The organism is Ruegeria sp. E5, from assembly GCF_056534105.1.
Genome location: NZ_JBQFPA010000004.1, coordinates 278332 through 333597 on the forward strand (window position 1 = coordinate 278332; position 55266 = coordinate 333597).

The 55266-nt window shown below is 57.7% G+C and carries 60 protein-coding genes (2 of these 60 cut by a window edge); 32 read left to right on the forward strand and 28 right to left on the reverse strand.

The annotated features are described in order from the left end of the window. A protein-coding gene (locus ACR0BI_RS16210) for a tetratricopeptide repeat protein (RefSeq protein WP_480562799.1) crosses the window boundary here: on the forward strand, positions 1 to 1226 show its 3' portion. It extends 487 nt beyond the left edge of the window; only the last 1226 of its 1713 coding nucleotides appear in the window; its start codon lies off the left edge, out of view; it ends in the stop codon at positions 1224 to 1226. Then, a complete protein-coding gene (locus ACR0BI_RS16215) occupies positions 1216 to 2034 on the forward strand; it encodes a 4-(cytidine 5'-diphospho)-2-C-methyl-D-erythritol kinase (RefSeq protein WP_170395733.1) in 819 nt (272 codons plus the stop codon). Before ACR0BI_RS16210 ends, ACR0BI_RS16215 begins: the two co-directional genes overlap by 11 nt. Here the strand turns inward: ACR0BI_RS16215 and ACR0BI_RS16220 are convergent. Beyond that, on the reverse strand, positions 2027 to 3025 hold the full coding sequence (locus ACR0BI_RS16220) for a polyprenyl synthetase family protein (protein ID WP_170395734.1): 999 nt from the start codon (positions 3023 to 3025) through the stop codon (positions 2027 to 2029). The genes ACR0BI_RS16215 and ACR0BI_RS16220 overlap by 8 nt on opposite strands. Before the next feature lie 56 nt (positions 3026 to 3081). On the opposite strand from ACR0BI_RS16220, the gene ACR0BI_RS16225 reads away from it, so the two are divergent. From ACR0BI_RS16225 to ACR0BI_RS16235, 3 genes are all read left to right on the forward strand, one after another. Beyond that, entirely contained in the window at positions 3082 to 3297 is a 216-nt protein-coding gene (locus tag ACR0BI_RS16225) for a putative signal transducing protein (protein ID WP_008755664.1), read from the forward strand. Continuing rightward, complete coding sequence (locus ACR0BI_RS16230) at positions 3294 to 4061, forward strand: tRNA1(Val) (adenine(37)-N6)-methyltransferase (RefSeq protein WP_223117530.1); 768 nt, start codon at positions 3294 to 3296, stop codon at positions 4059 to 4061. Before ACR0BI_RS16225 ends, ACR0BI_RS16230 begins: the two co-directional genes overlap by 4 nt. 124 nt (positions 4062 to 4185) lie before the next feature. Continuing rightward, positions 4186 to 4350 (forward strand): YdcH family protein, encoded by a 165-nt coding sequence (locus ACR0BI_RS16235; RefSeq protein ID WP_170395738.1) that lies wholly within the window; start codon positions 4186 to 4188, stop codon positions 4348 to 4350. A 4-nt stretch (positions 4351 to 4354) separates the two neighbouring features. On the opposite strand, the gene yddG is transcribed toward ACR0BI_RS16235, so the two are convergent. From yddG to ACR0BI_RS16285, 10 genes are all read right to left on the reverse strand, one after another. Next, positions 4355 to 5221, reverse strand: a complete 867-nt coding sequence (gene yddG / locus ACR0BI_RS16240) for an aromatic amino acid exporter YddG (RefSeq protein ID WP_480562800.1) — start codon at positions 5219 to 5221, stop codon at positions 4355 to 4357. After that, positions 5218 to 6165 (reverse strand): transcriptional regulator GcvA, encoded by a 948-nt coding sequence (locus tag ACR0BI_RS16245; protein ID WP_170513880.1) that lies wholly within the window; start codon positions 6163 to 6165, stop codon positions 5218 to 5220. The genes yddG and ACR0BI_RS16245 overlap by 4 nt, the downstream gene beginning before the upstream one ends. Positions 6166 to 6468: 303 nt before the next feature. Further along, positions 6469 to 7191: an acetoacetyl-CoA reductase gene (gene phbB / locus ACR0BI_RS16250; RefSeq protein ID WP_170395744.1), complete on the reverse strand. Its 723-nt coding sequence runs from the start codon at positions 7189 to 7191 to the stop codon at positions 6469 to 6471. Between the two features lie 187 nt (positions 7192 to 7378). After that, the gene (locus ACR0BI_RS16255; protein WP_480562801.1) at positions 7379 to 8554 is read right to left on the reverse strand and encodes an acetyl-CoA C-acetyltransferase; all 1176 of its coding nucleotides are present in this window, start codon (positions 8552 to 8554) and stop codon (positions 7379 to 7381) included. 194 nt (positions 8555 to 8748) lie between these two features. Then, the gene (locus tag ACR0BI_RS16260) at positions 8749 to 9582 is read right to left on the reverse strand and encodes an EAL domain-containing protein (protein WP_170626183.1); all 834 of its coding nucleotides are present in this window, start codon (positions 9580 to 9582) and stop codon (positions 8749 to 8751) included. 110 nt (positions 9583 to 9692) lie between these two features. Continuing rightward, the gene (locus ACR0BI_RS16265) at positions 9693 to 9881 is read right to left on the reverse strand and encodes a hypothetical protein (protein WP_170395750.1); all 189 of its coding nucleotides are present in this window, start codon (positions 9879 to 9881) and stop codon (positions 9693 to 9695) included. A 90-nt stretch (positions 9882 to 9971) separates the two neighbouring features. Further along, positions 9972 to 10943, reverse strand: a complete 972-nt coding sequence (locus ACR0BI_RS16270) for a sterol desaturase family protein (protein WP_480562802.1) — start codon at positions 10941 to 10943, stop codon at positions 9972 to 9974. Next, positions 10940 to 11326 (reverse strand): DUF4123 domain-containing protein, encoded by a 387-nt coding sequence (locus ACR0BI_RS16275; RefSeq protein WP_170513104.1) that lies wholly within the window; start codon positions 11324 to 11326, stop codon positions 10940 to 10942. Before ACR0BI_RS16275 ends, ACR0BI_RS16270 begins: the two co-directional genes overlap by 4 nt. 59 nt (positions 11327 to 11385) lie before the next feature. Next, on the reverse strand, positions 11386 to 11715 hold the full coding sequence (locus ACR0BI_RS16280; protein WP_170395756.1) for a hypothetical protein: 330 nt from the start codon (positions 11713 to 11715) through the stop codon (positions 11386 to 11388). Positions 11716 to 11808: 93 nt separating this feature from the next. Continuing rightward, positions 11809 to 12375 (reverse strand): TlpA disulfide reductase family protein, encoded by a 567-nt coding sequence (locus ACR0BI_RS16285; protein WP_170395758.1) that lies wholly within the window; start codon positions 12373 to 12375, stop codon positions 11809 to 11811. A 21-nt stretch (positions 12376 to 12396) separates the two neighbouring features. On the opposite strand from ACR0BI_RS16285, the gene argH reads away from it, so the two are divergent. From argH to ACR0BI_RS16305, 4 genes are all read left to right on the forward strand, one after another. Further along, positions 12397 to 13785: an argininosuccinate lyase gene (argH, locus tag ACR0BI_RS16290; RefSeq protein WP_170395760.1), complete on the forward strand. Its 1389-nt coding sequence runs from the start codon at positions 12397 to 12399 to the stop codon at positions 13783 to 13785. Then, a complete protein-coding gene (locus ACR0BI_RS16295) occupies positions 13785 to 13967 on the forward strand; it encodes an argininosuccinate lyase (protein WP_170395762.1) in 183 nt (60 codons plus the stop codon). Before argH ends, ACR0BI_RS16295 begins: the two co-directional genes overlap by 1 nt. A 294-nt stretch (positions 13968 to 14261) precedes the next feature. Continuing rightward, a complete protein-coding gene (gene lysA, locus ACR0BI_RS16300; RefSeq protein ID WP_480562803.1) occupies positions 14262 to 15527 on the forward strand; it encodes a diaminopimelate decarboxylase in 1266 nt (421 codons plus the stop codon). Positions 15528 to 15623: 96 nt separating this feature from the next. Beyond that, on the forward strand, positions 15624 to 18110 hold the full coding sequence (locus ACR0BI_RS16305) for a TIGR02302 family protein (protein WP_480562823.1): 2487 nt from the start codon (positions 15624 to 15626) through the stop codon (positions 18108 to 18110). Here the strand turns inward: ACR0BI_RS16305 and ACR0BI_RS16310 are convergent. After that, the gene (locus ACR0BI_RS16310) at positions 18107 to 18874 is read right to left on the reverse strand and encodes a zinc-ribbon domain-containing protein (RefSeq protein ID WP_170423703.1); all 768 of its coding nucleotides are present in this window, start codon (positions 18872 to 18874) and stop codon (positions 18107 to 18109) included. The genes ACR0BI_RS16305 and ACR0BI_RS16310 overlap by 4 nt on opposite strands. Before the next feature lie 182 nt (positions 18875 to 19056). Here ACR0BI_RS16310 and ACR0BI_RS16315 point away from each other — a divergent pair, with 182 nt between their 5' ends. From ACR0BI_RS16315 to ACR0BI_RS16330, 4 genes are read left to right on the forward strand one after another with little or no spacing between them, the layout of a single operon-like run. After that, positions 19057 to 19734: a cell division ATP-binding protein FtsE gene (locus tag ACR0BI_RS16315; RefSeq protein WP_170423929.1), complete on the forward strand. Its 678-nt coding sequence runs from the start codon at positions 19057 to 19059 to the stop codon at positions 19732 to 19734. Next, positions 19731 to 20630 (forward strand): FtsX-like permease family protein, encoded by a 900-nt coding sequence (locus tag ACR0BI_RS16320; protein ID WP_170408348.1) that lies wholly within the window; start codon positions 19731 to 19733, stop codon positions 20628 to 20630. Before ACR0BI_RS16315 ends, ACR0BI_RS16320 begins: the two co-directional genes overlap by 4 nt. After that, entirely contained in the window at positions 20630 to 21370 is a 741-nt protein-coding gene (locus tag ACR0BI_RS16325) for a lysophospholipid acyltransferase family protein (RefSeq protein WP_170395772.1), read from the forward strand. The genes ACR0BI_RS16320 and ACR0BI_RS16325 overlap by 1 nt, the downstream gene beginning before the upstream one ends. Beyond that, positions 21357 to 21962, forward strand: coding sequence for a pyridoxamine 5'-phosphate oxidase family protein (locus ACR0BI_RS16330; RefSeq protein WP_170612867.1), 606 nt, complete (start codon positions 21357 to 21359; stop codon positions 21960 to 21962). The genes ACR0BI_RS16325 and ACR0BI_RS16330 overlap by 14 nt, the downstream gene beginning before the upstream one ends. A gap of 17 nt (positions 21963 to 21979) precedes the next feature. Here the strand turns inward: ACR0BI_RS16330 and ACR0BI_RS16335 are convergent, their stop codons facing one another. The 9 genes from ACR0BI_RS16335 to mdh all read right to left on the reverse strand — a co-directional run bounded on the left by ACR0BI_RS16335 (position 21980) and on the right by mdh (position 32617). Continuing rightward, positions 21980 to 22288: an EthD family reductase gene (locus tag ACR0BI_RS16335; protein WP_170513087.1), complete on the reverse strand. Its 309-nt coding sequence runs from the start codon at positions 22286 to 22288 to the stop codon at positions 21980 to 21982. A gap of 121 nt (positions 22289 to 22409) precedes the next feature. Next, positions 22410 to 23798 carry a dihydrolipoyl dehydrogenase gene (gene lpdA, locus ACR0BI_RS16340; RefSeq protein ID WP_480562804.1) on the reverse strand — a complete coding sequence of 463 codons (1389 nt, stop codon included), beginning with the start codon at positions 23796 to 23798 and terminating at the stop codon, positions 22410 to 22412. Positions 23799 to 23869: 71 nt separating this feature from the next. Beyond that, positions 23870 to 24139 (reverse strand): hypothetical protein, encoded by a 270-nt coding sequence (locus tag ACR0BI_RS16345; RefSeq protein ID WP_170395780.1) that lies wholly within the window; start codon positions 24137 to 24139, stop codon positions 23870 to 23872. Position 24140: 1 nt separating this feature from the next. Next, positions 24141 to 25655: a 2-oxoglutarate dehydrogenase complex dihydrolipoyllysine-residue succinyltransferase gene (odhB, locus tag ACR0BI_RS16350; protein WP_170465910.1), complete on the reverse strand. Its 1515-nt coding sequence runs from the start codon at positions 25653 to 25655 to the stop codon at positions 24141 to 24143. A 3-nt stretch (positions 25656 to 25658) separates the two neighbouring features. Further along, positions 25659 to 28616, reverse strand: coding sequence for a 2-oxoglutarate dehydrogenase E1 component (locus tag ACR0BI_RS16355; RefSeq protein ID WP_170513076.1), 2958 nt, complete (start codon positions 28614 to 28616; stop codon positions 25659 to 25661). Beyond that, complete coding sequence (locus ACR0BI_RS16360; protein WP_170408341.1) at positions 28613 to 29152, reverse strand: DUF805 domain-containing protein; 540 nt, start codon at positions 29150 to 29152, stop codon at positions 28613 to 28615. The genes ACR0BI_RS16355 and ACR0BI_RS16360 overlap by 4 nt, the downstream gene beginning before the upstream one ends. Positions 29153 to 29186: 34 nt before the next feature. Then, the gene (sucD, locus tag ACR0BI_RS16365; protein ID WP_170522246.1) at positions 29187 to 30068 is read right to left on the reverse strand and encodes a succinate--CoA ligase subunit alpha; all 882 of its coding nucleotides are present in this window, start codon (positions 30066 to 30068) and stop codon (positions 29187 to 29189) included. An 83-nt stretch (positions 30069 to 30151) separates the two neighbouring features. Then, a complete protein-coding gene (gene sucC / locus ACR0BI_RS16370; protein WP_170395786.1) occupies positions 30152 to 31345 on the reverse strand; it encodes an ADP-forming succinate--CoA ligase subunit beta in 1194 nt (397 codons plus the stop codon). Positions 31346 to 31654: 309 nt separating this feature from the next. Beyond that, positions 31655 to 32617, reverse strand: coding sequence for a malate dehydrogenase (gene mdh, locus ACR0BI_RS16375; RefSeq protein ID WP_170353522.1), 963 nt, complete (start codon positions 32615 to 32617; stop codon positions 31655 to 31657). Between the two features lie 161 nt (positions 32618 to 32778). On the opposite strand from mdh, the gene ACR0BI_RS16380 reads away from it, so the two are divergent. Further along, on the forward strand, positions 32779 to 33534 hold the full coding sequence (locus ACR0BI_RS16380) for a sulfite exporter TauE/SafE family protein (RefSeq protein WP_170395788.1): 756 nt from the start codon (positions 32779 to 32781) through the stop codon (positions 33532 to 33534). Here ACR0BI_RS16380 and ACR0BI_RS16385 read toward each other — a convergent pair. Beyond that, positions 33531 to 33830 carry a hypothetical protein gene (locus tag ACR0BI_RS16385; RefSeq protein ID WP_170818596.1) on the reverse strand — a complete coding sequence of 100 codons (300 nt, stop codon included), beginning with the start codon at positions 33828 to 33830 and terminating at the stop codon, positions 33531 to 33533. The two genes, ACR0BI_RS16380 and ACR0BI_RS16385, sit on opposite strands and share 4 nt — an antisense overlap. Before the next feature lie 175 nt (positions 33831 to 34005). Here ACR0BI_RS16385 and ACR0BI_RS16390 point away from each other — a divergent pair, with 175 nt between their 5' ends. The 11 genes from ACR0BI_RS16390 (at position 34006) to ACR0BI_RS16440 (ending at position 42438) form a co-directional block, all read left to right on the forward strand. Beyond that, positions 34006 to 34863 (forward strand): HpcH/HpaI aldolase/citrate lyase family protein, encoded by an 858-nt coding sequence (locus ACR0BI_RS16390; RefSeq protein ID WP_170818597.1) that lies wholly within the window; start codon positions 34006 to 34008, stop codon positions 34861 to 34863. 6 nt (positions 34864 to 34869) lie between these two features. Continuing rightward, entirely contained in the window at positions 34870 to 35424 is a 555-nt protein-coding gene (locus tag ACR0BI_RS16395) for an NnrU family protein (protein WP_170395794.1), read from the forward strand. 12 nt (positions 35425 to 35436) lie between these two features. Further along, positions 35437 to 35643 carry a DUF1737 domain-containing protein gene (locus ACR0BI_RS16400; protein ID WP_170408336.1) on the forward strand — a complete coding sequence of 69 codons (207 nt, stop codon included), beginning with the start codon at positions 35437 to 35439 and terminating at the stop codon, positions 35641 to 35643. Further along, positions 35643 to 36671, forward strand: a complete 1029-nt coding sequence (locus ACR0BI_RS16405) for a MaoC family dehydratase (protein ID WP_170423719.1) — start codon at positions 35643 to 35645, stop codon at positions 36669 to 36671. Before ACR0BI_RS16400 ends, ACR0BI_RS16405 begins: the two co-directional genes overlap by 1 nt. 66 nt (positions 36672 to 36737) lie before the next feature. Next, complete coding sequence (locus tag ACR0BI_RS16410; protein WP_370644346.1) at positions 36738 to 37409, forward strand: DUF1194 domain-containing protein; 672 nt, start codon at positions 36738 to 36740, stop codon at positions 37407 to 37409. A gap of 207 nt (positions 37410 to 37616) precedes the next feature. After that, positions 37617 to 38000, forward strand: coding sequence for a succinate dehydrogenase, cytochrome b556 subunit (sdhC, locus tag ACR0BI_RS16415; protein WP_170395798.1), 384 nt, complete (start codon positions 37617 to 37619; stop codon positions 37998 to 38000). A 13-nt stretch (positions 38001 to 38013) separates the two neighbouring features. After that, on the forward strand, positions 38014 to 38397 hold the full coding sequence (locus ACR0BI_RS16420) for a succinate dehydrogenase, hydrophobic membrane anchor protein (protein ID WP_170395800.1): 384 nt from the start codon (positions 38014 to 38016) through the stop codon (positions 38395 to 38397). Positions 38398 to 38409: 12 nt separating this feature from the next. Beyond that, positions 38410 to 40218 carry a succinate dehydrogenase flavoprotein subunit gene (gene sdhA, locus ACR0BI_RS16425; protein WP_480562805.1) on the forward strand — a complete coding sequence of 603 codons (1809 nt, stop codon included), beginning with the start codon at positions 38410 to 38412 and terminating at the stop codon, positions 40216 to 40218. Between the two features lie 12 nt (positions 40219 to 40230). After that, positions 40231 to 41010 (forward strand): succinate dehydrogenase iron-sulfur subunit, encoded by a 780-nt coding sequence (locus ACR0BI_RS16430; RefSeq protein ID WP_170408332.1) that lies wholly within the window; start codon positions 40231 to 40233, stop codon positions 41008 to 41010. 137 nt (positions 41011 to 41147) lie between these two features. Next, positions 41148 to 41288: a hypothetical protein gene (locus tag ACR0BI_RS16435; RefSeq protein ID WP_170395806.1), complete on the forward strand. Its 141-nt coding sequence runs from the start codon at positions 41148 to 41150 to the stop codon at positions 41286 to 41288. 286 nt (positions 41289 to 41574) lie between these two features. Further along, positions 41575 to 42438, forward strand: a complete 864-nt coding sequence (locus ACR0BI_RS16440; RefSeq protein WP_480562824.1) for an urea carboxylase-associated family protein — start codon at positions 41575 to 41577, stop codon at positions 42436 to 42438. A gap of 12 nt (positions 42439 to 42450) precedes the next feature. Here ACR0BI_RS16440 and deoD read toward each other — a convergent pair whose 3' ends face one another. The 3 genes from deoD to ACR0BI_RS16455 form a co-directional block, all read right to left on the reverse strand. After that, positions 42451 to 43161 (reverse strand): purine-nucleoside phosphorylase, encoded by a 711-nt coding sequence (deoD, locus tag ACR0BI_RS16445; protein WP_170395810.1) that lies wholly within the window; start codon positions 43159 to 43161, stop codon positions 42451 to 42453. Between the two features lie 18 nt (positions 43162 to 43179). Beyond that, positions 43180 to 43491, reverse strand: a complete 312-nt coding sequence (locus ACR0BI_RS16450) for an H-NS histone family protein (protein WP_170395811.1) — start codon at positions 43489 to 43491, stop codon at positions 43180 to 43182. A 115-nt stretch (positions 43492 to 43606) separates the two neighbouring features. Next, positions 43607 to 45574, reverse strand: coding sequence for a protein meaA (locus ACR0BI_RS16455; protein ID WP_170626168.1), 1968 nt, complete (start codon positions 45572 to 45574; stop codon positions 43607 to 43609). Positions 45575 to 45719: 145 nt separating this feature from the next. Between ACR0BI_RS16455 and ACR0BI_RS16460 the strand changes: the two genes are divergently transcribed. From ACR0BI_RS16460 to ACR0BI_RS16490, 7 genes are all read left to right on the forward strand, one after another. Further along, positions 45720 to 47102 carry a 1-acyl-sn-glycerol-3-phosphate acyltransferase gene (locus tag ACR0BI_RS16460; RefSeq protein ID WP_480562806.1) on the forward strand — a complete coding sequence of 461 codons (1383 nt, stop codon included), beginning with the start codon at positions 45720 to 45722 and terminating at the stop codon, positions 47100 to 47102. Between the two features lie 111 nt (positions 47103 to 47213). Then, positions 47214 to 48500, forward strand: coding sequence for a crotonyl-CoA carboxylase/reductase (gene ccrA / locus ACR0BI_RS16465; protein WP_170395824.1), 1287 nt, complete (start codon positions 47214 to 47216; stop codon positions 48498 to 48500). Between the two features lie 210 nt (positions 48501 to 48710). Next, positions 48711 to 48929, forward strand: a complete 219-nt coding sequence (locus ACR0BI_RS16470; RefSeq protein WP_152610760.1) for a hypothetical protein — start codon at positions 48711 to 48713, stop codon at positions 48927 to 48929. Next, positions 48868 to 49587 carry a helix-turn-helix transcriptional regulator gene (locus ACR0BI_RS16475; protein WP_170395826.1) on the forward strand — a complete coding sequence of 240 codons (720 nt, stop codon included), beginning with the start codon at positions 48868 to 48870 and terminating at the stop codon, positions 49585 to 49587. Before ACR0BI_RS16470 ends, ACR0BI_RS16475 begins: the two co-directional genes overlap by 62 nt. A gap of 83 nt (positions 49588 to 49670) precedes the next feature. Next, positions 49671 to 50309, forward strand: a complete 639-nt coding sequence (locus ACR0BI_RS16480) for an acyl-homoserine-lactone synthase (protein ID WP_480562807.1) — start codon at positions 49671 to 49673, stop codon at positions 50307 to 50309. Between the two features lie 60 nt (positions 50310 to 50369). Beyond that, positions 50370 to 51902: an ATP-dependent DNA helicase gene (locus tag ACR0BI_RS16485; RefSeq protein WP_480562808.1), complete on the forward strand. Its 1533-nt coding sequence runs from the start codon at positions 50370 to 50372 to the stop codon at positions 51900 to 51902. Continuing rightward, positions 51899 to 52627 carry an SDR family oxidoreductase gene (locus ACR0BI_RS16490; protein WP_480562809.1) on the forward strand — a complete coding sequence of 243 codons (729 nt, stop codon included), beginning with the start codon at positions 51899 to 51901 and terminating at the stop codon, positions 52625 to 52627. The genes ACR0BI_RS16485 and ACR0BI_RS16490 overlap by 4 nt, the downstream gene beginning before the upstream one ends. A 3-nt stretch (positions 52628 to 52630) precedes the next feature. Here ACR0BI_RS16490 and ACR0BI_RS16495 read toward each other — a convergent pair whose 3' ends face one another. The 3 genes from ACR0BI_RS16495 to ACR0BI_RS16505 form a co-directional block, all read right to left on the reverse strand. Then, the gene (locus ACR0BI_RS16495) at positions 52631 to 53395 is read right to left on the reverse strand and encodes a TIGR02186 family protein (protein WP_170395832.1); all 765 of its coding nucleotides are present in this window, start codon (positions 53393 to 53395) and stop codon (positions 52631 to 52633) included. 1 nt (position 53396) lies between these two features. Next, positions 53397 to 54317, reverse strand: a complete 921-nt coding sequence (locus ACR0BI_RS16500; RefSeq protein WP_170395834.1) for a sulfite exporter TauE/SafE family protein — start codon at positions 54315 to 54317, stop codon at positions 53397 to 53399. Positions 54318 to 54578: 261 nt separating this feature from the next. Beyond that, positions 54579 to 55266, reverse strand: the 3' portion of a protein-coding gene (locus tag ACR0BI_RS16505) for an ABC transporter permease (RefSeq protein WP_170408321.1). Its footprint extends 323 nt past the window's final position; the window shows 688 of its 1011 coding nt (coding positions 324–1011); its start codon lies off the right edge, out of view; it ends in the stop codon at positions 54579 to 54581.

Consider the following 55266-nt stretch of genomic DNA (forward strand, 5'->3'; position numbering starts at 1 on the left):
CACTTTATCACAAGGCCATGGCGTTGGCGTCAATCGGAGACTTTGAGGGGGCCGAGGCGATCCTTGCCGCAGATGATGGCCTGGTCGCCCGTTTTTCACGCCGGGCTGCGCTGGCGCGTGCCGAAGTGCTGTCGCAGCTGGATCGCAACGACGATGCGCTGGAATTTCTGGATAACGTCTTTGCCGCCGTCAGTGATCCGACCATCGAAGGTTACGTCACCCGGCTGTCTAATGGCGAAACGCTGCCCTTTACCCATGTCCGTTCTGCACAGGATGGCATGGCCGAGGTTTTCTTTACCGTTGGCGCTGCGCTGAGTGCGGAGGCCGCGCAGGATTATGTTCTGCTATATGCCCGCGTCGCGGCGTTTCTGCGGCCTGACCATATTGATGCGCTTTTGCTAAGCGCTGAGTTGTTGGATGGGCTGGAACAATATGATCTGGCGGTTGATGTCTATCGGCAGGTGCCTCCGGACAGCAGCGATTATCATGCCGCCGAGCTGGGGCGCGCCGAGGTCCTCAGTCGCTCTGACAGAAAAGAAGCTGCCGCCGAGGTCCTGCAAAACCTTGCCGCTCAAAGCCCTGATTTGCCCGGTGTGCATGTAGCCTTGGCCGACCTGCGGCGCCAGCAAGAGGATTACGCGGCAGCGGTCACCTCTTACGACAAGGCGATTGGCCTGACGGAAGAGGGTGCAGGCGGAAACTGGTTCCTGCATTATGCCCGCGGGATATCGCATGAACGTCTGAAGAACTGGGACGAGGCCGAGGCCGATTTCCGCCGCGCGCTTGAGTTGAACCCGGACCAACCACAGGTGCTGAACTATCTCGGGTATTCGCTGGTCGAGCGGCGCGAGAAATTGGACGAAGCGTTGAATATGATCGAACGCGCAGTCGCAGCGCGCCCTGACAGCGGCTATATCGTTGACAGCTTGGGCTGGGTGTTGTTCCGCCTGGGCCGGTACGACGAAGCAGTCGACCACATGGAGCGCGCCGTTGAACTGATGCCGGTCGATCCGGTGGTAAATGACCATCTGGGCGATGTTTACTGGGCCGTAGGTCGCGGGCGTGAAGCCGAGTTCCAGTGGAAACGAGCACTATCTTTCATTGATCCTGAAGATACCGACGGTGAAGCCGATCCTGAACGCATCCGCCGCAAGATTGAAGTCGGATTGGATGCGGTTCTGGCCGAGGAAGGTGCCGAACCCCTGAAGGTCGCCAATGAAGGCTGAGGCATTTGCCCCCGCCAAGATCAACCTGACCCTGCATGTGACCGGCCAACGCGCGGATGGCTATCATCTGCTTGATTCGTTGGTGGCCTTTGCCGATGTTGGGGATCAGTTGAGCCTCAGTTCCGGCCCCGAGCTGTCTCTGTCGGTCACGGGTGAGTTTTCGGATGGCGTACCGACCGATGATCGCAATCTGGTCTGGCAGGCCGCCGAGGCCGCAGGCTGGACCGGTCGCATTCATCTGAACAAACAACTGCCGCACGGTGGCGGTGTCGGGGGCGGCTCCTCGGATGCTGCGGCGGTTTTGCGCACCGTGAAGAAGGGGGGAGAGTGGCCCGATAGCGTGTCGCTGTCGCTCGGCGCGGATGTCCCGGTATGCATACATGCTGCTGCAGCGCGTATGCGCGGGATTGGTGAACAGATTGAGCCGATGGCGTTGCCGCCCCTCCCGGCGCTTTTGGTCAATCCGGGTATTGAAGTTCCCACCGGCCCGGTGTTTTCCGCTTTGCACAGCAGAGACAACGCACCGATGCCTGCTGAGATCCCTGCATTCAAAACACCGGAAGACTGCGCCACGTGGTTGCAGGTTCAGCGGAATGATTTAGAGGCACCTGCAATATCTGTAGCGCCGGGCATTGCGGAGGTCATAGCGGCGTTGGAAGGCACCCGAGACGCGTTGATGGTTCGTATGTCGGGTTCAGGCTCAACCTGTTTCGCACTTTTTCCAACGCTCAAAGCAGCCCATTTTGCCGCCTATGAGATCGGCGCGGCCCAACCCGGTTGGTGGTGCCGCGCAACGACGCTCAGTTAAGGCGCGATACGACGTAATCGGCCAGATCGCCTAACAGGGTGCGGATTTCGTGATCCGGAAGAGGCGCCAGCGCAGCCTTGGCCTTGGCCGCCCAACCAAACGCATCCGCGCGGGTTGCATCCAGCGTGCTGTATTTGGCCATCAGCGACAAAGCGTGATCCAGATCACCCTCTTCCTGCCGCCCGCGACCGATCGTCCGTTCCCAAAACGCGTGTTCCTCGGCAGTTGCCTGAGCCACGGCTTTGATCACTGGCAGGGTCAATTTGCGTTCACGGAAGTCGTCGCCGACGTTTTTGCCTGTGGCCGCACTATCGCCCTGATAATCCAAAAGATCATCTGCGATCTGGAACGCGATTCCAAGCGCGTCGCCATAGTCATACAGCGCCTTGACCTGCGCCTCGGTCGCGCCTGCGATCACACCACCCACTTCGGTTGCGGCAGAAAACAGCGCCGCCGTTTTGCCGCGCACAACCTGCAGGTAGACACCTTCATCCGTGCCCAGATCGGTGGCTGCTGTCATCTGCAGCACCTCGCCTTCGGCAATTGTGGCCGATGCATTTGCAAGGATATCCAGAACCCGCAACGAACCGGTTTCGACCATCAACTGGAAGCTGCGGGAAAACAGGTAATCGCCAACCAGAACACTGGATTTATTGTCCCATAGCAGGTTTGCCGTGGGTCGCCCGCGCCGCTGCCCGCTTTCATCGACGACATCGTCATGCAGCAGGGTTGCGGTATGAATGAACTCGACCGTTGCAGCCAGCTTGACGTGATGGTCGCCTGAATAGCCGAACAGCTGCGCCGCCGCCAGGGTCAGCATCGGGCGCAGACGCTTTCCGCCCGCCTCGACCAGGTGCGCGGTCACTTCGGGAATGCGCGGGGCATGTTCCGACGCCATACGCGTCCGAATCAGCGTATTTACTGCTGCCATTTCGCCCGCAAGCATCTCTGCCAGACGCTCATGCGGTTTCGAGATCGTGCTGACGTTCATCACTCTCCTGATACAAGGCTCGACATCCCTGTCACCTTGCCCTTACATCCATCCCCATGAAAGAACTATTGCGCAGCACCGATCCGACAATCCTAGCCTTTGCAACGGCTCTCCTTGAGGGCGAGGATATAGACTGCTTTCAGATGGACGTAAATATGAGCATCCTAGAAGGCGGCATCGGAATCTTTCCCCGTCGCCTAATGGTGCGGGCAGATGATCTGACCCGCGCCGAACGGGTCATGCGCGATAACGAGATCCCGCTGGGGCGATGAGCAGCTTTTCCGACAGTGATCTGACCTGCAATGATTTTCTGGGCGGGCGTGTGCGTCTGTGGCAGCCGCGCTCAGGATATCGTGCAGGGGTCGATCCGGTCTTACTGGCGGCATCGGTCCCGGCACAAGCTGGCCAGTCGGTGCTGGAATTGGGCTGCGGGGCAGGGGCTGCTATTCAGTGCCTAATGGCGCGAGTGCCGCACCTGAAGGCAACTGGGGTTGAACTGCAGGCTGGCTATGCAGATCTGGCCCGCCGCAATTCGGAACAAAACGCAGCGATCACCGTGGTTGAGGCGGATTTGAACGCACTACCGAATGATCTGCGACAAGAACAGTTCGATCATGTGATCGCCAATCCGCCCTACTACCGGGCAGGCGCGCACAGCCCTGCCACCGACGCGGGTCGGCAGATCGCACTAGGTGAAGACACGCCGCTTAAGGACTGGATCAGTGTCGCCGCTCGACGTCTGGCGCCGCGCGGTTATCTTCACATGATCCAGAGGGCAGACCGGCTGCCCGATATGCTTGCGGGGTGCGCGGGCCGCTTGGGCTCGATTCAGGTGCTACCTCTGGCCCCTCGTGCGGATCGCGCGTCCGAGCTGGTGATTTTGCGTGCCAGAAAGGGCGGGCGCGCCGCATTTCGGCTACACGCACCGCTGATTCTGCACCTCGGTGACCGGCACGTAGAAGACGGCGAAAGCTATACCCCAAAGGTTTCGGCGGTGTTGCGCGATCGGGCGGATTTGACCGGGCACTTTGCCTGATCGGCAATGACCAGCCGAATTTGTCGGATTTATTATAGATTTCGTGCGTCTGCAGCGTGACAGGCTGGAAATGATGTGATCAACTTCCTACGTGACACTTACAAACCAGAGAAGGAGGACCGCCATGAGCGTGAGCGCACATCTGACGGAGTTGAAGAAAAAACACGAAATTCTCGGTCTTGAAGTGGAAGAAGCGCAACGCTCACCTGGTATTGACGATCTCCATATCGCACAGCTGAAAAAGCAAAAGCTGAAGCTAAAAGAAGAGATCGAGCGCCTGTCGACCTAAGGTTCTAGGCCTTCAGGCTGGCGCGGGCCGCGATGGCAGCGCCACCGGTGACAAACAAGGCCGCGATCGCCAGGCCCCAGGACGGGGCGGCGATCCCGGCCAGAACCAACACAAGCGTCGATAGCAAAGGTGCCGCGTATGAGGCGGTGCCCAGTATTTGAATGTCCCCGCGCTTGACGCCGATATCCCAGACATAGAACGCCAGCCCAACCGGTCCCAGGCCAAGTGCAAGGGTCGAGGCCCAGCCAAATGTACCTTGCGGCCAGATCGTTTCTTCCACCGTGAAATGCAAGGCCCATGAGGCGATCGCCGTCAAAATGCAGAACACCGCGACCGAACTTGTCGGCACATCACCCAGCCGTCGCGATAGAACCGAGTAGCTGGACCATGTAAGCGCGCACAGCAAGGCCAGCCCGTAGCCGGGCAGATGCTGGACCTGAAATCCTGCGCTGCCACCACCCGTGATGATGACGGCGGCTCCAGCAAAGCCAAGGCAGGCTCCGATAAGGTGACCAGGTTTCAGATGTTCTCCGGGCAGCAGACCTGACAGAAGAACGATCAGCAAAGGCCAGAGATAAGCGATAAGCCCAGCCTCGGCTGCAGGGGCCATGCGAAGGGCTGAAAAGTACAGCGCGTGGTAGCCAAAAAGGCCAATTGATCCAAGCAGGTATGTTGTCCACGCGACCCGACGCAGTTGACCCAGCCCGCCGCTGGCGAATGTCCAAATCAGACCCAGCGTACCGCCGATGGTAAAACAGATCGCGTTCAACAACAAAGGCGGCGTCGGGGCCGAACCCACAGTGAACAGCGCCAGCAGAGACCATAGCAAAACGGCGACAAAACCAATCGCGGTCGCGCCCATTCTGCTCATTCACCAGCTACCTTCTCAACAGGGATGATTTCAAACTCATCCGATATATGCGCGGTCTTTTCAATCTCGGATATGAACCAGTCGCGGAACGCTGCGATCTGCGGTCGCTTCTCTGCCCCTTGCAGGCAGAGGAAACGAAATCGCCCGGCGGTCTCCAGTGCCACTTTGAACGGCGCGACCAGTCGCCCTTCGGTCAGGTCTTTCAGGATCATGGCGCGCCGCCCCAGAACCACGCCCACCCCGGCCACGGCAGCGTCGATGGCGTGATCGGCGTTCGAAAAATGCGCCCCATGGGTCGGAGTGAAATCCAATCCAACCGCACGGAACCACGCGGGCCAGTCGCAACGCGGCTTGAGGAAACTGATCGAATCGTCATGGATCAGGGGGGCGTCGCGCAACGACGCTGGCGTGGGGAATTGTTCGGCCAGCTCCGGGGTCATAACCGGTGTCAGCCATTCCTTGCGGACGGGAACGGAATAGAGCCCCTCATCCGGCCCATAGCCAAAGCGGATCGCCACGTCCACGTCATCGCGTTCGAGGTCCATGTTGCGCAGAGTGGCCGAGAATTTCAGGTCAATCCCCGGATTTGCACGGGCGAACTCATAAAGGCGCGGAGCCAGCCATTTTGCTGTCAGGGCAGGGCCTGCTGTAACCGTGAGGCTTGTTTCATCCTGCAGCCTCCGCGTCGCTTGCCACGCGGCTTGCAGGGCGGCAAAGCCATCTGCTGTTCCGGGTGCCAATGTGCGCCCAGCTTCGGTCAGCTCGACGGCGCGATTGAGCCGGCGAAACACGGGGTGGCCCAGATGCTCTTCTAACGACTTGATTTGAAAGGACAGGGCAGCCGGGGTCACGTTCAGCTCCTCCGCCGCCTTGGCAAACGACATATGTCGTGCGGCGGCATCGAAGGCGCGCAAAGCAGTCAGCGGAGGCAGGCGGTCGGTCATGGCGGTTAAGTTTTTCTGAACTGAAGGATCGAAAACTCTCGTTTGTGTAATTTAAAATCAAAGGCCATGTTGATGGCAAGACAAATCCAACTTGATTGAGAAGGGTTCAGCATGATCGAGATGACAACAAACCCAGCCATTCAGAACGCCATTCACCGCGCGCATGAAGAGCGCGGCAAGGCGGTTGTAGGATTCTGGTCCTGGCTATTCGGTTCCCGCTGATCGCAGCGCGCGTGATCTTACGGGATAAAAGAAGGGCCGGTCCTTGATGGACCGGCCCGTTTTCATTCTCAGATCGTCGGTTTAGACGAAGAACTGTGCACCGTTTGCGGAAATGGTCGAGCCGTTGATGAACTGCGAATCGTCCGACGCCAGGAAGGCCACGCAACGCGCGATTTCTTCCGGTTCACCCAGACGACCAGCCGGGATTTGACCGATGATCGATTCGCGCACTTTTTCCGGCACGGCCATGACCATTTCGGTCGCGATGTAGCCGGGGCAGATCGCGTTGGCCGTGATGCCGGCCCGCGCACCTTCCTGCGCCAGAGATTTCACGATGCCCAGATCGCCCGCTTTGGTTGCGGCATAGTTGACCTGCGCAAACTGGCCTTTCTGACCGTTGATCGAGCTGATCACGATGATACGACCAAATTTACGCTCGCGCATACCCGGCCATACCGGGTGCACGGTGTTGAAAACACCAGTCAGATTGGTGTCGATGACCTGATGCCACTGTTCAGGTGTCATCTTGTGGAACGGTGCGTCGCGGGTGATACCGGCGTTGGCGACCACGATGTCGATCGGGCCAACCTCGGCCTCGACTTTTTCGATGCCCGCTTTGGATTCGTCGTAATCCGCAACATTCCATTTGTAAGTTTTGATACCGGTTTCGTCGGTGAACTTTGCGGCGGCTTCGTCATTGCCTGCATAAGTGGCGGCAACATTGTATCCTTCGGCCTTCAGCGCCTTGGAAATTGCTGCGCCGATGCCGCGGGAACCGCCGGTTACGAGTGCTGTACGTGCCATTTAGGACTCCTCCAAATTTAGTCGTCTTGGTAATTCTGTTACTCTGAGCGTTAAGGATGCGCAATATCGTTTCGTGATCGATCTTGTCTTTCTGTCCGGCGATATTGTCGCATCTAAGGGGTATGATCCGATTGTAACAAAAAAGGGCGCCCAGTAGACGCCCTTTTGTATTTAGTTTTCAGCGCACTTAGTCACGCTCCACACACAGGGCGACACCCATGCCGCCGCCGATGCAGAGGGTCGCGAGACCTTTCTTGGCATCCCGGCGCTTCATTTCGAACAGCAGGGTGTTCAGAACCCGGCAGCCGGACGCGCCGATTGGGTGTCCGATGGCAATTGCACCACCATTGACGTTTACGATCGACGGATCCCAACCCATGTCTTTGTTTACAGCGCAGGCTTGCGCTGCGAAGGCTTCGTTTGCTTCGACCAGATCCAGATCATCGACCGACCATCCAGCTTTCTCCAGAGCCTTGCGCGAAGCGTAGATCGGGCCAACGCCCATGATCGACGGGTCAAGTCCGGCGGTCGCGTAGGATGCAATTCGGGCCAAGGGCTCAATCCCACGCTTTTCGGCATTCTCAGCCGACATCAGCAGGGTGGCTGCGGCACCGTCATTCAGACCCGAAGCGTTTGCGGCCGTGACAGAACCGTCCTTGGCGAAGGCGGGGCGCAGTTTGCCCATGGCTTCGATTGTCGCGCCGTGGCGGATGTATTCGTCCTTGTCCATCACGATGTCGCCCTTGCGGGTCTTGATGGTGAAGGGCACGATTTCGTCAGCGAACTTGCCAGCGTTTTGGGCGGCTTCGGCTTTGTTTTGCGAGGCGACCGCAAATTCATCCTGCATATTGCGGCTGATCTGCCATTTCTCGGCGACGTTCTCAGCCGTTTGACCCATGTGATAGCCGTTGAAGGCATCCCACAGACCATCGCGGATCATCGTGTCGATGTATTTCATGTCACCCATCTTATGACCGGCGCGCAGGGCGGCGGCATGGGGCGACAGGGTCATGTTTTCTTGTCCACCAGCCGCAACGATGTCGGCATCGCCCAATTGGATATGCTGTGCACCCAGAGCAACAGCACGCAGACCCGAACCGCAGACCTGGTTGATGCCCCAAGCCGCGCTTTCCTGCGGCAGGCCGGCATTTATGTGCGCCTGGCGCGCTGGGTTCTGACCTTGGGCGGCAGTCAGGACCTGGCCCATGATGGTTTCGCTTACTTCGCCCTTGTCGATCCCGGCACGTTCGACAACTGCTTCAAGGACGGCAGCGCCCAGATCATGTGCGGGGGTGTTCGCAAACGAACCGCTAAAGCTACCGACGCCCGTACGTGCGGCGGATGCGATTACTACGTTGGTCATAAAGTCAATCCTTTACCGTCATGGTCCTGTGGGAAATCTGACGGCGCGGTGTGAGGAGAAGTCTTCTCCGGGTGCAAGAGCGCCTCGTGATCCCCCGCTCAAGCATCTTCTGCAATAGCGCAATGCTGCATCTGCAGCAACGGACAGCTTGTCTCAGAGTGAGCCTTGGCGGTGTTCCGCGCGACCAGCTGCTATCAACTGCCCGTTTTTGCAGCTTTTTCCGAGCTCCAGGGCGGAGTGACTGAAGGCGCTCCATACAGAAAGCCCTGCAGACAATCGACACCGTTTGCGATCAGGAAATGAGCATCTTCGTCACTTTCGACCGATTCGGCAGTGACAAGAATTTCGAATTCCCGCGCAACTGCAATCAGTGCGCGCACCAGCGATTGATTGTCGGGATTGCTGCTGATGCCCCTGATGAACTGCCCATCGATCTTGGCGGCATCGAACAGAAATTCACGAAAGTGGCGAAAGCCAAAGTTACTGGCCCCAAAATCATCCAGCGCAAAGGCGATACCGCGGGCTTGTTGGCGATCCATGAAATCTACCACCAGTTCGGGCACCTGCATCGCCGAAGATTCTGAGATTTCCAGAATCAACCTTTCGCCCAAGCTTGCGTCTTTTTTCAGAAACCTATCCAGCACACGCGACCAGTTGGAATAACCGATGGACCGCGCGGACATGTTGATCGACAGGCGGATGCCAGGGTTGCGGATCAGAGTGCGCAGCCCCATTTCAAGCGCGACGCAATCAAGGTCCCGGCCAATTGGCGTGTTCTCAACCTGTGGCATGAACTCGCGCGCGGGGATGACTCGGCCGGTTTCATCCAATACACGGATGAACCCTTCGTAGAACGCGATTCCCTGAGGAGGATGTGCTTGAACGACAGGCTGGAACGCCAGCCTGCATTGTCTATGCTTTACGGCTTCGGTCGCCATCTGTACCACCGATCGATCCCGTGAAGTGACGGCGGCGCTCAAAGGGTCGTCCGATCCCTCGGGCAGGTCTGCGCGTTTCCTGTTTCCCATGACGTACCGTTCCCCTGATCCCGATGATTTTGGCCGGGGCCAGTTTCAGGGAAGACAGGTAAAACCGGGGTTAACGCTCAAAATTTTATCGCAGGTGGTGGGGCGGAAGATCAGTGTGTTGATTGCCATGCATGACGCAGCGAAGCAGCTGCACCGATAAGCGCTCCTAAAAGTCCCAGCGCGGCCATGACAAATCCCAGCCCCAATAGCGCGGGCATTGCTCCGTTGAGTGCGGCTGTCATTGTGATGACGAGGCCCAGCAAACCTGTGATCGTAGAAATTCTCATCAGCTTTGACATGCGGGCCTCCGGAAATGCACTCTTAAAACATCTCAGGGGATATGGAGCGCTTGTGCCAAATTTCAAGCAAAGAAAAGGTCTTTTTGAGATCTAGGCCCGCTTGGCTGTGGAAGCAGGTGATTTGGTGCCGAACTGCTCGAATCCCGGTGTGCCATGATCTTGCGGATGGCGGACAAGGTGCTTGGCCTTGATCTGTTGGGAATTGTCGCGGCTTCCATCGTGGCTATAGCCCGGAGGGGCAAAACAATAAGCCAGACGTTGGCGCAAGGACAGGCCCGGTTGGGTGGCGTCCCGCCAGATTCCAACCCATTCATGAAACGCCACGCGCAGCGGATTGAACGTGCCGATATTGTGGACAAGCCCATAGTCGACCTTGTCATCTTCTTGCTCGGGGACAAATGTGCCGAACATCTTGTCCCAGATGATAAAGACACCTGCATAGTTGCAATCAAGATATCGCGCATTTCGCCCATGATGGGCGCGGTGGTGACTGGGCGTATTCATGACGGCTTCGAACCAGCGCGGCATTTTGCCGATCGCTTCGGTATGGATCCAGAATTGGTAGATCAGGTTCAGACCTCCGACGAACAGCACCATCGCCGGGTGAAAGCCCAGCAGGATAAGCGGCGCACGTACCACCATCATGAAGGTGAATGTATAGGTCCAGGTCTGCCGTAGCGCCGTTGTCAGGTTGTAATGCTGTGAGCTGTGGTGGTTCACATGACTGGCCCAGACCCAGCGAATGCGGTGCCCAAAGCGGTGCACCCAGTAATACCGCAGATCGTCCAGTACAAAGCACAAGATGATGACCGGGATCGAGGTCCCTAGGTTGAGCGGTGTGATCTGCCACAGCCACATGAAAAACGCATATGCGATGAAGCCCAGCAAAAAGCCCGAGGCGATATTGCCTGCCCCCAGGATCAGCGAGGTCAAGGCATCGCGGGTTTCGTACCTACCGCCCCGGCCTTTGATCGCGATCCAAATGAATTCGGCCAGAATGGCCGCGATGAAGAAGGGCACGGCCCATTGCACCGCGTCGGGAAAGCTCACGTGATCGGTCATGCGGGATCCATCAGATTTTGCCAGTGCTGGCGTTCGGTCTCATCAAGGTGGACGATGACCCGAGGAGTGCTGAAATCGTGGAACAGGACTTCAAAGCCTTCAGGATGATCCAGCCAATCGAAATCCCGTAAATGGCGGGCCACGGTATCGGCACCAAAGGACCACAGCAGGCCGGCTCCGGTTTCGGTTCGGATAAGGGCGGCGTGACCATTATGGGCAACGGTTACGTCAATGATGGAATCATCTGGAAAGTGACGCAGCCACTGTTCCTGTGCTGTCTTGGGCGTCAGCACTTGTAAGCGTGACTTGCCCGTCAGATGCAGCAGCAAGGCGACCCCGGCAATGCCGCCGACGACGAGGATCAATAGTATTTCCAGCGGCATTCCATCCTCCTGCAGATAACCTGCAAGCGGGCGATTTGTCTGTCAAAGGTGGCGTGGCGTCAGCCGCTTTCCAGGCTTTCCAGAATCTCATGCTGGACGATGCGCGCGACAAACGGCATTAACCCGTCAGGGCCAGAGGCCCGATCTTTGAGATGGATGCAGATATCGGGCCTGCGCGCGGCGATGATGCCAACCATTTCTCCGCGTATCTTGTCATCAAGGCCCGCGCCCATGATCGCACAGGCGATGCGCGGTTCCGCGTCCAGCTGCCGCCGCACCTCATCCTGATCATGCGCGCCGAGCCACTGAATCGGCAGGTGATCCAGTTGTTGTGCCACGTTGCCGATTACATTCGGCAACCGCCCAATCAACAGAACTACCGGTTTCATCGGAGTCTCCCTTTCTTCCGGTCGCAAACGAAAACCGGCCCGTTGGGGCCGGTCTCATTCTAACACAGATTTTCTGCAAGAGCGCGCGGGACCTCAGCTATTGCCTTCGACAAGCGCTGAAATTATCGCCTTGGCACTGTCCGAGTTCCATTCTGCATCACCGATCAGGCGTGCGATCTCATTGCCATCGGGGTCGATGATCACAGTGATCGGCAGGCCAATCACTCCCATTTCGCGTGCAACCGCCTGTTTCGGATCCTGATGACGCGGCAAGTTGTCGATGCCGTTTTCGTCAAAGAACTTCTTGATCCCGGCAGGTGTGTTGCGACCGGTCGCCAGGGTCAGAACCTCGAATTTGTCACCGCCAAACTCCTGTTGCAGTTCAGCGATCTGAGGCATTTCTTTGCGGCACGGCGCACACCATGTGGCCCAGAAGTTCAGCAGCACATACTTGCCTTTGTAGTCGGCCAGCGATCCGGTGCCGCCATCATCTTCTAGTTCAAAATCGACCACTTTGACCGGCTTGGGCTCACTATGCAGGATCAGCCGCTTCAGGCTGCCCTCACGCAATGGGCCAAGCGTTGCCGCATCTGTTGCCAAAGCGGCGTTTGCACCCAGCGCTAGGGCCATATAAAGGGGGATCAGACGTAACAGGCGCATATCAACTCCGGGTTTTCTTTCATGACCGATCAATCTTCGAACCAGATGTGGGGCGGCCGCTTTGCCGCTGGTCCAGACGCGATCATGGAGGCGATAAATGCCTCGATCGGGTTCGATCAGCGGATGGCAGCCCAGGACATCGCAGGCTCGCGCGCCCATGCCGCCATGCTGGCTGCCACAGGCGTTATTACTGATAGTGATGCGCACGCCATTCGGGAAGGCCTGCTCACCGTTTTGTCAGAAATTCAGAACGGAGAATTTCAGTTCTCGACTGCGCTGGAAGACATTCACATGAATGTCGAGGCGCGACTGAAAGAGGTGATCGGAGAACCCGCAGGCCGTCTGCACACGGGCCGGTCGCGAAACGACCAGGTGGCGACCGATTTCAAACTCTGGGTTCGCGACCAGCTAGATGCCGCAGAATCCGGTCTTCTGGCCCTGATCCGCGCGCTTTTGGCGCAGGCCGAGGCCGGGGCAGACTGGGTCATGCCCGGTTTCACCCACCTGCAAACCGCGCAGCCGGTAACCTGGGGTCACCACATGATGGCCTATGTCGAGATGTTTGGCCGCGATCTGTCCCGCGTGCGCGACGCCCGTGCCCGGATGAACGAATCCCCCTTGGGCGCAGCCGCGTTGGCCGGGACCTCTTTCCCAATCGACCGCCAGATGACAGCCGAGGCGCTGGGCTTCGACCGCCCCGCAGCCAACTCACTGGACGCTGTCAGCGACCGCGACTTCGCATTGGAGTTCCTGTCGACCGCCTCGATTTGCGCCATGCACTTGTCGCGCTTTGCCGAGGAACTGGTAATCTGGTCCTCGGCCCAATTCCGGTTTGTATCACTGTCTGATCGCTTCTCGACTGGTTCATCAATCATGCCGCAAAAGAAGAACCCCGATGCAGCTGAGCTCATCCGCGCCAAGGTTGGCCGCATATTTGGTGCGAATACTGGCCTGATGATGGTGATGAAGGGGCTGCCGCTGACCTATTCCAAGGACATGCAGGAAGACAAAGAACAGGTATTTGATGCGGCAGATAACTGGATGCTGGCACTTGCCGCGATGGAAGGCATGATCAAGGACATGACCGCCAATCGCGAAAGCCTGGCTGCCGCTGCAGGGTCTGGCTTTTCAACTGCGACCGACCTGGCCGACTGGTTGGTCCGCGTGCTGGGCCTGCCCTTCCGCGACGCGCACCATGTCACTGGATCGCTGGTGGCCATGGCTGAAAGCAAGGGCTGCGACCTACCGGATCTGACGCTGGAGGACATGCAATCGGTCCACGCGGACATCACCGACGACGTCTATTCTGTTCTTACCGTCGAAAATTCGGTAAACTCTCGCCAATCCTATGGCGGCACCGCACCGGATCAGGTGCGGGCCCAGATCAAGCGATGGAAGGCGCTGGTGTAATGCAGATACGACGGGTGGTGCTATTGATTGCGGTCGCAGCGGCCTTGGCCGGGTGTGGTGCAGATGGCGAACCCATACAGCCCACCATGAGCGCAAGCGTCGGCGTAGGCAGCAGCGGCACCTATGGCGGTGTTGGCGTTGGTCTCAGACGCGGTGGGCTGGGCGTTTATCTGGGGCTCTGAACTCCAAAATTGCAATTTACTGATCGCACACCCATCTGCATCTGACACGTCCTGAATGACAAAGAGAAAATGCATGAGACCTGCCGGCCTGATCCTCTGCCTCGCCGTACTTGCAGCTTGCGACCCGTCAGGCGCACCCCGAACGGAACCAACGGCCGCACCTAGCGGGTCCGGGGTCTCGGTTTCAGGATATGCGAGGGTTGGCGCGTCAAAGACGTTCTGAACCGCGACGGTGACCACAACCCTACCGGAATCATTTGATCCACATACCTCTTTTGGTCTAAGCGCGCAGGCATGGATCATTTTCTCTACCGCGACGGCGCGCTTTTCGCCGAGGATGTGCCAATCTCCGAAATCGCAGCCGCGGTCGGAACCCCGTTCTATGTCTATTCGACGGCGACGCTGCAGCGGCATTTCAAGCTGTTCGATGACGCGCTTGAGGGCACTGATCACCTGGTCTGCTATGCGATGAAAGCGGCCAGCAATCAGGCGATCCTGAAGACGCTGGCGCAGGCAGGTGCGGGAATGGATGTGGTTTCGGGCGGGGAATATCTGCGCGCCAAAGCCGCGGGCGTGCCCGGAGACAAGATTGTCTTTTCGGGCGTCGGCAAGACAGCGGATGAGATTCGTACCGCTCTGACCGGTGGAATTCGTCAGTTCAACGTCGAATCCGAGCCCGAAATGCAGGTGATCAATGCGGTTGCACTGGAATTGGGCAAGGTTGCGCCGATCACTGTTCGGGTGAATCCGGACGTGGATGCAAAAACCCACGCCAAGATCGCCACCGGCAAGTCCGAGAACAAGTTCGGCATCCCAATCTCGCGTGCGTCCGAGGTTTATGCACTGGCCGCAAGCCTTCCGGGACTGGAGGTGATTGGGATCGACGTTCATATCGGCTCACAACTGACCGAGTTGGAACCGTTTGAGCTGGCTTATAACAAGGTTGCGGAACTGACAGAGCGCCTACGCGCAGAGGGGCATAACATCCGCCGCCTCGATCTGGGCGGTGGTTTGGGTATTCCTTATGCCCGTTCCAACGACGCGCCTCCGCTGCCGGTTGAATATGGTGCGATGGTCAAGAAAACACTGGGCCATCTGGGCTGCGAGATCGAGATTGAGCCTGGTCGGCTGATCGCTGGCAATGCGGGTCTGATGGTGTCCAAGGTCATCTATGTCAAATCCGGCGAAGACCGCGATTTCCTGATCCTCGATGGCGCGATGAACGACCTGATCCGCCCCGCGATGTATGAGGCGTATCATGATATTGTGGCGGTCGAAGAACCTACCGCCGGGGTCGAACAACGCCCTTATGACATCGTTGGTCCGGTCTGTGAATCCGGGGATACCTTTGCAAAACAACGCAACATGCCCCCTCTGAAATCGGGCGATCTTATCGCATTCCGCAGCGCAGGTGCCTACGGTGCAGTCATGTCTAGCGAATACAATACGCGGCCCCTGATCCCTGAGGTTCTGGTGAACGGGGATCAATTTGCCGTAATTCGTGAACGCCCAAGCTTTGACGAAATCATAAACCGCGATACCATACCAGAGTGGCTTTGACGCGATAGGCGCGTCGGGCCGATCAGGAGGCCCGCCTTGCGCGACAACCAGACCTTGCCAATTCCAAGACTGTCCCTGTGGCTGACGCACGCGGGTATGCTGGCTGAGCAGGTGATGCGCGCCTTCTGGCCGTTCTTTTCTATTCTCATGGCGCTGCTGGCCGCCCTGATGCTGGGTCTGCACGATCTTGTGCGCATTGAAGCCGTTTGGATTTCTGCAGCGGTCGGATTGATTGCTTTGATTGCGACAGCGGTTTTCGGAATAAAACGGTTCCATCTGCCAACCCGGGCCGAGGCGTTGGTTCGGCTGGATGAAACCCTGCCCGGACGCCCGATACAAGCACTGATGGACGATCAGGCAATCGGTGCGATGGATGCGGATTCGGTGGCACTGTGGCATGCGCACCAGACGCGCATGGCAGATCGTGCATCAAAGGCCGATCCGGTGAAACCCGACTTGCGGCTGGCGTCTCGCGATCCCTATGCGCTTCGCTATGCTGCCTTATTGGCACTCGTCGTTGCGGCTCTGTTCGGCTCGTTCTGGCGGATAGGCTCGGTCGCTGACATGACGCCGGGGACCGCTCAGGCGGGGCAGGGCCCGACTTGGGAGGGTTGGGTTGAACCGCCGCGCTACACCGGACTGCCAACGCTCTATCTGGCCGATCAGACCGATCCAACATTGACAGTGCCCAAAGGCAGCCGCATCACGCTTCGATTTTATGGCGAGGTCGGCGCACATAGTCTGACGGAAACTTCGACGCCTCTGGGCACCGAAGCCGCGACGGACCCGGAACAGGAATTTGTTGCCGAACGCTCGGGTCAGATGCGGATTGATGGCCCGGCAGGGCGCGATTGGGCGCTTGAGATCCTTCCAGACACTGCCCCCAGGATCGCGACGGCAGGAGTGGCGCAATCAGAGGCTGGCGGACAGATGAAGCTGCCCTTCGCTGCTGCGGATGACTATGGAATCGTCTCCGGCACAGCCCGGATCGAATTGGACCTGCCAGCGGTCAACCGTCAATTCGGTCTTGCGACCGAGCCAGAACCGCGCGAGATCATTACGGTCGAGTTGCCAATGCCGATTACAGGCGATCGGACCGATTTCACCGAAGACTTGATCGAGGATTTCTCGCAGCACCCTTGGGCACATTTGCCGGTGAAAATAACCCTCATGGCCATCGACGCGGCAGTTCAAGAGACGGTGGCAGAACCTTATCTGACAGAACTGCCGGCCCGTAGGTTCTTTGACCCATTGGCTGCTGCGGTGATCGAACAGCGGCGCGATCTGCTCTGGTCGCGCGAAAACGCGCTGCGTGTATCGCAATTGCTGCGTGCGGTTTCGCACCTACCCGAGGACCTGTTCCGCTCAGATACAGCGTATCTGCGTCTGCGTGTGATCCTGCGGCGGCTGGAGACCTTCGACAAATACGGCGCACTGAACGTCAAACAGCAGGAAGAAATTGCGCAAGCGCTGTGGGATCTGGCGGTTCTGATCGAGGATGGCACGCTGGCCGACGCATTGGAACGGATGCGCCGTGCGCAGGAGCGTCTGACCGAAGCGATGCAGAACGGTGCCAGCGACGAAGAGATTGCCGAACTGATGCAGGAGCTGCGCGAAGCGACACAGGATTACATGCGGCAACTCCAGCGTCTGGCGCAGGAAAACGGTGAGACGCAGCAAGGACAGCAGGGCCAGAACGGCGAAACCCTGCAGATGACGCAGGATGACCTGCAGCGAATGATGGACCGCATTCAGGAGCTCATGGAACAAGGCCGCATGGCCGAAGCGCAGCAGGCATTGGAAGAGTTCCAGCAAATGATGGAAAACATGCGCGTCACACAAGGGCAGGGCCAAGGTGGCCAGTCCGAAGGACAGCAGGCCATGGAAGGGCTGGCAGAAACCCTGCGCGAACAACAGGGCCTCAGCGATCAGGCATTCCGCGACCTGCAGGAACAGTTCAACCCCGGTGCGCAAGCGGGCGAAAGTCAGGGCAATGAGGGTCGCAACGGTGGTCTGGGACGCGGCCAGAGCCATGAAGGCCAAGGCGGTCGGGGCCAGGGTCAGGATGAGGCTGGTGAAGGCCAGCAAGGTCAGGGGTCACTGGCGGATCGGCAGCAGGCGCTGCGGGATGAGTTGAGTCGGCAACAACAAGGTCTGCCCGGCGGTGGTACACCCGAAGGCGACGCTGCGCGCGAAGCATTGGGCCGTGCGGGCCGGGCCATGGACGACGCCGAAGACGCCTTGCGCAGCGATGATCTGGCCGAGGCGATTGACCGTCAATCCGAGGCGATGGAAGCCTTGCGCGAAGGCATGCGTTCACTGGGCGAAGCCCTGGCGCAGAACCAGCAGAACCAGCCGGGTCAAGGGACCGAGGCCGGCGACATGCAGGCCAATAACCGCGATCCATTGGGTCGTACGCCAGGTTCCGCGGGATCAATCTCGACCGACGACAACCTGCTGCAAGGCGAAGATGTATATCGCCGTGCGCGCGAGTTGCTGGATGAAATCCGCCGTAGGACCGGTGAACAGGATCGGCCTCAGATCGAGTTGGAATACCTCAAGCGATTGCTCGAAAGGTTCTAGTTCTGCCCTGCGCCCCCGGTCTGTGTCTCAAGCCAAAGGCGCGCTTGATCGACCAGTGAGACATATGATTTCAGCATCGGATCAGCCTGAGGAACCGCCTCGCTGATCTGATTGGCGTTTCCATATATCAGAAACAGAATGACACCGATGATAATGATCAAGGCAAAGCCACGCAGAAACCCACCGGATTTGCGGGCCGGAGCATCGGTTTCAGCTTCGTCCGATGTCAAGTCGCTGCGCAGACCCGAGTTGATCGCCTCAACATCCGGCAGCTCATCTTTCTGACCTGCGTCAGCGGCGGTTTCAGTGGCCGAGGGCCGTTTCGGTTTGACTTTGGGCTCTTCAGGCGGATCCAATGCCAGATCAGGTTGGCTTTCCAGATTGCTGCCTTCACGCTCGCGCAGCTCTGCCTCGCGTGCAGCCTCTTCCTTGAGGATGCTGGATACCGCTGGGTCTACGTTTCCAACACTCAATTCCTCGGGCGCATCGGGTTCTGGTGTGTCTTCTGCCTTAACCTTTTCTGGCTCGGCCTTGGCCGCATCGGGTTCTGGCGCATCTTCTGACTTAACATCTTCCGGTTCGGCAAAGGCTGCCTGGATTGCAGTTGCAGATTTCGCTTCCGGCTCTGCTTTGCTGGCGACTGGATATTTTTCCTGAAACCAGGTCTCTTCGCAAGCCGAGCATTGAACTTCGCGCCCGTCCTCGGGGATCACTTCGTCCGGGACTTCGTACTGGGCGCTGCAATTCGGACACGTTAAACGCATTCTGCCTCCTGGCCTTCAAGGCTGGCCTGATAATAGTTTTTTCAGGGATGATATTCCGTTAAGACCCAACAGCAAAGCGTGTTTTCGGTTTCGCGGGCCAAGTGTCGCCAATTGGCCCCGCCCAAGGCATTGAATCCACCGCTGCGCTCGGGCAAGAGGTGAGCAGAATAAAGGGGGCAGGCGTGATCGAGCTGGAGAATATCAGCTATACCTACGGCGGTGGTGAGTTGCTAAGCGATGTTTCGCTGCAATTACAGCCCGGATCGTTCCACTTTCTGACCGGGCCTTCGGGTGCGGGCAAGACCACATTGCTGAAACTCTGTTATGGCGCGTTGTTGCCAACCTCGGGCAGGTTGATGGCCTTTGGTGAGGATATCGCCCGCATGGACCGCGATCAGATGGCGCTGCTGCGCCGCCGAATTGGCGTGGTGCATCAGGATTGCCGATTTTTGGATCACATGACGCTGGCCGAGAATGTCGCGTTGCCGCTGATGGTCTCGGGGCGCTCTGAAAATGGGCAGCAGGACGATCTGACCGAACTGCTTGGCTGGGTCGGGCTTGGCAGCAGGCTTGAGGCGCACCCGCCTGAACTATCGGGGGGCGAACGCCAGCGTGCCGCATTGGCCCGCGCAGTCATCCTATCGCCCGATGTGGTGCTTGCGGATGAACCCACCGGCAATGTGGACTGGGAGATGTCGCAACGACTTCTGCGCCTGTTGGTCGAATTGAACAGGATGGGAAAAACCGTGCTGATCGCCACCCATGACCTAAGCCTGATCCGCGCCGCCAAAAGCCAGGTTCAGGCTCGCGTTCTGCGCATCGCGCAGCGCCGGGTGCAGCTTGCGGGGGCGGATCTATGAGCAAGGGCACGATCCGCAATTTGCTGCGCCGTGACAGCCGCGCCGACCGGGTGGTGCCACCCACGGGCTTTACCGCGCAATTGACCCTGTTCGTGTCTGGTGCAATGGCCTTTCTGGCGGTTTTTGCGCTGGCTCTTTCTTTAGCCTCGGGCCGTGTGGCGGATCGTTGGGCTTCAGAGTTGGCGGGGGCAGCGACCTTGCGGATCAATGCCCCTGCAGATCAACGTGCGGCGCAAACCGAGGCTGCTTTGAACGTCCTCCAGCAAACGCCGGGTGTGGCTTCGGCTCGCGCGTTGACGAGCGAAGAGCAGGCCACACTGCTGTCACCCTGGTTCGGACCGGACTTGCCTCTGGACACTTTACCAATCCCGCAGCTGATCGAGATTATCGAAGGTGAGCCGGGTCTTGATGCGGCTGGCCTGCGGCTGCGGCTAGGGGCTGAGGTGCCGGGCGCAGTGCTGGATGATCACACTCGCTGGCGCGAACCATTGGTTGATGCGGCCAATTCACTGCGGCGTCTGGGCTGGATTTCGATCCTGCTGATCGGTGGCGCCACTGCCGCCATGATCACGCTTGCCGCCAACGCCTCGCTTGCCGCCAACGCGCAGATAATTGAGGTTCTGCGCCAGGTCGGCGCGCGGGACCGGTTCATCGCTGGAGCGTTCGTGCGCCGCTTTACGTTCCGGGCGCTGTTTGGGGCAGCGGTTGGCACTTTGCTGGGTATGACGGGTGTATTGTTGCTCCCTGAAGCCTCGGATGCGGGTGGTTTTCTCACTGGCCTTGGATTTCAGGGTATCGGTTGGATCCTGCCCGTGCTGATCCCGGTATTGGGCGCGGCCGTTGCGTTTCTGGCCACATGGTCAGCCGCGCAGCGCAAGTTGAAGGAGCTTTCGTGATGTTCATGGCTATTCAATGGGTCCGGTCGCTGATCTTTATGATCACCATCTATGCCTGGATGCTGGTGCTGGGGCTTGTCTTTGCCCCCTATGCGCTGTTCGCCAAGCGTGGCGCATTGCGAGCATGCAAAACCTATGCGCGCACAACTAAGTGGTTGGCCCGCTGGATGGTCGGTATTCGCTGCGAAGTGCGCGGGGAAGTCCCACATGGCGAGGTTGTGATCGGCGCCAAGCACCAGTCGTTTCTGGACATCATCATAATCTTCGACGCCATCCCACACGGCAAATTCATCATGAAGCGAGAGCTTCTGTGGACGCCGGTCATTGGCATGTATGCGCGCCGTCTGGGATGTATCCCGGTCAATCGCGGCAAACGCGGGGCGGCGGTTGCGAAGATGGTCAAGGATGTCGCGCGCGAGTTCAGCGAACCCGGTCAGTTGGTGATCTACCCGCAAGGTACGCGCGTCGCGCCAGGGGTACACAAGCCTTACAAGGTTGGAACGGCGGTTCTGTATGAAGGGCTCGGGTTCCCGTGCGTGCCAGTTGCCACCAATGCGGGCGTCTTCTGGCCCAGAACCGGTGTCATGCGCAAGCCAGGCACCGCGATTGTCGATTTCCTTAATCCGATTGAACCCGGCGTTGCGCGAAATGCCTTTCTTGAGCAGCTGGAAAACGTGATTGAGACACGCTCGAACGAATTGATGAGAGAAGTGGGGTTTGACCCGGATGGAATTCGTTAAGGATATCACTGCCCTTGAGGCTCTGTATGGCACGCCCGGCGCAGCCTCCATACGCAAAGTGGCGCGGCGGCTAACACCGCTCTACCGCAAATGGATTATGGCCTCACGCTTGTGTATCCTCAGCACCGTCGGCTCCGAAGGTGTCGATGGCAGCCCGCGTGGAGATGAAGGGCCAGTTGTGTTGGAACTGGACCAAGGCACCCTGGCACTGCCGGATTGGCGGGGAAACAACCGCTTGGATTCCCTGCGAAATATCGTACTCGATCCACGCGTCTCATTGTTGTTCATGGTGCCCGGTTCGAACAATGTGGTTCGGGTAAATGGGAACGCTCAACTGACTGCTGATGAAGCCCTGCGCGCCCGGTTCGAAAAACACGGAAAACGCCCCGCAACCGTCATCGTAATCGAGATATCCGAGATTTACACACAATGCGCGCGCGCCCTGATCCGGGCCAGAACCTGGAGTGGCCACGATGAAAGCGAGGGCCTGCCGACGGCTGGCGAGATATTGTCGGAAATGACGTCAGGAGAGGAAGGCGGCGCGCAATATGATCAGGAATGGGGTGCCCGCGCCGCTAAAACCATGTGGTAGGCAAGGATGGCTCTGATTCAGCCGATCACCTCACCGATCAGCATCTGCGGTTTGACATTGGTGAAGTTTGGCAGATCGGCCAGGACAGGGCCTGCCTTTGACATAGCGTCGTTCATGGCGTCCTGATCTTCAAATATGATCGTTGCGATCGCGTAGTGACCCGCCGCCTCATCCGGGCCTCCCGCAATGCCTTTGGTTACGACCGTACGTTCGATATGTGACCCCATGTGCTCGCCGACAAGCGGAAGATGTGTGTCGACATAATAGTCGAAATCGAAATGTGTTTCTGTACCTATGGGATAGATCACCTGTAAACTGACGCTCATCTGACTTCCTTTCCAAAAGCAATGGGGTCAGTAAACCGCGTCTGATCACCTGCCGCAAATGGTTTTGAGCGACACGGGGTGCCGCTCAAGGAGACTAGGTAGAGGACCTGCTCAGGTTTGGTCAGCTATGAATTGGCCCGTCACCACAGGCGAGCGCCGCCTCGCGCACTGCTTCGGAATAGGTCGGGTGAGCGTGACAGGTCAGGGCCAGATCTTCGGCTGATGCGCCGAATTCCATGGCGACGCAAACCTCGTGGATCAGGTCTCCGGCCGCGGGGCCGATGATATGCGCGCCCAGAATGCGATCGGTTTCTTTGTCTGCCAGAATCTTAACGAACCCGTCGGCTGCGAAATTCGCCTTGGCCCGGCCATTGCCCATGAACATGAACTTGCCGACCTTGTAGGCGCGGCCCTGTTCTTTGAGTGTCGCTTCGGTCTCACCCACATTGGCCACTTCGGGCCAAGTGTAGATGACCCCCGGAATGACACCATAGTTCACATGACCATGCTTGCCTGCAACCTGCTCGGCTGCGGCCATGCCCTCGTCTTCAGCCTTGTGGGCCAGCATCGGGCCTTGGGTCACGTCGCCGATGGCGTAGATGCCCGGCACGTTGGTCTGCCAATCACTACCGACCTTGATCTGGCCGCGCCGGGTCATCTCGACGCCCAAAGCGTCCAGCCCCAGCCCATCCGAATATGGCTTGCGCCCGGTGGCCACCAGCACAGTATCGGCATCGATGACATGCTCGCTGTCATCTTTGAGCAGCTTGTATGTCACCTTGGCTTTGGTCTTGGTGGCTTCGGTCTTTTGCACCGCAGCGCCCATGACGAACTTCAAACCCTGTTTCTTCAGGATACGCTGGAAAGTCTTCTGAACCTCGGGGTCCATACCCGGCGTGATTTCCTTGAGGAATTCGATCACCGTCACCTCTGCGCCCAAACGGCTGTAGACCGAGCCCAATTCAAGCCCGATCACACCGGCACCGATCACAATCATTTTCTTGGGAACTTTGCCCAGAGACAACGCGCCGGTCGAAGTCACTACGACCTTTTCGTCAACCTCGACGCCAGGCAGTGCCGATGGCTCAGAGCCCGACGCGATAATGATGTTCTTGGTCTCATGAACCTCATCACCAACCTTGACCTTACCCGCAGCAGGGATCGATCCCCAACCTTTCAGCCAGTCGATCTTGTTCTTTTTGAACAGAAACTCGATGCCCTTGGTGTTGCCGTCGATGACCTCGTCCTTGTAGGCCTGCATCTGCTTCCAATCGACCGAAGGTGATTTCCCCTTCAGACCCATCTTAGCAAAGTTGTGCTCAGCCTCGTGCAACTGGTGGCTGGCATGCAACAATGCTTTCGAGGGGATGCAGCCCACGTTCAGGCAGGTCCCACCCAGCGTCTCACGCCCCTCGACAACTGCGGTTTTAAGGCCCAGTTGGGCGCAACGGATGGCGCAGACATAGCCGCCGGGTCCGGCGCCGATTACGATGACGTCATAATTTGCCATTACATTCTCCTAAATCGACCGGGTGATCCGGCAGCGTCCCGATCCGGTATGGCGGGTCGGGTACCTATATTTCAAACGGGTTCCAGCAGCTTGATTGATATATGCGCAATGCCGCCGCGTTCATGGTGCATCGCCAGTTCTTCGGACCCAAAAAAGGCTTTGGCCTTATCCAGATTCATAACCTCGAACATCGCTATCGCATGATCCCGCTGATCTGGATCGCGCCAGACATGCAGGTCGCGGATACCCGCGGCCTTGCGCATCGGTTGATCCTCGCGGAACACCTTCAGCCAGGCATCGAAATCGGCCACATCGGCTTGCCACAGTACATGAGTCGCCATCTTACAGATCCATCAGCAGGCGACGCGGGTCTTCCAGCGCCTCTTTTACGCGGACAAGGAATGTCACAGCACCCTTGCCGTCCACAATACGGTGATCATAGGACAGCGCCAGATACATCATCGGGCGGATTTTGATCTCACCATTGATGACCATGGGACGATCCTGGATCTTGTGCATGCCCAGAATGCCCGATTGCGGCGGGTTCAGGATCGGTGAAGACATCAGCGAGCCGTAGACGCCTCCGTTCGAGATCGTGAAAGTGCCGCCCTGCATTTCCGCCATCGAGAGTTTACCATCACGGGCGCGCTTGCCCTTTTCGGCGATGGCTTTCTCGATCGCTGCGAAAGACATCGAGTCCGCATCCCGGATGACTGGAACCACCAGCCCTTGCGGCGTACCTGCGGCCACACCCATATGCACGAAGTTCTTGTAGACGATGTCATTGCCGTCGATCTCGGCATTCACTTCGGGCACTTCTTTCAGCGCATGACAGCAGGCCTTGGTGAAAAAGGACATAAAGCCCAGACGTACGCCATGCTTCTTCTCGAACTGGTCCTTGTACTGGTTGCGCAGGGCCATCACCTCGGTCATGTCCACCTCGTTATAGGTGGTCAGGATCGCGGCGGTGTTCTGCGCGTCCTTCAGGCGCTTGGCAATGGTCTGGCGCAGACGTGTCATGCGCACACGTTCCTCGCGTGAGGCATCTTCCGCAGCTACAGGCGCACGCGGAGCTTGGGCAGCGGGGGCGGGCACAGCCGCCGCAGGCGCTGGGGCTGTAGCTGCTGCAACTGCCTTTGCCACGTCTTCTTTCATGATACGACCATCGCGTCCGGTGCCAGTGACCTGATCCGCAGACAGACCAGCTTCGGCCATCGCTTTCTCAGCCGATGGAGCGTTGGACACGTCTTTACCTGTGCTGGCTGCAGCCGGAGCGGCGACGGCTGCCACCGGAGCCGCTGCCGCACCTGCGGCTGCGCCCGAGATCACCGCCAATTTGGCAGAAGCATCGACCGTGCTGCCTTCAGGCGCAACGATTTCAGCCAGAACGCCTGCCGCCGGGGCAGGGACCTCGACCGAGACCTTGTCGGTTTCCAGTTCGCACAGCATTTCATCCTGTGCAACGCTGTCGCCGACCTGTTTGAACCATGTCGAGACTGTAGCCTCGGTGACGGATTCACCCAATGTCGGCACCATCACATCTACACTGCCGCCTGATGCTGCGGGTGCCGCTGCCGCCGGGGCCGGGGCCGCCGCCGCCGGAGCAGGCGCAGCCCCTTCGCCCGCCGCTATCGTGGCAAGCAGGGCATCGACGCCCACGGTCTCACCTTCGGCTGCAACTATCTCGCCCATCACGCCAGCAGCGGGTGAGGGCACCTCGACCGTGACCTTGTCGGTCTCAAGTTCACATAGCATCTCATCTACGGCGACTGCATCGCCCGGTTTCTTGAACCAGGTCGCAACGGTGGCTTCGGTGACAGACTCGCCCAGCGTGGGAACACGAACTTCAATCGTCATCGTTTACTTTCCTTCAATGCTCAGCGCTTCGTTCACCAGCGCTTCTTGTTGGGCTTTGTGTTGGCTGGCCAGACCCGTCGCGGGCGAGGCCGAAGTTGCGCGACCGGCATAGACCGGACGAGTGTGTTTTGCGCCAATGCGGGTCAGAACCCATTCGATATTGGGCTCAATAAAAGTCCAAGCCCCCTGGTTCTTGGGTTCTTCCTGACACCAGACCATCTCGGCCCCCTTGAAGCGCTCAAGCTCGTTGATCAGCGAATGCGCGGGGAAAGGATAGTATTGCTCGATCCGCATTAAGTAGATGTCGTCGATGCCGCGCGCATCGCGTTCCTCAAGCAGATCAAAATAGACCTTGCCCGAGCACATGACGACCCGCTTGATCTTGTCATCTGCCACCAGTTTAGTGTCCGAGTTGCCCTGTTGAGCATCATCCCACAGCACCCTATGGAAGCTCGAGCCTGTGGTGAATTCCTCGGCCTTGCTGACCGCCAGCTTATGGCGCAGCAGCGACTTCGGCGTCACCAGGATAAGCGGCTTGCGGAAGGTCCGGTGCAATTGACGGCGCAGGATGTGGAAATAGTTCGCAGGCGTTGTGCAGTTCGCCACGATCCAGTTGTCCTGACCGCACATTTGCAGAAACCGCTCAAGCCGTGCAGATGAGTGTTCTGGGCCTTGCCCTTCGAACCCATGTGGCAGCAGCGTGACCAGACCAGACATCCGCAGCCACTTCGATTCACCCGAACTGATGAACTGATCGAACATGATCTGCGCCCCGTTGGCGAAATCGCCAAACTGTGCCTCCCAGAGAACAAGCGCGTTGGGCTCGGCCAGTGAATAGCCATATTCGAACCCAAGCACCGCGTATTCGGACAGCATCGAGTCAATCACGTCATAATGTGATTGGCCTTTGCGGATATTGTTCAGCGGGTAATACCGTTCCTCGGTTTCCTGATGGACAAATCCGGAATGGCGTTGGCTGAATGTGCCACGCGTCGCGTCCTGTCCGGCCAAACGTACGGGGTAGCCTTCAGTCAGCAGAGAGCCAAACGCCAGAGCCTCGCCCGTTGCCCAGTCAAAGCCGGTTCCGTTTTCGAACATCTGTTTCTTGTGGTCCAGCAACCGGCCCACGGTTTTGTGCATCGCAAAACCTTCGGGGGCGCTGGTCAGAGCGGTGCCGATCTCGGCCAGCGTCTCTGGTGTAATTGCGGTTTCACCGCGCATGTATTCGTCTTTGTGCTTGTCCAGATGCGACCAGCGCCCATCCAGCCAGTCGGCTTTGTTTGGCTTGTAGTCTTTCCCGGCATCGAACTCTTCATTCAGATGTGCCTGAAAGGCCGCCTTCATGTCTTCAATCTCGCCTTCGGGGATAAGCCCGTCTCTGACAAGGCGCTCGGTATACAACGACAACGTGGTCTTATGCGTCTTGATCTTCTTGTACATGATCGGGTTGGTGAACATGGGTTCGTCACCCTCGTTATGACCAAACCGGCGGTAGCAGAAGATATCCAGCACCACGTCCTTGTGGAACTTCTGGCGGAACTCGGTCGCCACCTTGGCGGCATGCACCACCGCCTCGGGGTCGTCGCCATTCACGTGGAAGATGGGAGCTTCAACCATCAGCGCGATATCCGTTGGATAAGGGCTGGAACGGCTGAAATGTGGCGCGGTGGTAAAGCCGATCTGGTTGTTTACCACGATATGCATGGTGCCGCCGGTCTTGTGCCCTTTCAGACCCGACAGGCCGAAGCCTTCGGCGACAACACCCTGACCGGCAAAGGCCGCATCACCGTGCAGGAGGATGCCCATCACCTTGGTGCGGTCTTCGTCGTTCAACTGGTCCTGCTTGGCGCGGACCTTACCCAGAACCACCGGGTTCACTGCCTCAAGGTGCGAGGGGTTTGCGGTCAGCGACAGGTGAACGCTATTGCCATCGAACTCTCGGTCGCTTGACGCGCCGAGGTGATATTTCACGTCGCCTGATCCATCCACGTCTTCGGGCTTGAAGCTGCCGCCCTGAAACTCGTTGAAGATCGCGCGATAGGGCTTGCCCATCACATTGGCCAGAATGTTCAGACGACCCCGGTGTGGCATACCGATGACGATATCGCTGAGGCCCAAGGCGCCGCCGCGCTTGATGATCTGTTCCATCGCGGGGATCAGTGCCTCGCCACCGTCCAGACCAAACCGCTTGGTGCCCATGTATTTCACATGCAGGAATTTCTCGAAACCCTCGGCCTCGACCATCTTGTTCAGGATCGCCTTGCGGCCTTCCTTGGTGAAGGCGATTTCCTTACCGAACCCCTCGATGCGTTCCTTCAGCCACGCGGCCTCTTCCGGGTTCGAGATATGCATGTATTGCAGCGCGAAGGTGCCGCAATAGGTCCTCTTCACGATCTCGACGATTTGGCGCATGCTGGCCATCTGCAGGCCCAGCACGTTGTCAATAAAGATCGGTCGATCCATGTCAGCATCGGTGAACCCGTAAGTCTTCGGGTCCAGCTCGGGATGCGTACTGGCGGCGCGCATGCCCAGCGGGTCCAGATCAGCTGCCAGATGGCCCCGGATACGATAGGCCCTGATCAGCATCAGCGCCCGCAGGCTGTCCAGCACCGCGCGCTTGATCTGGTCATCACTGACCTCAACACCCTTGGCCGCCGCCTTGTCCTTGATTTTGTTGCCCGCTGCTTTGGCGTCGATCTCGGCCCACTCGCCAGTCAACGCACCCGTCAGATCATCGGCAGGCATCGGAGGCCAATCGCTGCGCGCCCACGAAGGGCCCTCGGCCTCGCGCTGCACATCCGGCGCGTCATCGCCCATGGCCTTGAAGAACTCGACCCAGGCTGCGTCGACCGCACCGGGGTTCTTGGTGTACTGGGCATAAAGCTGCTCCAGATATTCGGCATTATGCCCCTGCATGAAGCTTGAGGCATGAAAGGCGGTGTTGGGCGAGTGTTCGGTCATTGGGCTACCTCATATGGGTTGGGACCGTATTGGTTGGTGCCTGGTTCGCTGGGGCGGGTCAGCCACCACAGAACCAGGAGGGGCGACACAAACAGGACAAGAAGTGTCGGAATGACAATAAGAAGAGTTGCGCGGGTGAACAGGATATCCAACGTGCCGCCATGGAACTGGCTGGCAAGGCCGATGCCAAAGATCAGGACGGCAAGCGCACCAAGTATCAGCAGGATCGGCAGCAGAGCATAAAGCCCGCTGCGCCCGGTATCATGCATCCGCCGCCATGCAACGGCCAGATGCGGGAAGAAGACAATCAGGCTGACGATGCTTTGGACCGGGCCTGTTGAGGTGGCCGTGACGGATTTGGATGTTTCGGTTTCAGTCACTGCGACCTGAGTGAAGAACTGCCAGTCGATGATCCCGGCGATGATGCTCCAGATCACGATGAACAGGAAAAAAAACCAGTATTCGGGCCGCGAGGCACGGCCCGAAAAGGTGAAAAACTTGGAGAAACAGGTTTTAATGGCTTCGCCGAAAGTCATGTTTACCGCTCCTCCCAAAGCAGTCAAATTCTGGTCAACCGATGGCTTCCAGCACAGCCTCACCCAGCTGCGCCGGGCTTTCGGCCACGACGATACCAGCCGAGCGCATGGCTTCGATCTTGTCCTCGGCGCCGCCTTTGCCGCCGGCGACGATGGCGCCCGCGTGGCCCATGCGGCGGCCAGGAGGGGCCGTGCGGCCCGCGATGAACCCTGCCGTGGGCTTCTTGCGGCCTTTCTTGGCCTCATCCGCAAGGAACTGCGCAGCTTCTTCCTCGGCCGAGCCACCGATTTCACCGATCATGATGATCGACTCGGTTTCGTCATCAGCCAGGAACCATTCCAACACGTCGATATGCTCGGTCCCTTTGATCGGGTCGCCGCCAATGCCCACGCAGGTGGACTGGCCCAGACCTACATCGGTGGTCTGCTTGACGGCCTCATAAGTCAGGGTGCCCGAACGCGACACAACGCCGACCGAGCCGCGCTTGTGGATGTGGCCGGGCATGATGCCGATCTTGCAGGCGTCGGGCGTGATGACACCGGGGCAGTTCGGGCCGATCAGGCGCGAGTTCGATCCTTCCAGCGCACGCTTCACCTTCATCATGTCCAGAACGGGGATGCCTTCGGTGATGCAGACGATCACCTCCATCTCGGCATCAATCGCCTCGAGGATCGAATCCGCTGCAAACGGCGGCGGCACGTAGATCACGCTGGCATTGGCTTCGGTCACATGCTTGGCCTCGTGGACCGAGTTGAACACTGGTAGACCCAAGTGCTCCATCCCGCCTTTGCCGGGGGTCACGCCGCCGACCATCTTGGTGCCATAAGCGATGGCTTGTTCAGAGTGGAATGTGCCCTGCGAGCCGGTAAAGCCCTGACAGATCACTTTGGTATTTTCGTCGATGAGGACTGCCATCTGGCGTTCTCCTTTATACGGCAGGCTTCTGCCCGCCAAAATCTTGGGAAAGGCGGGCTGACGCCCACCCTACGGGATGACACTCAGCCTTTGACGGCCTTCACGATCTTCTCGGCACCGTCTTTCAGGTTGTCCGCCGCTATCACATCGAGGCCCGAGGTGTTGATGATCTCTTTGCCCTTCTCGACATTCGTGCCTTCCAGACGCACGACCAGCGGAACCTGAAGGCCCACCTCTTTCACCGCGGCAACGACGCCCTCGGCAATCACATCACAGCGCATGATGCCGCCGAAGATGTTGACCAGAATGCCTTTGACGTTCGGATCCGAGGTGATGATCTTGAACGCCTCGGTCACTTTCTCTTTGGTCGCGCCACCGCCAACATCCAGGAAGTTGGCAGGCTCGGCACCGTAAAGCTTGATGATGTCCATCGTCGCCATCGCCAGACCAGCACCGTTGACCATGCAGCCGATCTCACCGTCCAGCGCGATGTAGTTCAGGTCGTATTTGGACGCTTCCAGTTCCTTGGGGTCTTCCTCGGTCGTGTCGCGCAACTCGGCAATATCCGGGTGGCGGTATACCGCGTTACCATCAAAGCCGACTTTTGCGTCCAGTACTTTCAGGTCGCCCTTGTCCGAGACGATCAGCGGGTTGATCTCCAGCATCTCCATGTCCTTCTCGACGAAGGCATTGTAGAGCTGGTTCATTAGCTTGACGCATTGTTTGACCTGCGCGCCTTCCAGTCCCAACGAGAACGCGATGCGGCGGCCGTGATAGGGCTGATAACCAGTGGCGGGATCAACCGAGAAGGACAGGATTTTCTCAGGCGTCGCAGCGGCCACCTCTTCGATGTCCATGCCGCCTTCGGTCGAGCATACGAATGAGATACGGCTGGTCTGGCGGTCCACCAGCAGGGCTAGGTAAAGTTCACGTTCGATGCCCGAACCGGCTTCGATGTAGATGCGGTTCACCTGCTTGCCTGCGGGGCCGGTCTGATGGGTGACCAGCGTGCGGCCAAGCATCTTCTTGGCTTCTTCGGCGGCTTCTTCCACCGATTTGGTCAGACGGACACCGCCTTTTTCACCGGCGTCGGCCTCTTTAAAGGAACCCTTGCCGCGACCACCCGCGTGGATTTGCGCCTTGACGACCCAAAGCGGCCCGTCCAATTCACCGGCTGCGGTTTTGGCTTCCTCGGCGCGCAGAACTGCGCGACCATCGGAGACCGGAGCGCCATAGCTGCGAAGAAGCGCTTTGGCTTGATATTCGTGAATGTTCATCGAAATTGTCCCGTCTGACTACGATTACACCGTTATAGGGGTGTCTAAGCGCCAAAATTAAAGAGTTTTTTGACGGGTCACGGGAAATTGTCGAAGATTTTCAGTATTTGTGATCACAGGTTTTTGGGGTGTGATCACAAAAATTGCGGGGCGTGGAAATTGATTCGATGATCCGGGATCATGCCCACAAAACACATTCATAGATGAGTTTTGCGACGTTTGCGCGAACATCTTTTAGCCAGCTTGGCACCGTGTAAAAGAAAACCGGCCCGTGAAGAGGGCCGGTTCATTGGTTCTAGGGTTCGTGACTTAGGCCAGCGAGCTGTCGATGCCCTTGCATGCTTCGATCAGGCCCTTAACGGCATTGACCGAATTGTCGAAACCGGCCTGTTCTTCTTCGTTCAGCTTGATGTCGACGACGCGCTCGATGCCACCTGCACCGATTACGGTAGGCACGCCGACATACATGCCGTCGACACCCAGTTCGCCGTTGCAATAGGCAGCACAGGGCAGAACGCGTTTCTGGTCTTTCAGGTAGGCTTCGGCCATTTCGATCGCCGAAGTCGCCGGTGCATAGAAAGCCGAGCCGGTCTTCAGCAGGCCAACGATTTCTGCGCCGCCGTCACGGGTGCGCTGAACGATGGCGTCCAGTTTTTCCTGCGTGGTCCAGCCCATCTCAACCAGATCGGGCAACGGGATACCGGCAACGGTCGAGTAGCGCACCGAAGGCACCATTGTGTCGCCATGGCCTCCCAGAACAAAGGCGGTGACGTCGCGCATGGACACATTGAACTCTTCCGACAAGAAGTGTGCGAAACGGCCCGAGTCCAGAACGCCCGCCATGCCGCAGACTTTGTTGTGCGGCAGGCCCGAGAATTCACGCAGCGCCCAAACCATCGCGTCCAGCGGGTTGGTGATGCAGATGACGAACGCATCCGGAGCGTTTGCGGCGATGCCTTCACCGACCGATTTCATGACCTTCAGGTTGATGCCCAGCAAGTCGTCGCGGCTCATGCCCGGCTTGCGCGGCACGCCAGCGGTGACGATGCAGACGTCGGCACCGGCGATGTCCTCATAGGACTGGGTGCCCTTCAGTTTGGCGTCGAAGCCTTCCGAGGGGCCGGATTCGGCGATGTCCAGCGCCTTTCCTTCCGGGGTGCCTTCGGCGATGTCGAACAGCACGACGTCACCAAGTTCTTTCATTGCAGCGAGGTGGGCGAGCGTGCCGCCGATCTGACCTGCGCCGATCAGCGCGATCTTAGGTCTGGCCATTTGGAATATCTCCGGTCGGTTTTGAAATCGCGGTTGTGCTAGTCGCAAAAGCGGCGTCACGCAAGCCTTCTGCGGCGCGGCATGCCACCGCATACCGTTTGCACCCACCCCGCCGATTGCGCTAAACCGCCTGTGAATCATGCATATTTCCGGGGTGCCTGATGTTCGAGATGAACCTGATGTTTTTTGCAGTGGCGATCCCGGCGGTGATCTTCGCGGGCATCTCGAAAGGTGGGTTCGGCTCGGGAGTGGCGTTTGCATCTTCGTCGATTCTGGCTCTGATACTGACGCCAGGACAGGCGCTAGCGCTAATGCTGCCGATACTGATGGTGATCGATCTGGCGACGTTAAAGCCGTATTGGAAACGCTGGAGCTGGCCAGATTCGCGCCTTCTGATGTTGGGCGCAGTACCAGGTATCGCGCTGGGCGCGTGGCTTTATCGTGCGACGGATGACGATCTGCTACGTCTGTTGATTGGCGGAATATCGGTCGGTTTCGTGATCTGGCACGTTGCCCAGACCAGAGGCTGGGTGCGGGGTTTTGCCAACCGGTTGCCTCCATCGGCGGGCCTGTTTGCCGGGCTTATCGCCGGATTCACCAGCTTTGTCAGCCATGCGGGCGGCCCACCCGCCGCCGTGTACCTGCTGTCACAACGCCTGACGAAAACCGAATTTCAAGCCTCGACCGTGCTGGTCTTCTGGGTAATCAACGCCGTCAAATTCGTGCCCTTCGCCTATCTGGGCCTCTTCACCTGGCACACAGCCTTGGCAGACCTCTTGCTGACCCCGTTTGCGATCCTCGGGGCCTGGCTGGGCGTCCGGGCGCATTTCATGCTCTCCGAACGATTGTTTTTCAACATTGCCTACGTCTTGCTGACCCTGACGGGAAGCAAACTTATTTGGGATGCGCTGGTTTAGGCGTTGGGCGGCAATGCTTCGGCCAGTGTTTCATAAGACTGGCCTGAGGCGATCAGGCAGGTCACACCTTCCGGCAAGGTCACAACAATGGTCCAGCTGCCGGTTTGGTCCGAGGCAAAAACCTCCATCACCGCTCCCCGACGCGCAATACCGATGCCTCGTCGGGTTTCGCCATATGACTTTGTCAATCGCTTGATCACGTCTTCGCGTGGCGCACAATTCTGTGCGCTGACTTGTTGCGCTGCCAGTACCATGATGCCCAAGCCAATCGTCATTTTCAGCATAACCGTTTTCATTGGTCACCCCTTTCAAGCTCTTCCTCAAAGCAGCGTGCCGTAGGCAAAAGGACATCGCGTTAAGGCAACGCACGTTGCGCAGCGCAGGAAATGCTGCGCTGCGGCGATTTTGTTCTTGAACTTTCCGTCAAAAAATGCCCCATTCCGCGCAACATTATTTCAATGGGAGAGTCCAGTGGACCCGCGCCAACGCCCCTATCGCTCGGTACTATACATCCCCGGCTCGCGTGAACGCGCGCTTGATAAGGCCCGCACATTGCCGGTGGACGCCATCATCTTTGATCTTGAAGACGCGGTTGCGGCTGATGAGAAAGAGAACGCGCGCGAGACCCTCAAGGCGGCTTTGGCCGCCGGAGGCTATGGCGCACGAGTCAAGATCGTGCGGATCAACGGGCTTGATACCGAATGGGGGCGCGCCGATGCCGAAGCCGTGCGCAAGATGGATGCAGATGCCGTTCTGTTGCCAAAGGTGAGTTCTGCGGCGGATGTGGATGCGCTGACCTCAATCACCGGAGACCTGCCGATCTGGGCGATGATGGAGACGCCGCGCGGGACGCTGAACGCAGCCGAAATTGCCGCACATCCGCTGATGGCAGGCTTTGTCATGGGGACCAACGATCTTGCGAAAGAGCTGCAGACGCGCTTCCGCCCCGACCGTTTGCCGATGATGACCTCGCTTGGCCTGTGCCTGTTGGCGGCCAAGGCAGAGGGGCTGATCATCGTCGATGGCGTCTACAATGCCTTCAAGGACACCGACGGTCTGGCCGCCGAGTGTGCCCAGGGCCGCGACATGGGCTTTGATGGCAAAACCCTGATCCACCCGGCCCAGGTCGACATCGCAAACTCCGCCTTTGCCCCTTCCGAGGATGAGATTGATCTGGCTCGCCGTCAGATTGCCGCTTTCGAGGAAACCGAGTCGCAGGGGCAGGGGGTCGCCGTTGTCGATGGCAAGATTGTTGAAAACCTACACGTTGTAACTGCCCGCGAAACTCTGGCAAAAGCAGAGGCGATAGTAGCTTTGCAAGCGGGGTAAGCCAGTATGGGCTTTGTTCTTCTGATCCTTGGTGTGGCACTTTGGTGGGCCGCACATCTTTTTAAGCGCGCGATGCCGGAACGACGTGCCGCCATGGGCGACGCGGGCAAGGGCGTCGTGGCGCTCGCCTTGGTGGCCTCGGTATTGTTGATGATCTTCGGTTATCGCATGACCGATTTCATATATGTCTGGGCGCCGCCAACCTTTCTGATTCACGTCAACAACCTGCTGGTGTTGATCGCGTTCTATCTGGCCAGCCCTGCGGGAACCAAAGGTCGCCTGTTGAACAAGGTCCGTCACCCCATGCTGGGTGGCTTTAAACTCTGGGCCTTTGCGCACCTGTTGGTGAACGGTGATCTGGCCTCGATCATCCTGTTTGGTGGCTTGCTGGCCTGGGCAATTGTCGAAGTAATCGTGATCAACAAATCCGAACCAGACTGGGCGCCGGGCGAACCCGGCACATACGGCAAAGATGCCATGTTCTTTGTGGGCTCCATCGTGCTGCTGGGCGTTGTGGGCTATATTCACGGGCTGGTTGGTCCGTCTCCGTTTGGTGGATAAGGGACCTAATCAATGGCGAAACTTTATCGTTTGTTGACCGAGGAAGACACATCAGCCTTCTGCCACAAGGTCTCGGACGCGTTGGCAAAGGGATGGGAGCTTTATGGCGACCCGTCCTATGCCTTTGACGCCGCAAATAACGTGATGCGTTGCGCGCAGGCTGTGACCAAAGAGGTCGCCGCTGATTACACCCCCGACATGAAACTGGGACAGCAATAATGGCAAAAACCAATCCGGGTAACTTTTTCGAGGATTATTCAGTCGGTCAGATCCTGCATCACGCCGTGCCGCGCACGGTGACGGATGGCGAGCGCGCGCTTTATCACGCGCTCTACCCTGCACGACACGCACTCTATTCCTCGGATGAGTTCGCCCGGAATTGTGGCCTGCCGCAAAGCCCGATTGATGATCTGGCGGCGTTCCATGTGGTATTCGGCAAAACGGTTCCCGATATCTCGCTGAACGCGGTCGCCAATCTGGGCTATGCCGAGGGTCGCTGGCTGAAACCGGTCTATCCCGGCGATACCTTGCGCGCCGAATCCGAGGTGATAGGCCTCAAGCAAAACTCAAACGGCAAAACCGGTGTCGTCTGGGTCCGCACCCGCGGGCTGAACCAACGCGACGAAGTGGTGATCGAGTATGTTCGCTGGGTCATGGTGCGCAAATCAAACCTCGATGCGCCTGCACCAGAGACGGTGGTGCCCAATCTGAAAAAGGCGCTTGATGTCAGCGATCTGGCGGTACCGCAGGGGCTCGATTTCTCGAAATATAATTTTGTACAATCCGGCGAAAACCACCGCTGGGATGCGTACAACACGGAAGAAACGATCGATCACGTCGATGGCGTGACCGTCGAAGAGGCCGAGCACATGCTGGCCACCCGCCTGTGGCAGAACACCGCCAAAGTGCATTTCGACCTCACCTTCCGTCCAGAGGGGCGGCTGATCTATGGCGGCCACGTTATCTCAATGGCGCGTGCCTTGTCGTTTAATGGCCTGGCGAATGCGCAGATGATCGTTGGTCTGAACGGCGGTGCCCACGCCAATCCTTGTTTCTCGGGCGATACGATCAAAGCCTGGTCCGAAGTTTTGGACAAGGCCGAGACCGGAACTCCCGGAATCGGTGCCATCCGCTTGCGCCTTGTTGCGACCAAAGGCGGCGAGCCCTTCGTTCTGCGCAATGACGAGGGGAGATATCTTCCTAACGTTCTGCTAGATTTGGATTATTGGGCTCTTATGCCGATGTAGCCAATGCCTTCTGGCGGCTGACATTCAAGTGATCACGGTCCGCGAAATCCATGCTACGCTTGGCGCATGATGATGTTTCGTGCGCTCGCCGCCAGCCTGTATCTGGCATCTCAGGCCTATGCTTGTGATTTGGCTCTGGCCTTGGCCGTAGACGTTTCAGGCTCGGTTGATTCCGAGGAATATCGTATCCAAATGGACGGTCTTGCCGCAGGTCTGCGGGACCCTATCGTATCCGAGGCCTTGGTGCGCGGACAGGCTCGGCTGATGCTCGTGCAATGGACAGGCAGTTCTCGCCAGAGGATCACGATCCCCTGGACCCGGATCGATAGTTTTAACACCTTGGACAGTTTTGCTGATCAGGTCGCAGCTGATCCTCGTGTCTGGCGTAACTTCTCAACTGCGATAGGTGAGGCGCTCGATATGACGGTTGCCAGCTTTGACGACGTGCCCGAATGCGAAAGGCATCTTATTGATCTTTCGGGCGACGGAATTTCGAATGAAGGAATCGAGCCGTCGACCATCCACGCCAAACTGCGGGATCGCGGCATCACCGTGAACGCGATCGCGATTGAAGAAAGTGAACCCGATCTGACAGCCTATTTCTTCGAGAACGTCATCGTTGGCGAGGGGGCCTTTGTCGTCTCTGCAGCAGGCTTCGCGGATTATCCCGAACGTATTCGCAAGAAGCTTTTACGCGAGGTGACACAGCAGACTGCAGGGCTGACGCCGCTCCAATAATAGATTCGTGATCACATTGCTTTTTCAATGAAAACGCTAACATTGGCGGTATCGAATGTGATTTGTGATCACGAGAATATTTTGTGTGATCACAAACGCGGCTTATCAGCGATTTTGCGTTAAATTTACTGGATTTTGCACCTGCAGCGCGTGACAGAGTCGTAAAAAACAGTAAAACGTTCGGTAGCCAACCGAAAAGGAGCCAACATGGCCGATGTAAATCGAGGCAACCGCCCGCTTTCTCCACATTTGACGATCTATCGTCCACAGATGACGTCCATATCTTCGATTATGGTGCGCATCACGGGTCTTGCGTCTTTTGGTTTGGCTTTGTTGGTCGTCTGGTGGTTACTTGCTGCGGCCACATCGGAAAGCGCCTTTGAGCTGATCAATGGATTGATGACCAGTTTCCTGGGTGATCTGATCATGTTCGGCGCGGCTTGGGCCATTTTCTATCACATGCTGGGCCGTTTGCGGCACGTCATCTGGGATCTGGGATATTGCGTGAATGTTGAAGTGTCCGAGAAGATGGGCATTGGCATGTTCGTGCTGGCAACTGTTCTGGCTCTGATCACAGCCGTAGCGCTTTAAGGGGAGGTTCGCGATGCAGTTTCTCACAGACCGTAAACGCGCGCAGGGCATGGGGGCCGGACGTGCAGGTACACATCACCACTGGCAAATGATGCTCAGCTCGGCGGCATTGGTCATCCTTGTTCCGCTGTTTGTATTTACCTTCGGGCACGCCCTAGGTGGAACCTACGAAGAGGCTCTGGCCTATTACAGCCGCCCGTTCCCAGCGATTATCATGGGTCTGACACTGGTTGTTGTCGTCCCGCATTTGTTGCGCGAAGCCCAGGAAGCGATTGAGGACTACGTGCATGGCGTCGCGGAAAAGCTGGCGCTGATGGCAGCGCAGGCCTTTGCATACACACTGATTGCTGCGGGTCTGTTTGCGCTCGCGCGTCTGGCTCTCGGATATGCGCAGTAAGGAACAAGAACAATGACAGCAGCATATGAATACGAAACCCACGAATATGACGTGGTGGTTGTCGGTGCCGGTGGCGCGGGTCTGCGTGCAACATTGGGCATGGCCGAGCAGGGTTTGCGCACCGCTTGCGTGACGAAGGTATTCCCGACCCGTTCACACACAGTGGCCGCCCAAGGCGGCATTGCGGCGTCCTTGTCGAATATGGGGCCAGACCATTGGCAGTGGCACATGTATGACACCGTAAAGGGCTCGGACTGGCTGGGTGACACCGATGCGATGGAATACCTGGCGCGTGAAGCACCCAAAGCCGTATATGAGCTAGAACACTACGGAGTGCCATTCAGCCGGACCGAAGAAGGCAAGATCTATCAGCGCCCATTTGGTGGCCACACCACCGAATTTGGCGAAGGCCCCGCTGTGCAGCGGACCTGTGCCGCCGCCGACCGGACCGGTCATGCGATCCTGCACACGCTGTATGGTCAGTCGCTGAAGAACAACGCCGAGTTCTACATCGAGTATTTCGCCATTGATCTGATAATGTCTGAGGACGGACAGTGTCAGGGTGTCGTGTGCTGGAAGTTGGACGACGGCACAATGCACGTCTTTAACGCCAAGATGGTTGTTCTGGCGACCGGCGGCTATGGCCGCGCCTATTTCAGTGCAACCTCGGCACATACCTGCACCGGCGACGGTGGCGGTATGGTGGCCCGCGCGGGTCTTGCACTGCAGGATATGGAATTTGTTCAGTTCCACCCAACCGGCATCTACGGATCGGGCTGCCTGATCACCGAAGGTGCACGTGGTGAAGGCGGATACCTTACCAACTCGGAAGGCGAGCGATTCATGGAGCGCTATGCGCCTCAGTACAAAGACCTCGCGCCGCGCGACTACGTTAGCCGTTCAATGACCATGGAAATTCGCGAAGGGCGCGGCCACGGTGACAACGGCGATCACATCCATCTGAACCTCAGCCATTTGCCAGCCGAAGCTTTGGCGGAACGCCTACCGGGCATTTCAGAATCTGCGCGCGTCTTTGCCGGTGTTGACGTTACCAAGGAACCGATCCCGGTTCTACCGACCGTGCACTATAACATGGGTGGTATCCCGACGAACTATTGGGGTGAAGTTCTGAGCCCGACAGCCGACAACCCGACCGCCGTGGTCCCTGGTCTGATGGCTGTGGGCGAGGCCGGGTGTGCCTCGGTTCACGGGGCAAACCGTCTTGGTTCAAACTCGCTGATCGACCTCGTGGTGTTTGGCCGTGCGGCGGCGATCCGGGCGGGCAAAGTTGTGGATGCCGACGCGTCGAACCCGGTTCTGAACCAGGCCTCTGTAGATAAAGCGTTTGACAGGTTCGATGCGGCGCGCAACGCCAGCGGCGCAATTCCAACCGCAGATCTGCGGCTTGAGATGCAGCGCACCATGCAAGAGGACGCGGCGGTTTTCCGCACCTCGAAGACCATGGCTGAGGGCGTCGAGAAGATGACCGCGATCGCTGCCAAGATGGACGACCTGAAGGTTTCTGACAGATCGTTGGTCTGGAACAGCGATCTGATGGAGACGCTCGAGCTTACCAACCTGATGCCAAGCGCGCTCGCCACCATCGTTGGTGCCGAAGCGCGTAAGGAATCCCGCGGTGCACACGCCCATGAAGATTTCACCGAGCGTGACGATGAGAACTGGCGCGTCCACACGGTCAGCCGTGTCGATGGCAATAAAGTAGAGCTTAGCTACCGTCCGGTTATCGTTGATCCGCTGACGACCGAAGACGAGGGCGGCATCAGCATGAAAAGAATCGCGCCCAAGGCGCGGACGTTCTAAGGAGAGGAACCCATGGTACAACTGACCCTCCCCAAGAATTCCCGGATCACCACCGGTAAAACCTGGCCCAAGCCCGACGGCGCGACCAATGTGCGCAAATTCCAGATCTATCGCTGGAACCCGGATGATGGCCAGAACCCGCGCGTCGATACTTATTTCGTCGATATGGATACTTGCGGCCCGATGGTTCTGGACGCTCTGATCAAGATCAAGAATGAGATCGATCCGACTCTGACCTTCCGCCGTTCGTGCCGCGAAGGCATCTGCGGGTCCTGCGCGATGAACATCGACGGGATTAACACGCTGGCCTGTATCTATGGGATGGATGAGATCAAGGGCGACGTGAAGATCTACCCGCTGCCCCATATGCCGGTGGTCAAGGACCTGATCCCTGATCTGACTCATTTCTACGCCCAACACGCCTCGATCATGCCGTGGTTGGAGACTAAGACCAATCGTCCGGCAAAAGAGTGGAAGCAATCCATCGAAGACCGCAAGAAATTGGATGGTCTCTATGAATGTGTGATGTGTGCCAGTTGCTCGACCTCGTGCCCCAGCTACTGGTGGAACGGCGACCGCTATCTCGGCCCTGCCGCGCTGTTGCATGCTTACCGCTGGATCATCGACAGTCGGGATGAGGCCACCGGTGAGCGTTTGGACGAGCTGGAAGATCCTTTCAAGCTGTATCGCTGCCACACCATCATGAACTGCGCCAAGACCTGTCCCAAGGGTCTGAATCCGGCCAAAGCGATTGCAGAAATCAAGAAGATGATGGTGGACCGCGCGGTCTGATCACGCACCAAAACAAAGCACTTGCCGGGTTGCGGCAAGTGCATGCCGCCTCTGCAAAACTATGCGATGCGCTTGTACGAGCGCGGATCTAAAGTTGGCGCAGGGAGGAGTGATGAGTTCGAAAAGAGGTCACTCCGATGAACATGCAAAACCAAAAACACGACGCGGCCAAAGCGTTGGAATTTCTGGAGCAAGCTTGGGCCTATTATACGCCCGAGCCCAAAGTTCCGGCCAAAGACGAAACACCAGAATTGTTTGAATATGCGAACGCGGCTTAACCGTGTCGCGCGGGCTTGAAAATTACGACACAATAGGCAATGCAGAGCTATGCCCGTTCTATTGCTTCTGCTCGCCGCTGGCGTTTTTGCCTTTTTTTTCTGGCGGTCCCGCACGTCGTCTCTGACGCGCGACTGCAGGTGGCGGCAACATCGAAGCGAGGGCCAGTGGCGCTGTGCTTACTGTGGCGCGGTGTCAAAATCTGATGTTGAGCCCACACAGTGTCTGAAAGGACAATAGCTGCTGTTGGGGGTTTCCCACCGGGCCGAACTGCGCCACTCTCGGCCCATGTCAGAATCTCGGAATACTCCCCGCCCACCCATGGATGCAGATGCGCGCCGCGAGATTGCGCCCGTTATCTGCTACCCGAATGAAGGGCTACCAAAACCCGATCTAGGGCTCTATCAAACTGCGCGTGATACAGCGCACAAAACGGGTGAGGTGTTGGTGCCACCGCGAGATGCGCAATGCTTTGAGGTGCCTGCAGGGCATTTCTTTCGGATCACTTCTGTTGAAGGATCGCAAGTTGGCGATCTAAACCTGTGGAACCTCAACGACCTTTCCGAGCGGTTCTATTCCGGCAAGACGCGCGCGTTGCATGGCACACATATCACCGTGGGTGAGCGCATGTGGTCGAGCTTTCCACATATGCGACCGATGGCGACAATCATTGCAGATACGCTGGGGTGGTACGGAATCGATGATTTCGGCGGGTCGGTGCACGATGTGATCGGGACCCGATGTGATCCCTATACCGGTAATCTGCTAGCTGGATCCCAGTACCATCACTGTTGCCATTCGAATCTGACACGCGCGCTGGCGGATCATTTGGGCGTCTCTTTGGCCGAAGCCGAGCCTGCGGTACATGATGTATTGAACGTGTTCATGTGCACCGGTTTCACGCGTGATACCGGGCAGTATTTCATGAAAGCCTCACCTGTCCGTCCGGGAGACTATCTTGAGTTTTTCGCCGAGATTGACCTGCTGGGAAATCTAAGCGCGTGCCCGGGCGGTGATTGCTCGTCCGAGCATTCATCGGATACCGCAGCCTGTTATCCCCTGCTGGTAGAAACCTTTGCCCCGGCTGAAGGTGCGCTTGAGGGATGGCGCAGCCCCGCGCGCAACGGATATGACCGCACGCACGGGCGCTAGATATCGCGCAATTCAGCTGTCCGGGAACGCCGCCTGCAGCGCGATTTCGACCATGTCGCCAAAACTGCTTTCTCGGTCCGAGGAGGGCAGGGCTTCGCCGGTCAACAGGTGGTCCGAGACTGTCAGTACCGCCAATGCGCGGCATTTGTGACGCGCGGCAAGGATGTAAAGCTCTGCCGCTTCCATCTCGACACCCAAAATACCGTGCCGAACCATTTGTTCGTTCAGGTCCGGGCGTTCGTCATAAAAGACATCGGATGAATAGATGCCGCCAACATGGGTTGGCGTACCTTTGGCTTGTGCAGCCAATGCTGCAGACTGCAAAAGACCCCAATCCGCGCAAGGGGCGAAGTTCATTTCTCTCATGATCCCGCGCGAAGGGGTGCTGAGTGTGGTCGACGTCATCGCCAGAATAACATCACGCACATTCACACTGTCTTGCATCCCGCCACAGGACCCGATCCGGATCAAAGTTTTGGCGCCGTAGTCACGGATCAATTCGTTCACGTAGATCGACAGAGACGGCATCCCCATGCCACTACCCTGAATGGTAACACGATTTCCTTTCCAGGTGCCGGTGAACCCCAGCATGCCACGCACTTCGTTTACCAGCTTTACGTCTTCAAGAAACGTTTCGGCCGCCCATTTTGCACGATACGGGTCGCCGGGCAAAAGAACGGTTTCGGCAATCTCGCCTTTTTGGGCTCCAATATGGATAGTCATTTTGCCACTTGCCCCCGATCAGATTTCCAGATCAGTAATATCGGTACCGGCTTTTATGGCGTCATGAACCCACTGCGGTTTGCGGCCCCGCCCGGTCCAGGTTTGCGACGGATTGTTCGGATTTTGATACTTCGCTTTAGATGATTTTACCGATTTAGCGCTGTCTCCTGACAATTCAGACAACGAAAACCCATATTCCGCCGCCGCCTTTTCGGCGGCTTTCAACGCTTCTTTTCGCTCACGCACTTCGGCGGTTTTTAGCGCCTTTTCGACCCGATTGCGCAATTCGAGCAGTTCTTTGCGCGACATTTTTTCAAGATCGATTGCCATAATCTTCTCCATTTCGGCTATTCCCCTACTTATTGCAGGGGAAATTGAATAAACCCGAACCTATCTATTCCCATTTTACCGGAAATAGAAATGGAGATTTCTGTAATATGCTTTTCTATTCAGCCGCAATTTCCGTTGGGTCAACCAATGTGACGATATCGCCCATGATTGCATTCAATTCGAAATTTTTCGGCGTATAGATTTTCGATACACCCATGGAACGCAATTGATCCGCGTCCTCATCGGGGATGATCCCACCTACAATGACGGGAATATCGCTTAGCCCTGCTGCTTTCAGCCGCGTCATCACGTCCTTCACCAAAGGCAGGTGGCTGCCAGAGAGGATCGATAGACCAATCACATGCGCTTTGTCTTCTTGTGCCGCAGTTACGATTTCTTCGGGCGTAAGACGAATACCTTCGTAGCTGATATCCATGCCACAGTCGCGTGCGCGGAAGGCGATCTGTTCGGCTCCGTTCGAGTGTCCGTCCAGACCAGGTTTGCCAACAAGAAACTTCAGCCTGCGCCCCAGTCGGTCGCTTACCGCATCTACGGCTGCGCGCAGGTCTTCCAGACCTTCGGTTTTGTTCGAAACAGATCCCGAGACGCCGGTTGGTCCACGATATGTACCGTAGGCCTTGCGCATTTCCTCGGCCCATTCGCCAGTTGTGACACCGGCCTTGGCCGCAGCGATTGAAGGTGCCATCACGTTGGCACCGGATCGCGCTGCTTCGCGCAATGCTTGCAGCGCCGCGGCCACTGCTGCGTCATCCCGATCCGCACGCCAGTCGTTCAAGCGCCCGATTTGTTCCTGTTCAACCGCCGGGTCGACGACCATGATGCCGCCATCCTCGGTCTGCAAAGGCGAGGCTTCGCCCTCGGTCCATTTGTTTACGCCAACGACGACGGTTTCATTGCGTTCAATACGGTTCAGGCGCTCGGCATTGGACTCGACCAGCCGCGATTTCATGTATTCGATCGAGGCTACCGCGCCGCCCATCGATTCGAGATTAGCCAATTCGGCTCGTGCGCCATTTTTAAGTTCTTCGACTTTGGCATCGACAACCGGATTGCCGTCGAACAAATCGCCATATTCCAGCAGATCGGTTTCATAGGCGAGGATTTGTTGCATCCTCATCGACCATTGCTGATCCCAGGGACGAGGCAGGCCGAGCGCTTCGTTCCATGCAGGCAACTGCACCGCACGTGCGCGGGCACGTTTGGATAGCGTCACCGCAAGCATTTCAATCAGTATGCGATAAACGTTGTTTTCCGGCTGCTGTTCGGTCAGTCCCAGCGAGTTTACCTGAACGCCATAACGGAATCGGCGGAACTTGGGGTCTTCAATGCCATAGCGCTGCTGCAGAATTTCGTCCCAAAGATCCACAAAGGCGCGCATTTTGCACATTTCGGTGACAAACCGGATGCCCGCATTCACAAAAAACGAAATCCGCCCGCAGAGTGCTGGGAAGTCTTCAGCCGGAACGCGCGGGCGAAGTTCGTCCAGCACTGCAATGGCAGTCGCCAGAGCATAGGCCAGCTCTTGCTCGGGCGTCGCGCCTGCCTCTTGCAGGTGGTACGAACACACATTCATCGGGTTCCATTTGGGCACGTTATCGTAGCAATATTCGGCCACGTCCGCGATCATCTTCAGCGATGGCTTGGGTGGGCACACATAAGTGCCGCGGCTCAGGTATTCCTTGATCAGGTCGTTCTGGACGGTCCCCTGCAATTTCGAGACATCCGCGCCCTGTTCCTCGGCAACTGCGATATATAGCGCCAAAAGCCAAGGAGCCGTCGCATTGATCGTCATCGAGGTATTCATCTGTTCCAGCGGAATTTGATCGAACAGAACCCGCATGTCCCCCAGATGGCAGATCGGAACCCCAACTTTTCCAACTTCGCCGCGCGCCAAAGTGTGATCGCTGTCATACCCTGTTTGGGTTGGCAGATCGAAGGCCACGGACAGGCCGGTCTGACCTTTGGCCAGGTTCGCACGATAAAGCGCATTTGACGCTTTGGCCGTTGAGTGACCGGCATATGTACGGATGAGCCAGGGGCGATCTTTCTGCAACTGCGTCATGGGTCGGGCCTCGCGGATCGGTGGGTAACAAAATTACGTTCTATGGTGGTAAATAGTAATTTTCAGTACATGTCAATTCGCTGCGTTGCGGCATCGACGGTTTCTGCAGATTGTGGGTGGTCGCGTTTGATGGCACTGTGCCCGAATGATGCAGACTGTGGAAATCCCGCTTTGGCTGTTTGTGCTGATCGTGCTGTTTGCCGCGGTCACATTTGCCTCGCATTTTTTGTTTCCGTCGGTGCGCTGGTTTTTCCGCCGCCGCCTTGAGCGCGCCGTCGCACGGTTGAACAAGCGACTGCAGCGTCCGATCCAACCGTTCAAGTTGGCGGGGCGGCATGACATGATTCAACGGCTTATCTATGACCCGCAAGTAAGCCGGGCGGTGCAGCAGCATGCCAAAGAAGAAGGTGTGCCTGACGCTGTTGCCTCAGAATTGGCACGGCGTTATGCGCGCGAGATTGCGCCCTCATTCTCGACAGTGGCGTATTTCAGCATCGCGATCCGTTTTGCCCGCATGCTGAGCAACGCCTTTTACAAGGTGCAGTTGGGTTACGAGGACAAAGCCGCGCTGGACAATATCGATCCCGATGCGACGGTCGTTTATGTCATGAACCACCGCAGCAATATGGATTACGTGCTGGTCACCTATCTGGCGGCAGACCATTCGACCTTATCCTATGCTGTGGGCGAGTGGGCCCGTGTCTGGCCTCTAAGTCGATTGATTCGCGCGATGGGGGCCTATTTCATTCGCCGCAAGTCGGGTAGCGACCTATATCGACAGGTCCTTGCAAGCTATGTAAGACACGCGACCGAAGCGGGCGTGACGCAGGCCATGTTCCCTGAGGGCGGGCTGAGTCTGACTGGCAAACTGGGGCGCCCCAAGCTGGGATTGTTGAAGTATATCCTTGACGGAGTCGAACCGCAGGGGCGGGATGTGGTGTTTGTTCCGGTTGCTTTGAACTATGATCGGGTGCTTGAAGATACCGTATTAACAGCGGCAGCGAAGGATAGTGAACGCCGCTTCCGCGCGCGGATCGGGGTTATCACCCGCTGGTCGCTCAAGCAGATTTGGCGCAGGCTTGTCGGGCGCTACAAGAGATTCGGGATTGCCTCGGTGCGGTATGCGACACCGATTTCTCTGAAAGAATTTCGAGTCGCGCACGAACGGGACCTAACGACCGATCTGGCCCGCGAGTTGATGCGCAGGATCGGTGCCGCAATTCCCTTTGTTCCAGTGCCTGCAGCGTGTCGGCTGGTTCAGGAAGAAGGTGAAATGTCAGAGCAGGAGTTGAAGGCGCGTTTGCTGACGTTGGGCGGCGACGCGGTTGCCCAGGATGATGGAGAGGCTGTTGACGATGCCATCAATCAGTTGGTCGAGCGACGGATTCTGCGTCGCGAGGCTGGAGTGTTGCGCCCATCAGGCGAGCGATCAGAGCTGCTTGCTTATTACGCGGCAGCATCAGAACCCGTTGTTCGGGCTGAGAATGATGCAAGTGCAGAAAATATTTCTGCAACTGCTGGGTCATAAAATTACAAAATAGATACCAATAACGGTTGCAATATTACTCAGAGGCTAATATTTCGTCTTTGGAAAGCCGCGATTCTGCGGCGCGGCAACAGTTGGAAAAAGGAGGCCAGCATGGCTTTGGATGTCGACAGCGGTATCGCGTCGTATGAGGCGCCGGAAAAGGACCTCTACGAGATGGGTGAAATCCCCCCGATGGGGTACGTTCCCAAGCAAATGTATGCCTGGGCCATCCGGAAAGAGCGCCACGGTGAGCCAGACACAGCGATGCAGCTGGAAGTCGTTGATGTCCCGAAGCTGGACAGCCACGAAGTGCTGGTTCTCGTTATGGCGGCGGGTGTGAACTACAACGGCGTCTGGGCATCGCTTGGCAAGCCGATCAGCCCGTTTGATGGCCACGGCCAACCCTTTCACATCGCAGGTTCAGATGCGTCGGGCATCGTCTGGGCGGTTGGTGACAAAGTGAAGCGCTGGAAAGTCGGCGATGAAGTCGTGATTCACTGCAACCAGGACGATGGCGATGACGAACACTGCAATGGTGGTGATCCGATGTATTCGCCCAGCCAGCGCATCTGGGGATATGAGACACCTGATGGCTCGTTCGCGCAGTTTACAAATGTTCAGGCACAGCAGCTGATGCCGCGTCCCAAGCACCTGACCTGGGAAGAAAGCGCCTGCTACACGCTGACCTTGGCAACAGCCTATCGGATGCTTTTTGGGCACGAACCGCACGATCTAAAGCCGGGCCAGAACGTCCTGGTTTGGGGCGCATCGGGCGGTCTGGGCTCTTACGCGATACAGTTGATCAACACTGCGGGTGCCAATGCGATCGGCGTGATATCGGATGAAAGCAAGCGTGAGTTTGTGATGGACCTTGGCGCCAAAGGCGTCATCAACCGCAAGGATTTCAACTGCTGGGGCCAGCTGCCCACGGTGAATACTCCGGAATATGCTGAATGGTTCAAAGAAGCCCGCAAGTTTGGCAAGGCCATCTGGGATATTACCGGCAAAGGTGTGAACGTCGACATGGTGTTCGAGCACCCCGGCGAAAGCACGTTCCCGGTGTCCACTTTTGTCGTGAAAAAGGGAGGTATGGTTGTGATCTGCGCCGGGACCACTGGCTACAACCTGACCTTCGACGTGCGTTACATGTGGATGCACCAGAAACGCTTGCAGGGCTCGCATTTTGCGCATCTCAAACAGGCCTCGGCTGCAAACCAGCTAATGGTCGAGCGCCGCTTGGATCCGTGCATGTCCGAAGTGTTCACTTGGCAGGATCTGCCTGAGGCGCACATGAAGATGATGCGCAACGAACACAAGCCGGGCAACATGTCGGTGCTGGTTCAGGCTCCGCATACAGGCATGCGCACCCTTGAAGAAGTATTGGCTGCCCGCGACTAACGGTCTCAGGCAAACAGCAGCTGCAACACCCGCAGGGCGCAAACACGCCTTGCGGGTGTTCATCGTTTCTATCGATGATTATGCATTTTCAATGCTTTAAGAAATCGCACCCCGCTATTTCTGGGGAGTAGAAAGCAGCGAGTAGGCCGAATTAGTCTGCACATGTTATGGTTGTGTTAACCCTTCGTTAACTATTTCGGGGACACCCTGATGGCGCAAAATGAGTGGATTTTGGACGTTCTGTCGGACCTCAACGCCTTTGCTGTGGCGAATGGGTTGAGCGCGCTGGCCGAGCAGCTTGACGACACAAGACTGATCGCCGCGGCCGAGATTGCGTCCTCAAAGGATGAGGCTTGCGCGCCCGCGAATGGGAAGAAAATTCGATTTGAGCCAGATCCTAGGGGATTTGGAAAGCACCAGCACGCTTGACGAGCTGACCAGCGTAGCAGTCCAGTTGCGGGACAAGCTGCAAATTGACCACATGACATATCATTGGGTTGATGGGGCCGGGGATCAATACGGGTTCACGACTTATTCGGATGCCTGGGATGAACGGTATCGAGACAGGAATTATCATCGTATTGATCCGGTTATTCTGGGTTGTTTTCAGCGATTTCACGCTGTGGACTGGAAACAGTTGAATTGGTCGGGCAAAGCAGTAAAGGCCTTCCTGCAGGACGCGCAGGAACATGGCGTCGGCAATCAGGGCTATTCGATCCCGCTGCGGGGGCCAGGCGGGCAATTCGCGCTGTTTACGGTCAACAACAGCTGCGATGACATCGCATGGCAGGCATTTGTCGAAACGTATGGCCGCGATCTCATATTGGTGGCGCATTTCCTCAATCGAAAAGCGCTGGAATTTGCAAAAGAACGGCAGCCGGACAACATGCGGGGGCTCTCGCCCCGCGAAATCGATGCAATGACATTGCTGGCGCTGGGGTATAGCCGAGCGCAGGTGGCGCACTCGCTTTCCATTTCTGAGCATACGCTCAGGGCCTATATCGAAAGCGCACGCTCAAAACTCGGTGCGCAAAATACGACTCATGCAATCGCCACTGCACTCAGTAGAGGATTAATAGTCGTTTAACGACCGTACGGTGGTCTCACCTTAAATTAACCACGTGTTCGTACCCCCTTTGTTCCAACTATGGACGACAAGGGGAACACGTCATGTTGCGTTATTTGTATGCCGATGAGCTGCATAACTTTCCGGAATTGGCCAGGGGGATGTTCAGGGATCGCGCGGATCAGTTCAAAACCCGCCTTGGCTGGGATGTTAAGGTTAGTGAAAAGGGGGAAGAGCGGGATCAGTACGATGACCTGAACCCGCTCTATGTGATTTGGGAAGAGGCAGATGGCAGCCATGGCGGGTCCATGCGGATCCTACCGACGACCGGTCCGGTCATGGTGAACGACATATTCGGACATCTCACCGGGGGCAGTCCGATCCGAAGCCCACTAATCTGGGAGGTCACTCGCTTTTGCCTCTCGCGCAACGCCAGCGCTCATACCGCCGGGGCCATCATGCTGAGCGGCGGTGAGGTGATGGAAGGGTTTGGCCTGACCCACATAGCGGGCGTTTTTGATGCCCGCATGATCCGGATCTACCGTATGATCGGATCGTCTCCGGTGGTTTTGGGCACCGAAGGGAAAGGGCGCGATCAGATCTCGGTCGGCCTGTGGCCTTATTCAGCGGATGATTGCAACCGTGTAGCAGCCCGCGCAGGCATCCCGCGAGAGTTGTCGCGCCTGTGGTTCAAGACAGCATTTGGCCATGGCGCACAGCACCGGTTCGCTTTGTCGGCATAAGCATACGGAAAAACCAATCGGCATCTGGCAGCGCGCGGCGCGTCCCTGTAGGGTCGCGCCATGTCCTTGCCCCAAGTCACATTTTCCGAAGATCAGGCTGCCGCTTTTGACAACATTGCCGAGATGTTGCGAGGTGCCGGAGTAGACCTTGAAGACGACGCTCTGCTGAAACTGCCCGGCAGCGGAAAGTCTGGTGTTATGGCCGTTATTGGCAAGGCTGGATCGGGCAAAACCCTGTTGCTGGCAGAGCTTTACAAAGCTTTGGCCGAGACGGGGGTCAACCTGATCTCGGGCGATTTCGAAAGCCGCAAATCCCGCGACAAGCGCAGCCTTGCGATCCTCGCGCCGACGAACAAGGCCGCCAGCGTATTGCGGCTGCGTGGGGTGCCCGCGACGACGATCCATCGCATCCTTTATACGCCTGTTTACGACCCTGAATACGAGCGGATCGCCGAATGGCTCGCGGGCAATGACGAACGGCCCGAGATCGAAGGGCTGACAGACGAAGCGCTGGACCGCGCAGCCGCGTTCTATGCCAACAACAAATCCATCCCTGGTGCGCTGGCCGCTGCTGGGTTGCGCGGTTCGGATTTCATCACCGGCTGGAAACGTCGGGAAGAGCCGCTGGATATCGGTTTTGTGGATGAAGCCTCGATGCTAGACGACCGACAATTCGAGGATCTAAAGGAAATCTTCCCAACATTGTTGCTATTTGGTGATCCGGCGCAGTTGGCGCCGGTCAACCAATCGGGCTCGATGGTGTTTGACGGGTTGCCAGAGCCGCGCAAGCAAATCCTGCATCGCGTGCATCGGCAAACTGCGGATAACCCGATCCTAGACCTCGCCCATGCTCTATCCGATCCGGCCATGGGGTTTGAGGATTTCGAACGTCTGATCGAGGACACTGCCCGAAAGGATGACCGCGTTGTCTGGGGACAGCGGGTAGAAGTTGATCTGATGGCGCGCAGCCCGGTTCTTGTCTGGCGCAATGCGACCCGAATCCGGCTGATTCAGGCGTTCCGCACCGTACATGGCGCGCCGGAAACTGAACTACTGGAAGGGGAACCGTTGATTTGTGACGGCATTGAGCTGCCGTTGAAGCACCGCAAAAAGCGGCTGGACCTTGAGGCGCGCGGGCTGATTAAAGGCGCGCAGGTCATCTATCTTGGCCCTGGTCGCAAGCCGGGTTTTTCGCGGTTGCATGTGATGGGGGCCGAAGACCCTCAGGTCTCGGCGGCGTCGATCGTCCAGATTGAAAAGCCCGATGAGGAGGAGCCGTTCATTCCCTATGCTGCCCGTATGGGGGCAACGTTCCTGCATGGTGCCGCTGTGACGATCCATAAGGCGCAAGGGTCGCAATGGGACACGGTTCAGGTCTTTGCGCCAGACATCTACGCAGCCGCCCGCATGGGCCGTACTGAGGCCAGGCAACCTTTGTGGAAGCGCTTAGCTTATGTCGCCATAACCCGCGCACAGGAGAGGCTAATTTGGGTAGTGCGGAACCGCTTGTCGAAACCGACCCACCCATTGCGTGTGGATGACCTGCGTGCGGTTGCGGCACCATCCCTGACATTGGAGGCGGAAGAGACATGAAGACGATCATAGTGACCGGTGCAAGCTCGGGCATAGGCCGCGCCACCGCCGAGCTGTTTCTGTCAGAAGGATGGACTGTCGGGCTTCTGGCCCGCAGCGCTGACAAACTTCTTGCTATGGCACAGCATAACGCCTCGGCGATCCCGCTGGTTGCCGATGTGACTGACCCGGATGCCGTTGCAAACGCCTTTACTGCATTCACCCGTCAGACCGGGCGACTGGACGTGCTGTTCAACAATGCCGGGATTTTTGCCCCTGGTGGCACCATCGACGAGATCGCGCTTGAGGATTGGTACGGCTCGGTCAATGTGAACCTGAACGGCATGTTCCTGTGTGCACGGGCTGCATTTGCTGCGATGCGGGCTCAGGCGCCGCAGGGGGGGCGTATCATAAACAACGGTTCAATCGCTGCTCATGTGCCGCGCCCGAACTCGGTGCATTATTCTGCGACGAAACACGCGATTACCGGTCTGACGCGCAGCCTTTCTCTGGACGGGCGGAGTTTTGGAATTGCCTGTGGTCAGATCGACATCGGAAATGCGCGCACCCCGATGGTGCATGGGCTGGTCGATGAGGCGCTTGCTGAAGGCCGCGACCCTGATCCCACCATGGATGTCGGGGATGCCGCCCGCTCGGTACTGCATATGGCCGAACTGCCGCTTGAGGCGAATGTGCAGTTCATGACCGTTATGGCCACGACCATGCCCTATATCGGTCGCGGGTGACGATCAGTTCTCGCGCAGTAGGCGGAAGGCTGTCGAAGCGCCCCAACCGGCGGCAATCGCGATGGCCAGTGACATGAGCCCGTACCAAATGGGTTGTTCACGCGACATCGCGTACAAGAATCGCTCAAGCCCGACTTTGCGTACTCCGATCGAGGTTTCAAAGGTCGAGACCACCTTTCCGTCTCGTGTCAGGAAGATACGGGCGCTGTAGTCGCCTTCGGTCAGGTCCGACGGCATGTCGATTGATGTGCGGAACAACGTCTGTTCGTCCACAGCCACTGTGTTTTCCCGAATCGAGTACAGCCCTTCATCTTCGCGGATGCGGATGACCGCCTCGGAAAAATCCTGTGCGCCCTGAATGCTCATGTCCGCACCGACCGACCGGATGGCACGCTCGATCGAAACCTTATAGCGTAGGTCTTCGGTCTGGGTCAGAACCTCGGAAAACGGGGCGCTGGTGGCAACGGCGTAGAAGCTTGGAGCCAGATCAACAACAAGGCTATCGGTGTTCACCCAGATACCGAACCGTTTCTCTTTGCGGCGTACGGTGACAGGTTCGGATGGGCCGACCACCGATACGATGACCTCAAGCGGTGGACCGTCCGGGATTGGGGCTTCGCGCTTTACCGCGCCGAAAACCAGTATTTCGGACCCGTCAAAATTGGCGGTAATCGAGACGCGATCCTGACTTAGGCCCAGAACAACCTGTTCTTCGGCTGCGTAGGCTGGCAGACAGATCAGACAAAGAAGAGCAATCAGACGCAGCATCTTAGTGCCCTCCCGCATCGCCAAGCGAATACAACTCGGCGGGTTGAAGCAGAAGATCAAGCGCCAGCTTGCCGCAGACGACAAGTACCAGAGCCGCCAACAAAACGCGCAGTTGTTCAGCCGGCATTCGGGCACCGATGACTGTTCCGATTTGGGCACCAACTACCCCACCGACGAGCAGAAGAACCGCCAACACGACATCAACGGTATAGTTGGTAGTGGCGTGCAGCATAGTGGTAAAGGCGGTTACAAAGATGATCTGAAACAGCGAAGTTCCGACAACAACCTTGGTCGGCATACCCAATAGATAGATCATCGCGGGCACCATGATAAACCCGCCGCCGACACCCATGATAGCAGACAGGACACCGACAAACAGGCCTACGACAAGCGGTGGAATGACCGAGATGTACAGGCCCGACGTCCGAAACCGCATCTTGAACGGCATGGCGTGCACCCAACCGCGCTGGCGTCGTTTCGGAGGCGGCGTGCCGCCTTTCCGCGTTTTTCTAATCGCGTTCAAGCTTTCGACAAACATCAGACTGCCAATGATGCCCAGAAATACGACATAGCAAAGTTTGACCAGCAGATCGACCTGTCCGAGGCTCTTGAGATAGTTGAAGACAACAACACCCAACGCAGCGCCTGTCAGCCCTCCGACCAAAAGAACTGTACCCATTTTAAGGTCCACGGTTCGGCGCCTGAAATGCGCCAACACCCCAGAAAATGATGAAGCAACAATCTGGTTTGCCTCGGTTGCGACCGCAACCGCAGGCGGAATGCCGATGAAGAACAGCAGTGGAGTCATCAAAAACCCACCGCCAACGCCAAACATTCCAGACAGAATGCCCACCATTCCACCCAGTCCAAACAGTAGAAACGCGTTTACGGATACTTCGGCAATCGGGAGGTAAATCTGCATGGCTTCTTCTAGACAGGAGAGGCTGTACCACGCGGTGTGGCAAAGCCATTGGTAACATAAATCTCAACAGACGAAGCGCGCGTGCCAGGTGGGGCCATCTAGTTGTTTCCGTGGCTCAACCTGAAAATAGTCGATAGCATGGCTGCGGAACTGATGCGGGACACGTCCATACCCCCCTTAGAGCGGTTGCGGCATACAAAATCAACTCTGTATGCCGCTTTGCAGCAAACAGGACTGAGGGGCAGTCCTGAACTGGCTCTATCAGCGTTCCTTTACATATGGTTCGCCGCCTGCGCGTGGCGGTATGGCCTTGCCTACGAACCCGGCAAGGATCACCACGGTCAGGATATAGGGCAGAGCGTCCATGACCTGCACCGGGATCACGACCCCGCCCAAATCGATGTTCTGGAACCGCAAGGCAATGGCCTGCAACAGCCCGAACAACAGGCATGCCCACATCGCGTGCCACGGACGCCATTTTGCAAAGATCAGAGCAGCCAGTGCGATAAATCCGCGCCCAGCGGTCATCTCTTTCACAAAGCCTGCTTGCAGCGCGGTGGCCAGGTAGGCACCTGCGATGCCGCAAAGTACGCCGCAAATCGCAACCGCTGCGTAGCGGAGACCTACAACCGAAACTCCAGCAGTATCCACCGCCGCAGGATTCTCTCCGACCGCGCGCAGACGCAGCCCGAACCGGGTGCGGAACAGAATCCACCAGGTCAGTGGCACCATAAGGAAAGCCACATAGACCAGAATGGAATGGCCAGACAGAAGCTCGGAATAGGCCATATGCAGGGGATTGGTTTCAGACATCAGCTCGGAAACTGGACGGCCTGTCAGTTCGGCGTCAGCTGGTCCGATCGCATAAGGGAATTCTGCAGATTCAAACCGCCCTTCACCGAACAATGATGGCGTACGACCACCCTGCTTGAACCAGCTTTGGGCGACA

Excerpts from the sequence above, each read along its gene's own strand:
- ACR0BI_RS16355 (WP_170513076.1), bottom strand. The coding sequence starts at position 28,616 with ATGACCGAACACTCGCCCAACACCGCCTTTCATGCCTCAAGCTTCATG.
- ACR0BI_RS16270 (WP_480562802.1), bottom strand. The coding sequence starts at position 10,943 with ATGACCGATCACGTGAGCTTTCCCGACGCGGTGCAATGGGCCGTGCCC.
- ACR0BI_RS16495 (WP_170395832.1), bottom strand. The coding sequence starts at position 53,395 with ATGCTGCGTCTGATTGCTCTTCTTTGTCTGATCTGTCTGCCAGCCTAC.
- ACR0BI_RS16405 (WP_170423719.1), top strand. The coding sequence starts at position 35,643 with ATGGCAAAAACCAATCCGGGTAACTTTTTCGAGGATTATTCAGTCGGT.
- ACR0BI_RS16230 (WP_223117530.1), top strand. The coding sequence starts at position 3,294 with ATGAGCAGCTTTTCCGACAGTGATCTGACCTGCAATGATTTTCTGGGC.
- ACR0BI_RS16440 (WP_480562824.1), top strand. The coding sequence starts at position 41,575 with ATGTCAGAATCTCGGAATACTCCCCGCCCACCCATGGATGCAGATGCG.
- yddG (WP_480562800.1), bottom strand. The coding sequence starts at position 5,221 with ATGAGCAGAATGGGCGCGACCGCGATTGGTTTTGTCGCCGTTTTGCTA.
- ACR0BI_RS16420 (WP_170395800.1), top strand. The coding sequence starts at position 38,014 with ATGCAGTTTCTCACAGACCGTAAACGCGCGCAGGGCATGGGGGCCGGA.
- sdhC (WP_170395798.1), top strand. The coding sequence starts at position 37,617 with ATGGCCGATGTAAATCGAGGCAACCGCCCGCTTTCTCCACATTTGACG.
- ACR0BI_RS16490 (WP_480562809.1), top strand. The coding sequence starts at position 51,899 with ATGAAGACGATCATAGTGACCGGTGCAAGCTCGGGCATAGGCCGCGCC.
- ACR0BI_RS16325 (WP_170395772.1), top strand. The coding sequence starts at position 20,630 with ATGTTCATGGCTATTCAATGGGTCCGGTCGCTGATCTTTATGATCACC.
- ccrA (WP_170395824.1), top strand. The coding sequence starts at position 47,214 with ATGGCTTTGGATGTCGACAGCGGTATCGCGTCGTATGAGGCGCCGGAA.
- mdh (WP_170353522.1), bottom strand. The coding sequence starts at position 32,617 with ATGGCCAGACCTAAGATCGCGCTGATCGGCGCAGGTCAGATCGGCGGC.
- ACR0BI_RS16500 (WP_170395834.1), bottom strand. The coding sequence starts at position 54,317 with ATGCAGATTTACCTCCCGATTGCCGAAGTATCCGTAAACGCGTTTCTA.
- ACR0BI_RS16255 (WP_480562801.1), bottom strand. The coding sequence starts at position 8,554 with ATGACCAACGTAGTAATCGCATCCGCCGCACGTACGGGCGTCGGTAGC.
- ACR0BI_RS16395 (WP_170395794.1), top strand. The coding sequence starts at position 34,870 with ATGGGCTTTGTTCTTCTGATCCTTGGTGTGGCACTTTGGTGGGCCGCA.
- ACR0BI_RS16245 (WP_170513880.1), bottom strand. The coding sequence starts at position 6,165 with ATGACCGACCGCCTGCCTCCGCTGACTGCTTTGCGCGCCTTCGATGCC.
- ACR0BI_RS16475 (WP_170395826.1), top strand. The coding sequence starts at position 48,868 with ATGGGAAGAAAATTCGATTTGAGCCAGATCCTAGGGGATTTGGAAAGC.
- ACR0BI_RS16285 (WP_170395758.1), bottom strand. The coding sequence starts at position 12,375 with ATGCGCCTGTTACGTCTGATCCCCCTTTATATGGCCCTAGCGCTGGGT.
- ACR0BI_RS16410 (WP_370644346.1), top strand. The coding sequence starts at position 36,738 with ATGATGATGTTTCGTGCGCTCGCCGCCAGCCTGTATCTGGCATCTCAG.
- ACR0BI_RS16260 (WP_170626183.1), bottom strand. The coding sequence starts at position 9,582 with ATGGGAAACAGGAAACGCGCAGACCTGCCCGAGGGATCGGACGACCCT.
- deoD (WP_170395810.1), bottom strand. The coding sequence starts at position 43,161 with ATGACTATCCATATTGGAGCCCAAAAAGGCGAGATTGCCGAAACCGTT.
- ACR0BI_RS16280 (WP_170395756.1), bottom strand. The coding sequence starts at position 11,715 with ATGAAACCGGTAGTTCTGTTGATTGGGCGGTTGCCGAATGTAATCGGC.
- ACR0BI_RS16455 (WP_170626168.1), bottom strand. The coding sequence starts at position 45,574 with ATGACGCAGTTGCAGAAAGATCGCCCCTGGCTCATCCGTACATATGCC.
- ACR0BI_RS16215 (WP_170395733.1), top strand. The coding sequence starts at position 1,216 with ATGAAGGCTGAGGCATTTGCCCCCGCCAAGATCAACCTGACCCTGCAT.
- ACR0BI_RS16400 (WP_170408336.1), top strand. The coding sequence starts at position 35,437 with ATGGCGAAACTTTATCGTTTGTTGACCGAGGAAGACACATCAGCCTTC.
- ACR0BI_RS16220 (WP_170395734.1), bottom strand. The coding sequence starts at position 3,025 with ATGAACGTCAGCACGATCTCGAAACCGCATGAGCGTCTGGCAGAGATG.
- ACR0BI_RS16345 (WP_170395780.1), bottom strand. The coding sequence starts at position 24,139 with ATGGCGACTCATGTACTGTGGCAAGCCGATGTGGCCGATTTCGATGCC.
- ACR0BI_RS16485 (WP_480562808.1), top strand. The coding sequence starts at position 50,370 with ATGTCCTTGCCCCAAGTCACATTTTCCGAAGATCAGGCTGCCGCTTTT.
- sucD (WP_170522246.1), bottom strand. The coding sequence starts at position 30,068 with ATGGCAGTCCTCATCGACGAAAATACCAAAGTGATCTGTCAGGGCTTT.
- ACR0BI_RS16430 (WP_170408332.1), top strand. The coding sequence starts at position 40,231 with ATGGTACAACTGACCCTCCCCAAGAATTCCCGGATCACCACCGGTAAA.
- sdhA (WP_480562805.1), top strand. The coding sequence starts at position 38,410 with ATGACAGCAGCATATGAATACGAAACCCACGAATATGACGTGGTGGTT.
- ACR0BI_RS16480 (WP_480562807.1), top strand. The coding sequence starts at position 49,671 with ATGTTGCGTTATTTGTATGCCGATGAGCTGCATAACTTTCCGGAATTG.
- ACR0BI_RS16310 (WP_170423703.1), bottom strand. The coding sequence starts at position 18,874 with ATGCGTTTAACGTGTCCGAATTGCAGCGCCCAGTACGAAGTCCCGGAC.
- ACR0BI_RS16320 (WP_170408348.1), top strand. The coding sequence starts at position 19,731 with ATGAGCAAGGGCACGATCCGCAATTTGCTGCGCCGTGACAGCCGCGCC.
- ACR0BI_RS16450 (WP_170395811.1), bottom strand. The coding sequence starts at position 43,491 with ATGGCAATCGATCTTGAAAAAATGTCGCGCAAAGAACTGCTCGAATTG.
- ACR0BI_RS16295 (WP_170395762.1), top strand. The coding sequence starts at position 13,785 with ATGCAGATACGACGGGTGGTGCTATTGATTGCGGTCGCAGCGGCCTTG.
- ACR0BI_RS16235 (WP_170395738.1), top strand. The coding sequence starts at position 4,186 with ATGAGCGTGAGCGCACATCTGACGGAGTTGAAGAAAAAACACGAAATT.
- sucC (WP_170395786.1), bottom strand. The coding sequence starts at position 31,345 with ATGAACATTCACGAATATCAAGCCAAAGCGCTTCTTCGCAGCTATGGC.
- phbB (WP_170395744.1), bottom strand. The coding sequence starts at position 7,191 with ATGGCACGTACAGCACTCGTAACCGGCGGTTCCCGCGGCATCGGCGCA.
- ACR0BI_RS16470 (WP_152610760.1), top strand. The coding sequence starts at position 48,711 with ATGGCGCAAAATGAGTGGATTTTGGACGTTCTGTCGGACCTCAACGCC.
- ACR0BI_RS16265 (WP_170395750.1), bottom strand. The coding sequence starts at position 9,881 with ATGTCAAAGCTGATGAGAATTTCTACGATCACAGGTTTGCTGGGCCTC.
- ACR0BI_RS16305 (WP_480562823.1), top strand. The coding sequence starts at position 15,624 with ATGCTGGCTGAGCAGGTGATGCGCGCCTTCTGGCCGTTCTTTTCTATT.
- ACR0BI_RS16330 (WP_170612867.1), top strand. The coding sequence starts at position 21,357 with ATGGAATTCGTTAAGGATATCACTGCCCTTGAGGCTCTGTATGGCACG.
- argH (WP_170395760.1), top strand. The coding sequence starts at position 12,397 with ATGACCGATCAATCTTCGAACCAGATGTGGGGCGGCCGCTTTGCCGCT.
- odhB (WP_170465910.1), bottom strand. The coding sequence starts at position 25,655 with ATGACGATTGAAGTTCGTGTTCCCACGCTGGGCGAGTCTGTCACCGAA.
- ACR0BI_RS16275 (WP_170513104.1), bottom strand. The coding sequence starts at position 11,326 with ATGCCGCTGGAAATACTATTGATCCTCGTCGTCGGCGGCATTGCCGGG.
- ACR0BI_RS16225 (WP_008755664.1), top strand. The coding sequence starts at position 3,082 with ATGAAAGAACTATTGCGCAGCACCGATCCGACAATCCTAGCCTTTGCA.
- ACR0BI_RS16380 (WP_170395788.1), top strand. The coding sequence starts at position 32,779 with ATGTTCGAGATGAACCTGATGTTTTTTGCAGTGGCGATCCCGGCGGTG.
- ACR0BI_RS16460 (WP_480562806.1), top strand. The coding sequence starts at position 45,720 with ATGATGCAGACTGTGGAAATCCCGCTTTGGCTGTTTGTGCTGATCGTG.
- ACR0BI_RS16435 (WP_170395806.1), top strand. The coding sequence starts at position 41,148 with ATGAACATGCAAAACCAAAAACACGACGCGGCCAAAGCGTTGGAATTT.
- lpdA (WP_480562804.1), bottom strand. The coding sequence starts at position 23,798 with ATGGCAAATTATGACGTCATCGTAATCGGCGCCGGACCCGGCGGCTAT.
- lysA (WP_480562803.1), top strand. The coding sequence starts at position 14,262 with ATGGATCATTTTCTCTACCGCGACGGCGCGCTTTTCGCCGAGGATGTG.
- ACR0BI_RS16360 (WP_170408341.1), bottom strand. The coding sequence starts at position 29,152 with ATGACTTTCGGCGAAGCCATTAAAACCTGTTTCTCCAAGTTTTTCACC.
- ACR0BI_RS16335 (WP_170513087.1), bottom strand. The coding sequence starts at position 22,288 with ATGAGCGTCAGTTTACAGGTGATCTATCCCATAGGTACAGAAACACAT.
- ACR0BI_RS16385 (WP_170818596.1), bottom strand. The coding sequence starts at position 33,830 with ATGAAAACGGTTATGCTGAAAATGACGATTGGCTTGGGCATCATGGTA.